The following is a 57671-nucleotide window of genomic DNA, read 5'->3' on the forward strand; positions in this document are numbered from 1 at the left end:
GGAACGCACGTCCGGTAAAGGACCGGGTGCGCATTCCGCCGACGGAGACGAATTGGATAAGAACGAGGCGCCGGAGTTTTCACAGGAGAAAACCGGGCGCGAATATTGGTATTTTACCTGAGTCCGGGCTGCCGCGGCAGCGCTTGCTGCCCGGTATAGCGTGCCACGGTCCAACGGCGCGGTTCTGGCGCGGCGCACGCGCGCATTTCAGAGCCGATGCGGCGTTGGCGCTACCATACGCGTTCTTTACTTTGCCGAGTTTCATCGTGGACCACCCCCACCATTCTTCCGATCCCGCCGTGGCGGACCTGCGCGGCGGTTTTACGTCGACGCGCTTCGTGCTCGTCGAGCCCAGCCATCCCGGCAACGTCGGCGCCGCAGCGCGCGCGCTGAAAACCATGGGGTTTTCGCGCCTCGTGCTCGTGTCGCCACGTGTGCCCCACGTGCAAAGCGATCCGGAAGCCATCGCCATGGCGAGCGGCGCCGACGACGTGCTGGCGTCCGCGCACGTCGTCCCGACGCTTGCCGATGCGCTGAATGGCGTGCATTGGTCGATTGCGCTGACCGCGCGGCTGCGTGAATACGGGCCGCCGCAATGGACGCCGCGTGCCGCGGCAGGCGCCGCGCGTGAGCAGGCTCTACATGGCGAGATCGCGCTGGTGTTCGGCAACGAGCGCACGGGGCTGTCGAACGAAGACGTCGAGCGTTGCAGCGCGCTCGCGCATATTCCGGCCAATCCCGCCTACAGTTCGCTCAATCTCGCGCAGGCCGTGCAGGTGTTGGCGTATGAATTGCGCACGGCGTATTTGTCCTCGGGCGAGACAGCGGCTGCGGCATCCGTGATGGCTCAGGCTGCGGCCGGGCAGGGCGAGCCGGTCGGCGCGCGGGCGGCAAGCGACGAAATCGAAAGCATGTACGCGCATCTGGAGAGTGCGCTGGTCGCCCTCGAGTTTCTCGATCCGGCCAATCCGAAGAAATTGATGTCCCGCTTGCGGCGTCTGTTCGCACGTTCAGGTCTGGAGCGCGGGGAAGTGAATATCGTGCGGGGCATCGCCAAACATATTCTGCTGAAGACCAGGCCGCCCGGCGGCGACGCGTCTTAAGGGCTGCCCGCCCATCAATCTACGACCTTGCCGGCAGCGTGGGCTTCCGGCAGGTTTCGCGCAATCGCCCTACAATCGCTCGAAACGTTCTAAGCAAAGCTGCCGATCTGCTATGCGGCAAGCATCCGCCGTGCGTGGTGTTTCACGCAGGCGGTCTTTTCCCCTACAACCTAGTCCCTGCCATGTTCACGAGACTCCGCGAAGACATCGCCACGATCCGCGAGCGCGATCCCGCCGCCCGCAGCGCCTGGGAAGTCCTCACGTGTTATCCGGGTCTGCACGCGCTGGTGCTGCACCGGCTCGCGCACGCCTGCTGGCAGGCTAAACGCCGCTGGCTCGCGCGATTCGTCTCGCAGATGGCGCGTTTCATGACCGGCATCGAAATCCATCCGGGCGCCACGCTGGGCCGTCGTGTGTTCATCGATCACGGCATGGGCGTCGTGATTGGCGAGACGGCGCAAGTCGGTGACGACTGCACGATCTACCAGGGCGTAACCCTTGGCGGCACGTCGCTCACGCGGGGGGCGAAGCGGCATCCCACGCTTGAACGCGGCGTAATCGTGGGCGCGGGGGCGAAGGTCCTCGGCGGCTTTACGATCGGCGCGGACGCGAAGATAGGTTCGAATGCGGTGGTCACGAAGCCGGTGCCGGCACGCGGTACGGCAGTGGGGAATCCCGCGCGGATCATCGTCCCGGCAGCGGCTGCCGTGGCAGCCACGGCGAGCGCATCGGCAAATGGCGCGTCGCGTGAGTTGAAAACCACGTCAGAAAAGAGCGGATTCTGCGCCTACGGCATCACGCCGAATGCGGATGATCCGGTATCGCTGGCGATTCACGGTCTGATCGATCACGCTGCCACGCAATCGAAGCGTATCGACGAAATCGTCGACGCCCTGGAGCGGCTGGGCACCAGTCTGGAAGGCTTGCAAGGTGCCGATGCGGCTCTGCTCGATCTGCGGCGCCTGTCGGCCGCGATTGCGGGAAAGGTGGAAGGGGCAGTGGCGGAGCGCTAGTCTAGCTAGTCAATTCAGCGGCAACGCCCGGATCCCTTCCGCATCGATTCGCAGATAACCGCCACGGCGCTCGCCGTGGTCGAGATCCCAATCCGGCAATACCCAGCGCGTGCCGTCTGGCTCGCGATGCAGCGCCGGTCGATGCGTGTGCCCATGAATGATCGTGGCCGTTTTCGACACCTTGAATAACGCAGCGACGGCCTTCGGCGTCACGTCATACTTTGGCGAAACCGGACGCGAGCGGCCTTGCTCGCTCTTTGAGCGCATGTTTTCTGCAAGCGCCTGACGCCAGCGAAACGGCCACGCGAGAAACAGCATCTGCGCGACACGGTTGCGCGCAAAGTGCCGGAAAAATTGATAGCCGCGATCCGCGGTGCAGAGGCCGTCACCATGCGCGAGCACGATGCGCGTGCCGAATGCGGTGATCACAAACGGGTCGGGCAGCCAGATCGCGCCGGCCGCTTTCATGAAGCGCTTGCCGAGCAGAAAATCGCGATTGCCGTGCATGATGTAGAGCGCGATACCGCGTTCCGACAACGTATGCAGCAACGCCGCCATGCGCGCGACGAACGGCTCGACGAGCATGTCGTCGCCGATCCAGTACTCGAACAGATCGCCGAGAATGAAAACCGAATCCGCCTGCTCGGCCGTGACGCGCACGAAGTGTTCGAACGCGGCGACCGTATGCGGAATCGCCTCGCTCAGATGAATATCGGAGAGGAAAAAAAACGGGCGTGCGGCGTGCGGGCGTTTGCCCTCGCCAGGCACGCCCGCGGCGACGCTTCGCAGCGGCGTTTCTTGCAGCATTGAAGGTGCCTGATATCAGTTCAAACAGGTTAGCCCTGATCGGACGCTTAGTCGACGATCACTGCTTTTTCGATCACGACGTCGTCAGCCGGCACGTCCTGATGGAAGCCCTTCGAACCCGTCTTGACCTTCTTGATCTTCTCGACGATGTCCATGCCGTCGACCACCTTGCCGAACACCGCATAGCCCCAGCCCTGCGGCGTCGGCGACGAGTGGTTCAGGAAGTCGTTGTCGTTCACGTTGATGAAGAATTGCGCGGTTGCCGAGTGCGGGTCGTTCGTGCGAGCCATCGCGATCGAGCCGTTGACATTCTTCAGGCCGTTGTTCGCTTCGTTGGTGATCGGCTCAGCCGTCGGCTTCTGCTTCATGCCGGGTTCGAAACCGCCGCCCTGGATCATGAAGCCGTCGATCACGCGGTGGAACACCGTGTTGTCGTAGTGACCGGCCTTCACGTAGTTGAGGAAGTTCTCAACCGACTTCGGCGCCTTTTCAGCGTCCAGTTCGAGTTTGATGACGCCGTGGTTTGTATGCAGTTCAACCATGATGGAATCCTTTGATGAACGGGGTGGGTAAAAGGCGCGGCCGTTCGTCACGAAGTGTGATGACGACGGGCCGCGCCGGGGGCGTAGATTGAGTTGCTTTCCTGTGCAGCGTGCCGGGTGCTGCTTCCTGTTCTATTGCTTACTTGCTGACCACCGTGGCCGATTCGATCACGATCGGTTTTTGCGGCACGTCGCTCATCGGGCCGCGTGTGGTGGTGGCCGTGCCTTCGATCTTCTTCACGACGTCCATGCCGCTCGTGACCTTGCCGAACACCGCGTAGCCGTTGCCGTCCGGATTCGGATAGTCGAGGCCGGCGTTATCCACCGTGTTGATGAAGAACTGCGCGGTGGCCGAATTCGGATCGCTGGTGCGCGCCATGGCGAGCGTGCCGGCTGCGTTCTTCAGACCGTTGCGGCTTTCGAGCGGAATCGGCGCGCGCGTGGGCTTCTCAGCGAAGCTCTGCGTGTAACCGCCGCCCTGAATCATGAAGCCGCGAATCACGCGATGGAAAATCGTGCCGCTGTACTGGCCGGACTTCACGTAGTCGAGGAAGTTGGCGACCGTTTTCGGCGCTTTCTCAGGATACAACTCGACGCGGATGTCGCCTTCCGTGGTCTTGAAGAGGACGGACGGATGCGCGGCCTGCGAACCGGACTGGGCAAAGGCGGGGGCGTTTGCGATCAGGGCGGCGCTGCCGAGCGCCAACATCAACCATTTCATGAAGATCCTCAGGGTTGGAAAAAACGTGTTGCCGAAAACGGTGACCGAGTTACTGCGACGGCGCCATGTAGGGCGGCATGGCGAGCGAGCCATTTGCGCCGCCGTACTGGAAGCTCGGCGTTTGTGTCATGTCCGCGGAGGAGCGCGCGGCGCTGGCCTCGGCAGGCGCCGCGGCTTTTTTCGCCGGCCCGGTGCTCTTGGGGGGCGAAACGATCTTCTGGATGTCGGCGATGCGCTGCGTGGTGGTGGCACTCGCTTTGCCGAGGCCTTGCGCGCGACGGTAAGCCGAGTCGGCCATGCGCAGATACAGATCGCCGAGATTCTCGTACGCGAGACCGTAGGCCGGATTCACCTTGGTCGCGGTTTCGAGCGCGGCGCGTGCCTCCGTATAACGGCCGTGCTTCGCATAGAGCGCGGCCAGGTTGTTATACGGCTCGGGCAGTTCCGGGTACAGCTGCGTGAGTTCGGTGAACGCGGTGATGGCTTCGTCGTCGCGATTCAGGTGGGCCAGCACCGTGGCGCGCTTGAACTTGGCTTGTGCGTCGTGCGGATTCGAGGCGATGCGCGCGTCGAGCTGGGTGAGCGAGGCTTCCCAGTTCTTCTGCGCAATCGACGCGTCGATTTCCGGCGTGTTGTCACGCACGGCGGGGCCCTGCGGCATGGTCGCGGCGCCTTTCTGCGCGTACGCGGGAGCACCCGGCAAGACCGTGAGGGCGACGGCGCAGAATGCCGTCGCGGCGAGGGTCGCAGCGCTGCGCGCGCGGCCGCTGGAAGGTTTCATAGGCTCGGGTCTGGATGTTATACTCCGACCCATTCTAACAAAAGGTCTGCGCGTTCCGTCGAACCGCAAACTGTCTTTTCGCCACTCGTGGTCGTCTCCGCCTTGAACGCAGCCTGACCGCCGCACCAGATGCACCGGTTTGCTGCTGTGCGTGTTTTAGTGCAAAGGTAGTGCAAAGCGGCAGTACAGAACGCACCCGCTGTCTTTTCGCGGGGCGCCTCATGCACGAAACAGCACGAAACACATTGCGGATTTCTTTCGGCCCACGCACCGTTCTCTATGGAATCACTGCGCATCTACAACACGCTCGCGCGTGACAAGCAAACTTTCGTGCCGCTGCAAGATGGCGTCGTGCGGATGTACGTCTGCGGGATGACCGTGTACGACTATTGTCACGTCGGTCATGCGCGGGTGATGGTCGTGTTCGACATCGTGCAGCGGTGGTTGCGCACGCTCGGTTACGACGTCACCTACGTGCGCAACATCACGGATATCGACGACAAGATCATCCGGCGCGCAGTGGAGAACGGCGAAACGATCAAATCGTTGACCGACCGCTTCATCAAGGCCCTGCATGAAGATGCGGACGCGCTCGGCATCGAGCGGCCCGATCTGGAACCGCGCGCCACCGATTTCATCCCGCAGATGCTCGGCATGATCGAGAAGCTCGAGGCGAACGGTTACGCCTATCAGGCGGCCGACGGCGACGTGAACTACGCGGTGCGCAAGTTCGTGGGCTACGGCAAGCTGTCGGGCAAGTCGCTCGAAGATCTCCGTGCCGGCGAACGCGTCGCCGCGAACGACGCGAAGCAGGACCCGCTCGACTTCGTGCTGTGGAAGCAGGCGAAGCCCGACGAACCGGCCGACACCGGCTGGGAGTCGAAGTACGGGCGCGGCCGCCCCGGCTGGCATATCGAATGCTCGGCAATGGGCTGCACGTTGCTCGGCGAGCATTTCGACATTCACGGCGGCGGTCAGGACCTGCAGTTTCCGCACCACGAGAACGAGATTGCGCAGAGCGAAGCTGCGACCGGACAAACCTTCGTCAATTACTGGATGCACAACGGCTACGTACAGATCGACAATGAGAAGATGTCGAAGTCGTTGAACAATTTCTTTACGATCCGCGAAGTATTGGCGCAGTACGATGCCGAGGTCGTACGTTTTTTCATCGCGCGCGCGCACTACCGCTCGCCGTTGAATTACAGCGACGTGCATATCGACGACGCCCGCAGTGCGCTGACGCGTTTGTACACCGCGCTGAAAGACGTCACGCCGGATGGCGCGGAGCTCGACTGGAACGAAGCGCATGCGCAGCGTTTCCAGGCAGCAATGAACGACGACTTCAACACGCCGGTTGCAGTGTCGGTGTTGTTCGAGTTGGCAACAGAAGTGAACCGCACGCGCGACCCCGCGCTGGCCCGTCAATTGCGCTCGCTGGGCGCTGTGATCGGCTTGCTCGGCCGGGAGCCGCGTGCATACCTGCAGCAGGCTGCGGGCGCTGCCGCAGAAGGCGCGCTCGACGCGACCGCGATCGAAGCGAAGATCGCCGCGCGCGTGGCCGCCAAGCAGGCGAAAGACTATGCAGCAGCAGACCGGATCCGGGCCGAATTGCTCGAGGCCGGCGTTGCACTTGAAGACAAACCCGGCGGGTTGACCGAGTGGCGGCGCGTGTGAGCGCACCTCGTACTTCCCTCTGATCGACTCGCCAGGCAGGAGGCAGGATGGCAACGGCCACGAAGACGCCGGCTAAACGAGCCACGTCTCAAACAAACGCTGCAACCGCGGTAAAGTCGACACGAACGTCGGCTCGTGCGGGCGGCAGCGCGGTAAAGAATGCATCATCGAAAGCCGCCGGGGCGGCGCCGAAGGCTGGCGTGCGTGCAGCGGCAACGACCGGAGCGGCGAAGAAGGCCACCGTCAAGCGCGCGCTGAACGGTTCGTCGGCGCACGCGCCTGTTTCGACACGCGCCAAAACGCCGCGTGCAAAAAGCAATGGCGCGTTGCCTGCCGAACTCGCCGGCGACGTGCAGGAACTCGCGCGCGTTACGCAAGACGGACACGAAGGCGAAGTCGTGCGCAAGACGCGTGCGTCATCGAGTGCGGGCGGCGAAGCAGCCGATGTTGCTGAACTCGCGGTGCCGGTGCAGATCGGCGGGCTCACGCCTGAAGTCACCCGTCCGGCGTATTGGGACAAGGCGTGCGCGGACCTCGTCAAGCGCGACCGTATCCTGAAGAAACTGATTCCGAAGTTTGGCCCGGTGCATCTGCTAAGCCGTGGCGATCCATTCGTCACGCTCGCGCGTTCGGTGGTCGGGCAACAGATTTCGGTGGCGTCCGCGCAGGCCGTCTGGGCGAAAGTCGAGGCAGCGTGCCCGAAGCTTGTGCCGCAGCAGTTCATCAAGCTTGGTCAGGACAAGCTGACCGCGTGCGGCTTGTCCAAACGCAAGGCCGAATACGTACTCGATCTCGCGCAGCACTTCGTGTCGGGCGCCTTGCACGTCGGCAAGTGGACCTCGATGGACGACGAAGCGGTGATCGCCGAACTCACGCAGATCCGCGGCATTGGCCGCTGGACCGCGGAAATGTTCCTGATCTTCAATTTGTCTCGCCCTGACGTCCTGCCGCTCGACGATCTCGGCCTGATCCGCGCGATCAGCGTCAATTACTTTAGCGGCGAACCGGTTACGCGCAGTGAAGCGCGTGAGGTCGCGGCAAACTGGGAGCCGTGGCGCACTGTCGCCACCTGGTATATGTGGCGTAGTCTCGATCCGTTGCCGGTCGACTACTGAAGAATAAGAAGCGATGCCGTTTCAAAAAAACTATCGATTGTTAAAAATTGATAGTTGCGAGATGGTTTTGACATCGGCGAGCGCGGTTAGAATACGCGCTGCCGGTAAGTCCAAGGATTACAACCAATGAAGACCACCTTTCTGGATTTCGAACAGCCGATCGCTGAACTCGAAGCGAAGATCGAAGAATTGCGCTTCGTGCAGGACGATTCGGCCGTCGATATTTCGGAAGAGATCGAGCGGCTGTCCAAGAAGAGTCAACAGCTCACCAAAGATCTGTACGCGAACCTCACCCCGTGGCAGGTTTCGCAAATTGCCCGTCATCCCCAACGCCCGTACACGTTCGATTACGTGAACGAGCTGTTCACCGATTTCCACGAGCTGCACGGCGACCGCAACTACGCGGACGACCTGTCGATCGTCGGCGGCCTCGCGCGGTTCAACGGCCAGGCTTGCATGGTGATCGGCCATCAGAAGGGGCGTGACACGAAGGAGCGTGCGCTGCGCAACTTCGGCATGCCGCGCCCGGAAGGCTATCGCAAGGCCGAACGCCTGATGCGTCTCGCCGAGAAGTTTGGCTTGCCGATCTTCACGTTCATCGATACGCCGGGCGCCTACCCGGGCATCGGCGCGGAAGAGCGCGGCCAGTCGGAAGCGATCGGCCGCAATCTGTACGTGATGGCTGAACTCAAGACGCCGCTGATCGCCACGATCATCGGTGAAGGCGGTTCGGGCGGCGCGCTCGCGATCGCCGTTGGCGACAGCGTGCTGATGCTGCAGTTCTCGACCTATTCGGTGATTTCGCCGGAAGGGTGCGCGTCGATCCTGTGGAAGAGCGCCGCGAAAGCGCCGGAAGCCGCGGAAGCGCTCGGCCTGACCGCGCATCGTCTCAAGGCGCTTGGCCTGATCGACAAGATCGTCAACGAGCCGCTCGGCGGCGCGCATCGCGATCCGAAGGGCATGGCCGCCATGCTGCGCCGTGCACTCGCCGACTCGCTGCGCCAGTTCCAGGGCATGAGCATCAACGACCTGCGTCAACGCCGTTTCGAACGGTTGATGGCGTACGGCAAGTTCAAGGAAACGACGCCGGGTGCGTAAGCCCGCGCGCGTTTTCTTTCGTCCTTCAGCGCGTAACGCGTTAGCGACGTGACTCCCACCGAAGATTCGCACGCCGACCGCCTCGTTCTCGAGGCGGTCGGCGTTGCGCTGTCCGCCTTGCCTGCGAATGCGCGCATTGCGGTGGCGTTCAGCGGCGGCGTCGATTCGAGTGTGTTGCTCGATGCTGTGGTGCGTGTCGCGGGGGCGTCGCGTTGTGTTGCGCTGCATGTGCATCACGGCCTCAGTGCGCATGCCGACGAGTGGCTCGCGCATTGCGACGCTTTTGCGCGGGAACGCGGCGTTGAATTCGCGGCACAGCGTGTCGACGTGCCGCGTGACGCGGGCGTGAGTGTCGAGGCCGCGGCGCGCGATGCGCGTTACCGCGCACTGGACGCCATGTGCGCAACACGCGGCGTTCGCACGCTATGGCTCGCGCAACATGCGGACGATCAGGCGGAGACGGTGCTGTTGCAACTGCTGCGCGGCGCGGGTCTCGCGGGACTTGCGGCGATGGCGCCGGAGTACTTGCCGGCAGGCGCTTCCGCGGTGCGCGTGAGGCCCTTGCTGCATCTGTTGCGTGCGCAACTCGAGCAGTATGCGAGTGCCCGGAGTCTACGCTGGATCGACGACGAATCGAACGCGGATACACGTTACGCGCGCAACGCGTTGCGTCACGAGGTGACACCGGCGCTGGCCGTTCACTTCCCTGGTTTTCGCGACGCACTCGCGCGCACGGCGGCGCATGCGGCATCGGCACAGCGTCTGCTCGACGATCTCGCGCGCATCGATCTGAACGAAGCCGTGCGCGATGACGGCCGTGCGCTATCCCATGACGCGCTGCTCGCCCTCGACGACGATCGCGCGCTCAACCTGCTGCGCTACTGGATGCGCACGTTGGGTCTCGTTGCGGCATCGACTGCACGTCTCACCGATGCTTTGCGGCAGTTGCGCGAAGTTGGGCAAGCAGGCGAGGGCCATAGTCTGCGCATCGATCATGCGGGGCAGGCGTTGCGTAGTTATCGCGGGTTGATCTACTGGGAAGCGGGTGATAGCAGCGAACCCGCCGACGAAACCGCGCTCGCTGAGCGCGCAGTGAGCGAACTCGCGTGGCAGGGCGAAACGATCTGGCGGTTGCCGCAATGGCGGGGCACTTTTGTGTTTGTCGCCGTTGCTTCTAATGTCGATTCAGCTGCCGATGGCGATACCTCCCGCAGCGTCAATGCAGCGCCAGCCGATCACGATACGCTTCCCGTCAGCGTGCTACGCCGGGCATTGCTAAGCGCGCGTTCGCGCAGCGGCGGCGAACGAATGCGCATGAGTGCCGCACCGGGCAGCCCGAGCCGCACGCTGAAAAACCTGTTCCAGGAGCGCGGCATTCCGGCATGGAAGCGCGACGTGCCGCTCCTTTACGTCGGCGGCGATTTGCTGTTCGTGCCCTTGCTCGGCCTGAACCGCGCGGCGTTGCCCGAACCGGCCGATGCCGCCGGCCAACGCGTCCGGATCATCTGGCGCGACGATCTGCTGATCGCCTGACCGGCCGGTCGGGCACACGGTTTACCCATCCGGTGAATCCTTGAAAAAGGGCGCAAAACCGCACCGGATAAGCCTTTTCAGCCGCGAATAAGGGCCATTCGACGGCCATTTCGGCTTGTCTTTTTGCGCTCGATCGGGTAATTTAGCTTGTTTGCCCGACCCGATTTCGCCGTCGCTTTTGCGGTTTCCGTGCGTGATCCGTCGTTTCCGGTAAGTCACTAGCGATCATTCCCGGGCAAATCCGCGCGTGTTACACGCGCGCTGCATCTACGCCGCCACACACTTTGCCGTCGTTCACAAGACGTTGCGCTCCTGTGCTTTTGTGCGGTCGTCTCCAGCGCGCCAGCGCGTTTTCTCCTCCAGTTCAGAACGACAATGGCACTCATCGTACATAAATACGGCGGCACCTCGATGGGCTCGGTCGAGCGCATCAAGAACGTCGCCAAGCGCGTCGCGAAATGGCACAAGGCCGGCCACAAGATGGTCGTCGTGCCGTCGGCAATGTCCGGCGAAACCAACCGCCTGCTCGGTCTCGCGAAAGAAATCACGAGCCAGCCGAGCCCGCGCGAACTCGACATGATTGCCGCCACCGGCGAGCAGGTCAGCTCGGGGCTGCTGGCCATCGCGCTGCAGGAAGCCGGCGTCGACGCGGTCAGCTATGCCGGCTGGCAAGTGCCGGTCAAAACGGATAGCGCATTCACGAAAGCGCGCATCAGCGAAATCGACGGCGAGCGCGTGCTGCGCGATCTCGAAGCGGGCAAAGTAGTGGTGATCACCGGCTTCCAGGGTATCGACCCTGACGGCCACATCACCACGCTCGGCCGCGGTGGTTCGGATACGTCGGCTGTTGCAGTCGCTGCCGCATTGAAGGCCGACGAGTGCCTGATTTACACGGACGTCGATGGCGTCTACACGACCGACCCGCGCGTGGTGGATGGTGCACGCCGCCTCGATCGCGTGACGTTCGAAGAAATGCTGGAAATGGCAAGCCTGGGTTCCAAGGTGCTGCAGATCCGCTCGGTGGAATTCGCCGGCAAATATCAGGTGAAGACGCGCGTGCTGTCGAGCCTGACCGATCCGCTGATCCCGCTCGACACTGAAATGAAGTCGGGCACCCTGATTACTTTTGAAGAAGACGAGACCATGGAAAAAGCAGTCATCTCAGGCATCGCGTTTCAGCGCGACGAAGCTCGTATCGCCGTGATGGGTGTACCCGACAAGCCGGGCATCGCATATCAGATTCTCGGCCCGGTGGCGGACGCGAATATCGACGTCGACATGATCATCCAGAACCAGAGCGTCGAAGGCAAAACGGCCTTCACGTTCACGGTCGGCCGCGGCGATTATCAGCGCGCCATGGACATCCTCACCGGCCAGGTGAAGGGCCATGTTCAGGCCGAGCAGGTGCTGGGCGATCCGAAGGTGTCGAAGGTCTCGGTGGTCGGCGTCGGCATGCGTTCGCATGTGGGTATCGCGAGCACGATGTTCCGCACGCTGTCGGAAGAGGGCATCAACATCCAGATGATATCGACCTCCGAAATCAAGATTTCGGTGCTGATCGACGAGAAGTACATGGAACTCGCCGTGCGCGCGCTGCATAAGGCTTTCGAACTGGATCAGGCGTAATTTGCTGCATGGGGTGGGGCGCCGAGTTGGACGAACAGCGCGCCTCGTCTTCGCCTCGTCTTTTTTGCATGGCCGTATGCGCGGCCCATGTGACGCAGGTAATGTCATTAGTTGCGTCGTCGATGACAAAACTGGCACAAAAAATGTGTGGTAGACATTGACCTTCGCGGTTCGGCCCGCTATTATCTTGGCTTCGTTGCGCTGACTCCCTGCGCAACCGAAAGTTTGGGAGACGTGGCCGAGAGGTCGAAGGCACTCCCCTGCTAAGGGAGCATCTGGGCCAAAACCTGGATCGAGGGTTCGAATCCCTCCGTCTCCGCCAGCAATGGCGGCAAACCCCGCAGAGTCTAGGCTCTGCGGGGTTTTGTTTTTCCAGACTCGCAATTGGCCTTTTCCGCTCCGAAATTCCTGCCATTCTGGAGCGGGCATTCAATCTCCCATCTGCATCAAAATGCGTGCCGCAACCCCACCATGCCGACGAATTGCGACGGACCCGACGACGGCGTCGTATTCTGCGAGTCGCCGACCATCGCCACTGCGTCAGTGATACTCGTGCCCGTGCTGCCCGACGCGACCAGGGTCTTGCCGCGCGCATGCTGATACGCCTCCAGTGCGTATAACGTCGTACGGGCAGAGAGGTTGTACGTCTGCTCAAGCGAGACCTGCTGATAGCGCGCGGCATCGCTGATGCCATTCGCTTTGCTCGCCTGCGTGTAGCTGTAGCCGGCGCCGACCGTCACGGCCGGCGTGATCCGGTACGTGGAAATCACGCCGTAGGTATTGAATACGCCTTCGCCGGTGAAGAACGAACTGTTGCCCGGCGCGTATTGCACGTTCGAATAGTTCACACCGACCATCAGGTCCTGGTGGGTGTAGCGCGCCGCCGCGGCGAACAGCTGCGCGCTGCGTGCCGTCGCGTAGCCGCTGTTCACCGGCGAGTTGACCGCGTAGCTGCCGAGTGCCTGGCTCGTCGCGATGTCTTTCAGTTTCAGGTAGCCCACCGCGATCGCAAACGGCTGGTAGTCGTAGCGAACAGCAGCGCTGAACTGGCTGCCGTTGGCGACGCTCCCCGGCACACCGCCCAGGCCGTACTGCGCGCTGAATTGCAGACCGGCGAGGTTCGGCGAAAGATAGGTAACCGAATTGTTGAGGCGCAGTGTGGTGTCGAGCGCGTCGAGGTCGCCCGGATGCGCGCCGGTTGCGCCCGTCAATACGCCCGTCGGCCCGAGTGCGCCGACCATCTGGAAGTAGGGCGTGTACTGGCGGCCGAGTGTCACCGTTCCGTACCTGTCGTTGTTGAGCCCGACATACGCTTGCCGGTTGAAAATGAAGCCCGCGCTGCTTTGCGCGCCGGTCAGTGAGTTAAAGCCGCTTTCCAGCCTGAAAATCACCTTCGTGCCGCCGCCGATGTCTTCTGCACCGAGCAGGCCGAACTTGCTCGCCTGCAGGTTGCCCTGGCTCATGTAGAAGTTGGAGTGTCCCTTCTGGTTGCTGACATAGGTGAACGCGTTGTCGACGACGCCGTACAGCGTCACGCTGCTTTGCGCCGACGCGCCGCTTGACAGCACGACGCCCGCAAACGGCAGGCACGAGAGGACGAGTGCGCGTGTACGCGCGCGCTTCAATGAGTTCATGAGCGGGTCTCCGGATTGGATAGGGAATCGTTGGTCTTCAGGTAGGTGATGCATGCTGTGTCAGTGGGCGATGGCGATCGTCAGGCATCGCCAGCCGTCGGCGGTGTGGTCGGCCACCAGCGCGCCGTCGATGCAGACGACCGTGCGCGTGTCGTCCTTGGGCACGAGCAGTCGAACTTCCTGCTGCGGCTGCTGGACCCAGCCTTCCCGTACGATCGAAGTGCGTAACGTGCTCGCATCGCTTGTAATCGTGACGTCCCAGCGGCCTTGCGCGCCTGTGCGCCAGGCTTCGCTTTCGCCGTCGTCTTCGACGCAGTTGCCGTGAGCGATGCCTGCGCCGGCATGCGGCACGGCGATGAACGCACGTTCGTCGGCGGGACGGCCGAAGTGTTGTTCAGCGATGTTCAGCGGAATTACGCTGCCTTCACGCAGCAAGGTCACTGGCTGCTCGAACGGGGCCGGCAGGGTCACCGTCTGACCGCCTTCGAACACCTCGCCGCTCCAGTACGACGCCCAACGTGCACCGGTCGGCAGATAGACGTCGCGCGTCGACTGGCCCGCATCGACCACCGGTGCAACCAGCATCGACGAGCCCAGCATCATGTCGTCGCCATCCGCGAGGCAACGCGGATCGTGCGGAAACTCCGCGAACATGGGACGCAGTACCGGCTCGTACGCGCTGTGCGATTGCCATAGCAACTCGTACAGGTAGGGAATCAGCCGGTAGCGCAGTTTGATTAGATCCGCCACCTGCTGCGTGACTTCGGGGTGCATCCAGGGCTCGTTGACTGTGCCGTCGTCGTTCCAGGAATGAATGCTGAAACGCGGCAGGAAGATGCCGAAGGCCACCCAGCGGACGAACAACTCCGGACCGGGCGCAGGACCCGAGAATCCACCGATATCGTGGCCGCTGTTCGACACGCCGGACATGGCGAGCCCGAGGCCCATCTTCAGATTGAAACGTAGCGTTTCCCACGAGGTGTAGTTGTCGCCGGACCAGGTTTGCACATAGCGTTGCATCCCGACGCCGCCTGAGCGGGACACGAGGAATGGCCGGCGATCCGGCGCGTATTCGCGCTGTGCATCGTGCGACGCGCGCATCATCAACTGCGTTTGCAGCACCTTCGTCTCGCGCGCGGGATACGGCTGGCCGAAGCCCTGGGCAATCGCGTCGGGCGACCAGATTTCGAATTCGTTGTTGTCGTTCCAGGTGGCGGCGATACCTTGTTTCAACAGGCTGTCTTTTACGCGCGCCTTCCACCAGTCGATGGTGGCGGGATTCGTGAAGTCCAGATACGCGCCGACTTCGTCCCAGAACTGCACCCACGCCGGATTGCCGTCACTCGACGCGATCAGCAAACCGGCGCGCGCCACTTCGTCGAATGCTGGGTGGTCCTGCAACAGGCACGGCTTGATGTTCGCGCATAGACGCACGCCGTGCTCGAGATAGCCGCGCACGAAGCCGTCGATGTCCGGAAACTTCTCGTGGTTCCAGTTGAACACGTAGCGCTTCGGCCCGATCGAGGTATAGCCCGAGGACAGATGGAACGAATCGCAGAGCACGTCGTGCTCGCTGCATCGTTCGATGAATTCGCCCATGCGCTGCTGCGCGTCGGGTGCGTCGGTATAGCTCATCGTCGAGCCGGAGTAGCCGAGTCCCCATTTCGGCATCCAGGCCGGACGCCCGGTCAGCCACGTAAAGCGGCGCACCGCGTGCAAGGGCGTGCCCGCCGATGCGATGAAGTAGTAGTCGAGATCGCCATGTTCGGCAACAAAATGCCGGTAGTGCCCGTGATAGTTGTCGAGCTCGCGGCCCATATCGAAGCGGCAGTCGGCAAGCGTGTCGTAGAACAGGCCGAATCCTGTGGCGCTTTCCGGCTGCCACGTCACGTAAAAGGGGATGTGCTTGTAGAGCGGATCGGTCGTGCGCGCGCTATAACCCATCGCGTCGATGTTGCGCATTTCGTAGGACTGGTCCGCGCGATTCAGCGATCCGGCGCGCTCGCCGAGACCCACATACATTTCGTCCTTGCGACGCTCGATGTAGTGGTACACGCGCTCGTCCCGCCAGCCGAAGTTGTACGCCTGCGTCTTCCGATCGTTCATCACGCGATGCCAGGTCGAATCGTGCAGGACGTCCCATGCGCAGAATCCGCCATCCAGCGCGACCGTCAAACGGATGCAGGCCGTTTCGATCACGACGTGCCCGGCGTCGCTTGAAAGTGTGAACGGTGGCGGGGGGAAGCCGCTCATGTCACGGCGATCGCGGCCTTCGAGCGGAACGTCGTCAGTGCCCGGCGCTATGGACCAGGTCCGCGGACCGTGCGTTTCGCCGTCCGGCAGCACGAGTACGCGGATGATGTCGTCGGCGAGAACGAACAGTTCGATCCGGCAGTTTTCCTGTGTCGCAAGAACGACGTGGTTGCCGGTATGGGACGACAGTGAAAAAAGCGGCGGGTGCTTCAGATTCGTCAGTGAACGCATGATGGGTCTTCGAGTGAGGTCACGCAGCAGGGCTGGCGTTGTTGTCGACTTGATGCGGACGTGCGTCGCGTTTGACGCCGCGCATCAGAATGATCAGCAGCGTGGCGCCGATCAGATCGAACGCGCCGAGGGCGCCGAAGAGCGGCGTGTAGCCGATCGTATCGGCCAGCGCGCCGACCAGCAGCGAAAAGCCCAGGCCGCCGATCCACGCGGACATCCCGGCAAATCCGGCGACGGTGCCGACTTCGCTGGGGTCGAAGACGTCGGCTGCCAAGGTGTTGACGAGCGCTGAGATCATCTGATGCGCGAAGCCGCCCACGCAGAAGAGCGCGATCGCCTGATACGGCGAGGCGACGAGGCCGATACAGGCCGGTCCGAGCATCATGAAAGCGCCGAGCACGACACCTGCGATGCGCGAGCCGATCAGCGGGATGCGCAAATGCTTCATCAGGAACGGCGACAGGTAGCCGCCGAAGAGGCCGCCGAGGTCGGCGGCAAGGAACGGCAGCCACGCAAACAGCGCGATCTGCTTCAGATCCATGTGGCGTTGCGTCGCGAGGTAAAGCGGAATCCAGAAGCTGAACGTTTGCCACGCCGGTTCCGCGAAGAAGCGCGCTTGTGCGATCGCCCAGAAGCGGCGCGTACGGAGGACTTCGCGGATGCTGCGCCGTTGCGGTGCGCCCGGGGTTTGTCCGCTGACGATCGTCTCGCGCTCGGCCGCGCTAATGCGCGCGTGATCGGCCGGCGAGCGATACAGCACATACCAGGCGGCGGCCCACACGAAACCGAGCGCACCGGTCACCGCAAACGCGCTTTGCCAGCCATATCTCAACGACAGGAAGACGACGAGCGGCGGGGCGAGCAGCGAGCCGAGCGACGTGCCCGCATTGAAGTAGCCCACCGCCACGGATTTCTCGCGATTGGGAAACCATTCGGCGACTACCTTCATGCCTGCCGGGATGGCGACGGCCTCAGTCAACCCCATGAGGCCGCGCAAGGCCGCAAGCGATAGCCAGCCGGTCGCGAAGCCGTGCAACACGCCCGTCAACGACCAGAGGCAGGCGAACAGCGCAAAGCCGAGGCGCAATCCGATCAGATCGATGATCAGACCGCAAACCGGCTGCATGATCGTATAGCCGACCTGGAACGCACCGACTACGTACGAGTACTGCTTGGTGCTCATGTGCAACAGCTGCGTCAACTGCGGCGCCATCACACCGAGAGCGTTGCGCGACAGATAGTTGACGATCGTCCCGGCACACACGAGCGCGATGATCCACCAGCGCAAACCAATGATTGTTTTCAAAATCTGTCTCCGTACCCAATGTGTCCGCTGACTGGCCGCTGGGCGGCAGGCATGCGCGAATTCGAACATTTATCTTCGTTTAGTGTCAGTCATCGTATCACTAGCAGAGCTATCGGATACTAGGGAAAACCATTGGTTAAGTGGTTGAGTTTGTTGAAATATCTATTGAATTAGGCTTTTTTGTGCCGTGCACTGAAGGTGATGAGGTCGGACGACCGGCGACATGTGGATTTTGTCTAAATGTTCTTTCGAACATTCAATGTTCGTTTTGGCGGCCGATGCGAATGGGTGCGGTTGGGTTGCGGCTATCGGGGCGGAGAGATGGAAAGGTGGAAAGGTGGAGAGGTCGCTTGGACGAGAGGCGACGCTTCGCAGCGCCACGCTATCTTGCGATCCGATATGAATTGCCTGGGGGGGCGCGAGCGAGGGGGAAGGCAGGGGAGATTGAGGCGGATGGAGTGGACGGTTTTTGCAGCTAGGCCGGGCCCACTACTTGCCGCAAGAATGCTTCGACATCCTACCGATTTGAGTGCGCCGCCATTTCCGCGACCACAAGGCGGATCGTGAAGCCTGCGGCAACCGGATGACCAGGCACGCGCGGATGCGGCGACCAGGATTACCCGGCAGCGGCGAAGGCGGTAAACGACGAGTAACTTGCCAACAGATGGGCGACTAACCGAACAACGGCAACGCGGCTCGATTACACCGCCACCACTTTTTCACCAAATCTTTGTCCAGTGTAACGAGACGTAACGAAGCGGCCACCCATGCGATGTTGTGCATCAGTTATTACAAAGTTGAAATACGCGGACGGCTGCCTTGCGCTATATTTCGGCCAACAACACACATTCTTCAAAAGGGTGATCGATGAAGTCCGCACGTCTTGTTCCACTTCTGATCGGGGTTCTCGGGTTGGCTGCGTCGGGTGCTGCAATGGCCGGCGGGCTCAACATTGGTGTCAACATCGGCATTCCTGCGCCGGTCTACGTGGCGCCGGCTCCGGTCTACGCACCGCCGCCGCCCCCGCCGCCGCCCGTCGTCTATCAACCGGCTCCTGTGTACTACGGCGGCCCGGCGATCGTGATCGGCTGGCACGGCGACCGCTATTGGGACGGCCGCCGCTACTGGGCGCGCGACGACTGGTATCGCCGTCATCCCCCGGGCCGCTACGATTACGGCCGTGACCACTACGACAATCATCGTGGCTGGCACTAAGTCATCAAAAAGCCACAGTTGACGCAGTTGCCGCGTTGAAAAAACCGCCCCCAAAAGGGCGGTTTTTTATTGTGTTCGCGAAACCAGCGGGCTGAGTCGAAAGCGTCGAGTCAACACAGTAAGCCGGTCAGCAGGAGTCGTTTGCCAGCGAGGACGCTCATGGATTCTCCCAATGAGGTCTGTGCTCCACGCACTCAAACGTCTTGTAGATGAGATGTGCGGATTGCGCAGGTTTATTGGGTAGAATTCCCTCACACCGCAATTGCCTACTGACCAACAAGGCCCCTATGACAACTGGCTCGCGATGGGTTCAAACGCCTCGTGCACTTTGGTGCAGCGTGATTCACAGGCTATCGCGTGTCGGTCTACCGGTTGTGCCGCGCTCCTCGCGCTCGGCGTGCGCTGTCGCGCTGTGCGGCGTGTCGCTCCTCGCCGGTTTGCTCGCGGCGCCCGAGGCCCAGGCAGTCTATGCGATCGCGCAATACGGCGAGCCGAAATACCCCGCGGATTTCAAGCACTTCGATTACGTCAACCCGGATGCGCCGAAGGGTGGCACGCTGGTGCTGGCCAATCCGAGCCGGCTTACCAGCTTCGATAAATTCAATCCGTTCACGCTGCGCGGTAACTCCGCACCGGGCGTCGACCTGATGTTCGAGAGCCTGACCATCGGCAGCAGCGACGAAGTGGCGTCCGCCTATGGCCTGCTCGCGGACGACATCAAGATCGCGCCCGACGGCCTGTCGGCCACTTTTCACATCAACCCGCGCGCGCGCTTTTCGAACGGTGATCCCGTCACCGCGGACGACGTCAAGTTTTCTCTCGACACGCTGAAAAGCCCGCAGGCCGCGCCGCAATTCGCGTCGATTTTTGGCGAGATCACGCGAGCAGTCGTTGTTGATCCGCGTACGATCCGCTTCGAGTTTCATCAACGCAATCGCGAGTTGCCACTGTTGGCGGGCAGCATGCCGGTGTTCTCGCGCAAGTGGGGGATGAAGCCGGACGGCAGCCGGATCGCGTTCGACCAGTTGGCGTTCGAGAAGCCGATCGCCAGCGGCCCTTATCTGATCGATCAGTATGAGAACGGTCGCACGATTGCCTACCGACGTGATCCGAACTATTGGGGCGCGACGTTGCCGGTGCGGGTCGGCATGAACAACTTCGATCGGATCGTCTACAAGCTGTATTCGGATAGCACAGCGCGGCTCGAGGCCTTCAAGGCGGGCGAGTACGACGCACTGGTCGAATATATCGCGCGCAATTGGGTGCGGCGCGACGTCGGCAAGAAGTTCGATAGCGGCGAGTTGATCAAACGCGAATTCCCGCAACACAACGGCATTGGCATGCAAGGCTTCGTGCTCAATACACGGCGGCCATTGTTCCAGGACGTACGCGTGCGCAAGGCGCTCGATCTCGCGCTCGACTTTCAGTGGCTGAACCGGCAACTGTTCTTCAATCAGTACACGCGCATCGACAGCTTCTTCGCCAATACGGAATTGCAGGCGAAGGGCACGCCTTCGCCGGGCGAACTGGCGCTGCTCGACCCGTGGCGCGCCAAGCTTGATCCGGCCGTATTCGGTTTGCCGCCAAAGCAGCCTGACACCGATCCGCCAGGCTCGTTGCGCGCTAATCTGCTGCAAGCGCGCGCGTTGTTGCAGCAGGCAGGGTGGACCTATCGCGACGGCGCCTTGCGTAACGCCAAAGGCGAGCCATTCCAGTTCGAGATTCTCGACGATTCCGGCTCGTCCGCGCAGTTTGAGCCGATCGTCGCGACCCTCATCCGCAATCTGCAGAAACTTGGCATCACCGCGACGTTTCGAGCGTCCGACTTCGCGGTCTATCAGAAGCGACTCGACGCATTCGACTTCGATGCGACCACGATCCGTATGGCGGATGTGCAAGTGCCCGGTTCGGAGCAGATCGACCGGTTCGGTAGCAAGGCTGCGGACACGCCCGGCTCGGACAATGTGATCGGGGTGAAGTCGCCGGCCGTCGATGCGATCCTGAGCGCGCTCGTGCATGCGCAGACACGCGAGCAGCTGATCGACGCGACGCACGCGCTCGACCGCGTGCTGATGCATGGCTACTATGTGATTCCGCAGTGGTACAGCGCTTCGCACCGGGTGGCGTTCAAGCGCGGTCTCGCGTGGCCGAAAACGCTGCCTCTGTACTATGGCGCGGAAGGCTGGATCACGTCGATGTGGTGGTATGCACAGCCGCAACCGCCCCAAGAGCCGCAAGCACGGTCGCACTGAACGCGTCCATTCATTCACCGCCTTCGCACCGGAAACGACGCCATGTGGAGCTACATCCTCAAACGCCTGCTGTTGATGATCCCGACCTTGCTCGGCGTGTTGACGCTGACCTTCGTCGTGATCCAGTTTGTCCCGGGCGGCCCGGTCGAGCAGATGCAGCACGAGCTGCGCAAAGGCGCGGAGAATGGCGCGCCGTTCGGCCTGCGCACGCATACCGGTGTCGACGCGCAGCAGATCGCGCAACTGAAAGTGCTGTATGGCTTCGACAAACCGCCGCTCGAACGCTACGGCCTGATGCTCAAACGCTTCTCGACGTTCGACCTTGGTCAGAGCTATTTCCGCCACCAGAGCGTGTGGTCGCTGATCGTTTCGAAGTTGCCGGTGTCGATCAGCATCGGCTTATGGACGTTCTTTCTGACGTATCTGATATCGGTGCCATTGGGCATCGCCAAAGCGGTGCGCAACGGTTCGCGCTTCGATATCGCAACGAGCCTCGTCGTGCTGGTCGGCTATGCGATTCCGGGTTTTGTGTTGGGTGTGCTGCTGCTGGTGTTGTTCGGCGGCGGCAGCTTCCTGCAGTTGTTCCCGCTGCGCAATCTCACTTCGGACAACTGGGCGCAACTGAGTTTGGGCGGCAAGGTCGTCGACTACCTGTGGCACATCACGTTGCCGATCACGGCCTCGGTGGTGGGTAGTTTCGCGGTCGTCACGATGCTGACGAAAAACGCCTTCCTCGACGAGATCCGCAAGCAATACGTGCTGACCGCGCGCGCCAAAGGTTTGTCGGAAAAGCGCGTGCTGTGGAAGCATGTGTTTCGTAACGCGTTGCTCCCGTTGATCGTCGGCTTCCCGGCGGCGTTCATCGGTGCATTCTTCACCGGCAGCCTGCTGATCGAGACACTGTTTTCGCTCGACGGACTCGGCCTGCTGTCGTACGAATCGGTGGTGCGGCGCGACTATCCGGTCGTGCTCGGCACGCTGTATCTGTTCACGCTGATCGGGCTTGCGACCAAGCTGATTTCCGATCTCTGCTACGTGTGGGTCGATCCCCGCATCCAATTCGAACAACTGGAGCGTTGATGAATCGAGCCCGTCTTTCAGCCGATGCGGCGGCGCGCACTGAACCGGCTCGCGCGTTCGTGTCACCCACGCCCGCGCGTCGCGTCTGGCAGCGTTTTCGCCAGCAGCGTCTTGGCTACTGGAGTCTGATCATCTTCGTCGTGGCGTTTGCAGCGAGCCTCGCCGGGCCGCTGTGGTCGAACGACAAGCCGCTCGTAGTGCGCTACGAAGGTCAGTTGTATTTTCCGATGTTCAAGACCTACGCGGAGACCACCTTCGGCGGCGACTTCCCGACGCCCGCCGACTATCTCGATCCGTATATCAAGCATCGTTTCGACACGCCTGGTAACTTCGCCGTGTATCCGCCGAACCGGTACTACTACGACACGCTGAATTACTTCTCGAAGGCGCCAAATCCGGCGCCGCCGTCGCGCGATAACTGGTTCGGCACCGACGACCGTGGCCGTGATCTCTTCGCGCGTCTTCTGTACGGGTTTCGCGTGTCGGTGGAATTCGCACTGGTGCTGACCTTGATCGGCACCGTGCTCGGGATTGCCGCGGGCGCCGTGCAGGGTTACTTCGGAGGACGTATCGATATCATCGGGCAACGCCTGATCGAAATCTGGAGCGCCATGCCGGAGCTTTACCTGTTGATCATTTTCTCGTCGATCTTCGAGCCGGGGTTCATTCTGCTGATCGTGCTGCTCTCGCTGTTCGGCTGGATCGGTTTGTCCGATTACGTCCGCGCGGAGTTTCTGCGCAATCGCCATCAGGACTATGTGCGTGCGGCTCGAGCGATGGGGCTCTCGAACTGGCAGATCATGTGGCGGCACGTCTTGCCCAACAGTCTGACGCCGGTGATCACGTTTCTGCCGTTCCGCATGAGCGGCGCAATTCTCGCGCTCACGAGCCTCGACTTTCTCGGCCTCGGCGTGCCGTCTCCGACCCCGAGCCTCGGCGAACTGCTCGCGCAAGGCAAAGCAAATCTCGACGCGTGGTGGATCTCGCTGTCCACGTTCGGCGTGCTAGTTGCGATGCTATTGCTGCTGACGTTCATGGGCGACGCGCTGCGCAACGCGCTGGACACACGCATTTCCGATGCCATGCGCGCAGGAGGCAACCAGTGAGCGCCATGGTAGAGAACGACGCAAAACAGGCTGTGACGCCGCCGCTGCTGGAACTCGATCATCTGCATGTGACCTTCGGCGACACCGTCGCGGTGAGCGACGTGACGCTCGCGATTCAACGCGGCGAGCGGGTCGCGCTGGTCGGCGAATCGGGCTCGGGCAAGAGCGTGACCGCGCTGTCGATCCTGCGTCTGTTGAGCGACGCGCAGGTGAGCGGGTCAATCCGTTTCGATGGCCAGGATCTGCTTGCGAAAAGCGAGCGTGAGATGCGCGGCATGCGCGGCTCGGACATCGCGATGATCTTCCAGGAGCCGATGACGGCCCTCAATCCGCTCTATACGGTCGGTGACCAGATTGCGGAGACGATCGTGGTGCACGACGGCGTCACGGCGAACGAGGCGCGTAAGCGCGCGGTGGCGTTGCTGGGGCGCACGGGCATCGCCGAGCCTGGCAAGCGTGTGAACAGCTATCCGCATCAGCTCTCGGGCGGTCAGCGGCAGCGCGCGATGATCGCGATGGCGCTCGCGTGCCGTCCACGCCTGTTGCTGGCCGACGAGCCGACAACGGCGCTCGACGTAACGATCCGCGCGCAGATCGTCGAACTGCTGCTGGAACTGCAACGCGACGAAGCCGAGAAGCGCGGCATGGCCGTGCTGCTGATCACGCATGACCTGAATCTGGTGCGCCATTTCGCGCAACGCATAGCGGTGATGGAGCAGGGCGTACTCGTGGAAAGCGGATCGGTCGAGCAGGTGTTCGAGTCGCCGCAGCATCCGTACACGCAACGTCTGCTGGCGAGCCGCCCGCAACGCACGGTGGTGCCGGTGCTGCCGATTTCGCCGGTACTGCTCGAAGCGCGCGATGTCTCGGTCGATTTCAAAACGAAACTTCCGGGCTTTAGCGGCTGGTTTCGCTCGGGGCACTTTCGCGCAGTCGCCGATGCGAACGTGTCGGTGCGCCAGGGCGAGACACTGGGGATCGTCGGCGAATCGGGTTCGGGCAAATCAACGTTGGCAATGGCGCTGCTCGGTCTGCAACGCACGGTGCATGGCGAGATCGAGTTTCAGGGCAGGGCGCTCGGCAGCTATCGCGGCGCCGAACAGACCGCCTTACGCTCGAATATGCAAGTTGTCTTTCAGGACCCGTTCAGTTCGCTGTCGCCGCGGCAAACCATCGAGCGGATCGTCGGCGAAGGGCTCGCGCTGCATCGGCCACAAATGGGCCAGGAGGCGCGGCGCGACAAGGTGGTCTCGGTGCTGCGGGAAGTCGGTTTGGACCGCACGGTGCTGTACCGCTATCCGCATGAGTTCTCCGGCGGCCAGCGTCAGCGGATTGCGATCGCGCGGGCTCTGGTGCTGGAACCGCGCATCCTGATCCTCGACGAACCGACCAGCGCGCTCGACGTGTCGATCCAGCAGCAGGTGCTGAAACTGCTTGCCGGGTTGCAACAGAAGTACAACCTCGGCTTCGTTTTTATCAGTCACGATCTGGCCGTGATCGGGGCGATGGCGCATCGCGTCGCGGTCATGCAAAACGGATCGATCGTCGAAAGCGGCGACGTTGAGCAGATTTTTTCGACACCGGCGCACCCTTACACCCGAAAGCTGCTGAAAGCGGCGCTGGACCACTGATTTTGCACTCTTTCACCAATTGGGTGCGTGTCTCGATTGTATTTTTCTATTTGTTTTGACACGTGAATACTTACTGGCTAGTATCGACCAAACTTTTTTCCGTAGCCCACTGATTTTTAGGCAAAAAATACCGACCAATGCAGCACAGAAACCTAACCCAGGCTTGCACGCGCGTCGTCGCCGGGATGTTCATTGGCGTCTTGATGGCAGCAGCTCCCGGCGCGTTCGCCGACGAAGTAAGCAGTTTTAATCAGAATGCCTCATATTCGACCCCCAGCGGGTCGAATTCTTTGTCCCCCCTCAATTCGCAATCGGCCGCTCCTGACAGCGACGGCGGCGCCAAATCGTTCCTGTCCGGCATGGCCGGCAAAGCAGGCGACGTGGTGGTCGGCGCGCTGAACATGATCGGTGTTCGCTACCGTTGGGGTGGTAATACGCCCGATTCGGGACTCGATTGCAGCGGCTTCGTTCGCTACGTGTTCCAGGACACGCTCGGTATGGCGCTGCCGCGCCGAGCCGAGGAAATGAGCCGCGTCGGCGAAAAAGTTCGCGTCAGCGACCTGAAGCCGGGCGATCTGGTGTTCTTCAATACGATGCGCCGCACGTTCTCGCACGTTGGCATCTACATCGGCGACAACAAGTTCGTGCATTCGCCTTCCACGGGCAGCACGATCCGCGTCGACGATATGGATAGCGGGTATTGGGAAAAGCGCTTTACTGGTGCACGCCGGATCGAGACCTCCTATCAGGAAGGCGAAGATCTGCGCAAGCGCGTGAATGCGTCGATCGGCGGTAATCAGTAACTGATTCAGTTCGCGCCAGCGGTTCTGGTGCGACAAAAAAGCCTGCTTCGTTTGAAGCAGGCTTTTTGCGTTTTGGGCGCTTACCGATGTGGCACGGAATCTTCCGCGCGCCGGCCGGTAGAACCGGCGCGATCCTTCCGGGTTACACCGCGGCGCGGCTTGCGGCCATCTTGCGTTGCAACTCGGGCATCATCTGCGCCACGGCTTCCTCGCCGGCCAGGATCGCTGCGTTACGCTGCGAGAAATCACTGCCGCTCATCGCTGCCAGATTCGGCCGGATCACAATGTCGGCGTACTTGTCGAGTTCATAGGCCTTGATCGTCTGGCCCATGATCGTGAAAGTCTGCATCAGCACGTCGAACGAGCTGGCTGTGAGGCCGCTTTCCGGGCGCTGCGAAATGTCCACGGCAATCACAAAATCCGCGCCCATCTTGCGCGCGAATGAGGCGGGCACCGGGCTCACCAGGCCGCCATCCACATACTCGTGACCACCGATCTTCACCGGCTCGAAAATCGACGGCACGCTGCATGATGCGCGCACCGCAATGCCGGTGTTGCCGCGCTGGAACAGGATCGGCTGGCCGGTCTTCAGATCGGTGGCGACCACGCCGAGCGGCTTGGCCATCTTCTCGATCGGACGATTGTTGAGCGTCGTATTCAGGTAGTTCTGCAGCGCGACGCCTTGCAGAAAACCGCGCGTGCGAAACGGCATCGCCCAGTCGCTGATCGACGCTTCGTCCATGGTCAGCGCAAGCTTGTTCAGCGCAAAGCCGTTCATCCCCGAGGCGTATAGCGCGCCCACCACCGAACCCGCGCTGGTGCCGGCCACGAGGTCGACCTGGATATTGCGCGCCTCGAGTGCCTTGATCACGCCGATGTGCGCGAAGCCGCGCGCGGCGCCGCCGCCTAGTGCAAGGCCGATACGGATCGGCCGCTGCGGTTTGTCGAGCGGTGGCGGGTTGACGGTGGGCGTGGTGGCGACCGGCGTGCTATCGGTCTTGCTGCCGCCAGTCGTGGTGCAGGCGGCGAGCACCGCGGAGGCGGCCGCCAATGAGAAGTTGCGACGGGCAAGGCGAGGGGATGACGGTTTCAACGGGTTCTCCAGCAACGGCAGGGGCGGCGCGATCGGCGCAACCGGTGCCGCGATCAGGCGGATAGTCAAACGGACGGAATGGCCGGTGGCGATTCCATGCACCGTGGTTCTATCCCCACCCGCAGCGCGCGCACATCATAAATCAAAGCTCCGGGCACGCGTCGCTCCGGTAATGAAACGTTGCAGAGGAAACGCTCAGTCCTCCCGAGGCGCGCTTCCCGCGCGTCTTGTGTGCTGCCACTGGCCATTCGGACGAGGGCAGGCACCGCGTGTTCGGAAGGTATAATTCGGCTCTTGAATTTATTTCCTTCGTGTCCGTGCAAGGCAGCTTTCTGCTGCATGGACGCGGTCCGCTGCCGCGCTTCACTGGCCATGTTCGCCACGGCGCCGGCGCCTGTCTTCCGAGTAACCGCTAATGACCACCTCCGTCCGTACCCGTTTCGCACCGAGTCCCACCGGCTTCATCCACCTCGGCAACATTCGCTCCGCGCTTTATCCGTGGGCGTTCGCGCGCAAGATGAAAGGGACCTTCGTGCTGCGGATCGAGGACACCGACGTCGAGCGTTCCAGTACCGAAGCGGTCGACGCCATTCTCGAAGGGATGGAATGGCTCGGCCTCGATATCGACGAAGGCCCGTTCTACCAGATGCAGCGCATGGACCGTTATCGTGAAGTGCTCAAGCAGATGCAAGGCGAGGGGCTCGTGTACCCGTGCTACATGTCGACGGAAGAGCTGGACGCACTGCGCGAACGCCAACGCGAGGCCGGCGAAAAGCCGCGCTATGACGGCACGTGGCGTCCGGAACCCGGCAAGGTCCTGCCGGAGCCGCCGGCCGGCGTGCAGCCCGTGCTGCGCTTTCGCAATCCGCTCTCTGGTGTAGTCGCATGGGACGACGCTGTGAAAGGCCGTATCGAGATCTCGAATGAAGAACTCGACGACCTCGTGATCGCGCGCCCGGACGGCACGCCGACCTACAACTTCTGCGTGGTGGTGGACGATCTGGACATGCGCATCACGCACGTGATTCGCGGTGACGACCACGTGAACAACACGCCACGTCAGATCAACATTCTGCGTGCGCTCGGCGCCGAGCCGCCGGTCTACGCGCACTTGCCGACCGTGCTGAACGAGCAGGGCGAGAAGATGAGCAAGCGTCACGGCGCAATGAGCGTGATGGGTTATCGCGACGCCGGCTTTCTGCCGGAAGCGGTGGTCAACTACCTGGCGCGTCTGGGCTGGTCGCACGGCGACGCGGAAATCTTCACGCGTGAACAATTCGTCGAATGGTTCGATCTGGAGCATCTGGGCAAGTCGCCGGCTCAGTACGACCACGACAAGCTGAACTGGCTCAACGCGCACTACATCAAGGAAGCGGACAACGCGCGCCTTGCCGAGCTCGCCAAGCCTTTCTTCGCCGGGTTGGATATCGACGAAGCCGCCGTTGCGCAAGGCGCCGATCTGACGTCGGTGGTGGGCTTGCTGAAGGACCGTGCATCGACGGTGAAGGAAATCGCCGAAAACGCGGCGATGTTCTATCGCACGCCGGCGCCTGACGCCGAGGCGCTCGCGCAGCACGTCACGGATGTGGTGCGTCCGGCGCTTGCCGATCTGGCCGCTTCGCTCAAAACGGTCGAGTGGACCAAGGAAGCGATCGCTGCGGCGTTGAAGGCCACGCTCGGCGCGCACAAGCTGAAGATGCCGCAACTGGCCATGCCGGTGCGTCTGCTGGTGGCGGGTACCACGCATACGCCTTCGATCGATAGCGTGTTGATGCTGTTCGGCCGCGATGTTGTCGTGAGCCGTATCGAAAAAGCGTTGGCTTAAGCGCGTTCGCGTTTGCATAAAGAGGGTTTGCATGCGACTTGCGAAAAAAGTCGCATGCAATTGCGCAAAGGGTATTTACAAAGCGCAAATTGGCCTCTAAAATCTCGTTTCTGTTCTGCAAGGGGGTATAGCTCAGCTGGGAGAGCGCTTGCATGGCATGCAAGAGGTCAGCGGTTCGATCCCGCTTACCTCCACCATCAAATCAAATTTGATGTGCCGCAGACAGCCACTGAAGTCCGAAAAGCCCTGATAAGTCAGGGCTTTGTCTTTTTCCGGGGTGGTAGCATTCCGCCCTGTTCCGACATGTTCCACAATTTGCACGTGCTCAAACTCGTCCCCTGAACTGGGTCGCGTTGATTTCCTGTTTTGGGGTACGTCGTGGGACAACTGACTGAACGACAAATCCGCCGCTCTGCCCGGCACCGCGACCGGGAGAGACGCGGTGGGGCACGATATGCGCGGGCGCCGCGTCAGCTTTTCGGCCACCCGAATGCCTGAATCGATTTGACTGGGTGCGCAATTGAAACCGCAGCGCGAATTTTGCCGGGCATCGGTACATCGACAACATGCCAGCGTCCAGCCGCCGGCAGATCGACGAAGGTTGCCGTGGCATTGGCGCGGAGGGCCAGCGGTTCGATATCGATGGATGGCCGCTTTAAAGCGTTCGACAGGCTGCTGTAGCGCGCGGACTGAAGAGCCTCGTCCGCGTAGCGGAATCGGTCCGCGTGCCGATCCGGCACCCCAGTCGGCCAGATGCTCGCACGGGCCTCGCCTGGTATGGCCGTCTCGTTTCCTGGCGTAGGCATCGCGACGCCGAGGCCGAGCGCGCCCGAAGCGATGCCGATCACGATCCAGATTCCGCCGTATGCGATGTCGATCGCAACCGGGTGGCTGTCGGGGGGAAGTTGAACGCCCGGTTGCTCGGCATGGTCATCGATGAATTTCACCTCGTGCGGGGCCAGGTCCAGCAGATTCGCCACGATCCAGCGCAGCACCACGCGTGCGGCAACGAAACGTTTGCGCAGTGCGGAGTTTGGATTCAGCCTCGCGCGCCCACGCTCGGTCTCCGAGAGCCATCGGTCGCCTTCCTGGATCGAGACCGGCAGCCATCCAGCCCGGAAGCGCCACAGATGCAGTTCACCCGGGCGCGGCACATCGATCCAGGACGGATACTGCCGCGTCATCCGATGCGCGGAAAATGTGATCTCGCAGGGATCGGGCATGGCGTCGGAGGAACCGTCGTACGGCGTGCCGTACGCCCGGACAGGGAGGGATTGGGCGAGTTGAATGGGCATGCTCAGCTCCTCCATGCCAGTTTGGCGTTCATCGCGTTTGTGCGTCCGACGAGCTCAACGTACGACGGGTCAGCGCAGGATCGCGGGCGATCGACGTTTCGGAAAACGGAATAGTCAGCCAGCGTTGCGCGGCGTAACTGCGCGTACCGTCCGCGAAACGAGGCGAGGCGGGATCATCGGATTCCGACGACGCGATGAGCGTCTGCGCAAGCACGTCATCCCCGGCGAACGACACGATCTGCAGGTAGCTGTTGCCGTTCGGATTGACGTTCATCGAATAGGCACGGGAGTCGAACGGGTGCGCCGCGCATGCGGCCGTGAAGTAGCCGCCCGCGTCGCAGCCACCGAACAGGGCGATGCGTTCGTCGTTGCGTTGCACGTAGAGCGCTGCGCTGCGCGGTGCATCGATCGCGATGCCGGCTTTCTCGAGCGCGGCCATGGCGTCGTGCAGGGAGGCGGCGAGTCTGGCGGGGTCGGCCGCGATACCCGCGGGCGTGGTCAGCGGCCGGGCGGGGTCGAACGGCACGTCGTACAGTTGCGCGGGCGCAATCAATAGGAGACGCCGCCACCACTCGTCCCAGAGCGTCGCGCCGACCGCATTGGCCAAAGCGGTGTTGTCCCACGCGGCGAGTACGCTGCAGGCCTTGCGCAGTTCGTCGGAATTCACGCCGGCCGGCTGGCCGCCGTTGCACAAACGATCGAGCGCAGGTTGCTTGAAGAGGATGGCCGACATCGAACGGCTGTCCAGCGCGGCGCGGCTGAGCGCGTCGGCGGAGACGCCGGCCGGATTGCTTTGCAACTGTGCGGCGATCGCGTGGCCGAGACGGGTGCGCAGCGATTGCTGGCCGCCCGTTGCGCCGACCACCTGAGCAAATCCGGTCAACGGCGCGGCGGGGTTGCTGAGCCAGTAACTGCCGTTGAAATTGCCCGCGTAGTCACGCCTCAACAGGCTCGGCATCTGTGCGACCGGTAATGCGCCGCGCTGAACCGAGCCGCTTTCGACACGCCAGTCGCAATCGCTGCGTGAACCGTCGAGGAACGGCACGCCCGGCATCGAGTGGGCGAGCGCCTTACCCACCGGCGGCGTGCAACGCTGCGCAAGCTCGTCGGGCACGTTCGGTACCGCGCCGATGTCCGCATACCACACGCGCGGGTCGCCGCGGCCAATGGCGAGCGTATTCACCCACGGCACCGCCGCGTTCTTCTTCTGGATGCGGATGAAGTCGTCGAGCGAAGCCGCCTGGTCCCATTCGAGGAAGTTTTCGAAGACGCGGAAATTGTCCGCGTTGATGTCGCGCAACGCGAACGCCTGCTGTGCGTTCCATGCGAGTGCCGGCGACATCGCGCCGAGATTGACGAGCGGCCCGAAGCGCGAGCGATACAGCGTGCGCGAAACGGCATGAAGCGAACCGTCCGCGGCGCGCACGTCAACGCTCACGCGCGTGGGCGTCATCGCCTCGGCTTTGCCGTCGACCTCGTATGTGGTCGGCGAGCCCGCTACAAGATTCAGCTTGAACAGGCCGAAGCGCCTGGCGGTGGAGACCGTATGCGTCCACGCGACATTCTGGTTGAAGCCCATCACAATCAACGGCACGCCGAGAAAGGAGACACCGCTCACATCGAGCTTGCCGGGAATGGTGAGTTGCGCCTGGTAAAAACGGTCGGGACCGTTCCAGAACCAGTGTGGATTGCCGAGCAGCATCGCGCTGCCGCCGCGAGTGGCGTCCGCTCCGAACGCAAGGCCGTTGCTGCCGATGCCGGCATGGCCGCCGAAGTCTGCGAGCGGCGCGTTGGCGGCGAGCGTGGCTGCGGCGGACGTGAGCCCTTGCTCGTGCAACGCGCCCTGCTGCGACGGTGGAGCGGACACGGGCGGCTGTGCCGTCGCGATCGCTGCGACGAAGCGGGTTTCGCCGCCCGCGAGGTTCGCAGCATAGAGGCGCCGGTAAACATCCGCCACGGTGATCTTGCCGGCCCAGGGCGCGGCACGGCATGCCGCGTTCGCCCCGGGAAAATCGCCATGCGCAAGATCGCCGACATACCGGTTGTAGCCCGCGACGAAGCCGTCGATCAGCGATCGCATATCGGCAGTCTGGTTCTTGCGATAACGCGCGACTGCTGCATCGTCGTCGACAAAACGGAAGAAGAAATCCGCGTCGAGATTGGTTGGCTGTCCGAAGGTAGCGTCGGTAGTCGGGCGCGCATCGGCGCCGAAGTAGCGCGAGCGTTCGCCACGATAGGTGACGAATCCGTCTGCCATCGTGCACAGGTTATCCTGCGCCTGCACGTAGCCATAGCCGTAGCCGAGGCTGCCCCAGTCGTCGGCTTTCAGATGTGGAATGCCGAGCGCCGTGCGACGGATCTCGACCTGATAGGGGCCCGTGAGCGCGGCCTGATCGGCGCTCGGGGCGACACAGCTTTGCAACCCGAGGGCGACGGGCAAGGCGGTCAGCAGACGGGCAAAACGGCTGCAACGGCTCAGAAAAACGGTCAGAGGCATGAGATCTTCACAGACAGGCTGTTATCGGTGACGGGAACGCGGCCGCGGCGCCGCATCATGAGGCACTGGCCGCAACCTGCGAAGCTGCCGGCACGCGCACGGGCCGAACCTCTTCGACAATGCGGCCTTCTTCGAGCCGGATGTAGCGGTCGGCAGCGCTGAAATAGCGATCGTCGTGCGAAATCACAATCAGGGTCTTGCCCTGGCGTTTCAGGTCCGGGAGGATTTCGGTGTAGAAGATGCGCCGGAAAGTCGGGTCCTGGTCGGCGGCCCATTCGTCGAGCACCATCACCGGGCGGCGTTCGAGATAGGCGTGCACGAGAGCGAGCCGCTTGCGCTGCCCGGTCGACAGATCGGTGGTCGTGAACGCGCCGTCGCGTACCGAGACCTTGTGGGCAATCTCGAGCCGTTCGAGATATTTTTGTGCTTCGGCGGTGAGGGCGGCTTCGCCGGGAATCAGCGTGTCGAACAGGTAATAGTCGGAGAACACCGCCGAGAAAAGCTGGCGGTAGTCGTCGAGATGTTCGTCGCGCACCGCTTCGCCGTTGAGCAGCAACTGTCCTGCGTCAGGCTGAAACAGTCCGAGCAGAAGCTTGATCAGCGTGGTTTTGCCGCAACCGTTCTCACCGACGATAAAAAGCGTCTCGCCGCGTTCGATCGTGAGGCTGAGCGGCCCGAGTTCGAAGCCGCTGCCCGCGCTGTCCGTATCGCTTGTGCCGCTATCCGCGGCGGGGGCATCGCGTTCGTCCTGCGGCCGGGCGAAGCGATAGTGGGCACCGGCAAGCGCGATCGTATCGAACACATCGGCGAGACGCTCGGGCGAGCCGGTTTCGTGGCCGGCGACGAGCGACGGCTCGCGGGTCGAAAACCGGGCGGAGAGTTCGGCGATGCGCTGAAATGCAACTTGTGCGCGGCCGATCGAAGGCAGCGCGCCGACGATCTCCTGGATCGGCCCTTTCATATACAACAGAACCAGCACGAAGCCGGTGATGATCGTGCGGTCCGCGCCTGGCGACCGCGTCTGCAACGTCAGCATCAGACCGACCACGATAAAGAACAGCAGCGAACCGAATGCATTCGCGCTGACGAAGACATTGGCGGCGCGCACGCGCAGCCGGAAGATCGCCTCGATGGTGCCGGACAGTTCGTGCTCGAAGACGAAGCTGCGGCGCTGGCCGTTCAGACGCAGCTCCTTGGCGCCTTCAGTGATCGAGCGATAGTGTTTCTGCAGGCGATCTTCGGCTTCGCGCGCCGCGCCGAAACGGCGAATCCCCACGCGCCGCGCCAACGTTTGCACGATCGAGCCGAGAGCGATGGCGACGAGCGCGATGACCAGCAACATGGGTGACAGCACAAACAGATAACCGAGACAGCCGACGATCGTCGCGGTGGCGATGGCGAGGCTCGAGAACATGAACGAAAACGAACTGATCGTATCGATGTCCTGATTCAGTGCGGTGATCAGCCGATGGCTGCGAAACTGTTCGATCTGACCGATCGGCGCGGCCATGATCTTTTCGCACAGATTCTTGCGCAGCATCGCGATGACGCGCTGGCCGACGAGGTTGTTGCCGATGTCCGAGATGACTTCGCCTGCAAGCGCCAGCACGCACAGTCCGGCGAAGCTCCACAGCAAGGTTGGCAAGGCCGCGGCGCCTTCATGCAGCGTGCGATTCGTGACTGCCAGCAGGGCGGCGGTGGCGATGCCGCTCGCGGCGCCCATGGTCGTGGCGACTACGGTAATCGGCCAGAGTCGCTTAAGCAATCTGAGCAGTTCCGCAAGCATCGTGTTCTCCTGGAATATCTAAAGTTCTAGTGCAGAAAGACTGAATGGTGGGTCGCGCAGGCGTGCTTTAGCGGCGCCGGCCGAGCAGCCACATCAGATAAGGTGCGCCGATCAAGGTTGCGACAAGGCCCGCCGGCAGCTCGCGCGGCATCAGCAGCGCACGGCCGAGCCAGTCGGCCGTGACGATCGTCAGCGCGCCGATCGGCGCGGCCAGCAGCACCTGCTGCAATGGCCGGCGCGCGCCGAGAAGACGCGCGAAATGCGGCGCGGTCAAGCCGACGAAAGACAGCGGTCCGACGACCAGCGTGGCGGCTGCCGTCAGCAGCGCGATCAGACATAGCAGCGTAAAGCGGGCGCCGCGCGTCGATACGCCGAGCGCGCGCGCCGATGCTTCGCCAAGCGGCAGGATCTGCAGCCAGCGGTTACACAGCGGCGTCAACGCGCACAGGACGACGCACAGAACGAGTGCGAGCGCCGCGTCGATTGGGGTGATCGTGTAGGTGGAGCCGGCGAGCCATTGCAGCAGCGTCGCCGCTCGCTCGCCGCCACTCGCAATCGCCACCGCGACCACCGCCTGGAACAAGGCGCCGATGGCAATGCCCGCCAGCAGCACGCGATCGGGTGCGAAGCGCGAGCGCTGCGAAAACCAGAGGATCGCGAGCAGGGCGGTCAAGGCGCCTGCTGTGCTCGCTGCGATACGCTCGATGTGTCCCGCGTCATTCCATCCGATCACCAGCGCGATCAGACCGAGTGCCGCGCCGGCGCTCACGCCGAGCACCTCGGGGCTGGCGAGCGGATTGCCGGTCACCCTTTGCATCAGCGTGCCGGCTACCGCGAGCATGGCGCCCGCGGCAAGCGCGGCGGCTGCGCGCGGGACGCGCCAGATGGCCACGCGCGAGAACTCGTCGAGGCTGCTGAAATGCCAGCCATGTGGGCCGTGGCCGAAATCCAGCGCGAGCGCGGAGACGACGAGCATGAGCAGCGCGATGCCAAAGAAACGCCGCCGCAGCGAAGCAGGGGGCACGGAATGACTGCGGGCGATGTCTTCGCTGCTGGCCGGCAGCCGCGTGGTCCGATGCATCCGGGCGAGCAGCATCAGCATCAACGGTGCGCCGAACAACGCGGTCGCCGCGCCGGTCGGAATCAGATCGCCCATCGCGCCGGACAACTGTTGCACCGCTTGATCCGTGAGCCACAGAATCAGCGCACCGCACAACGGCGCGATCACCAGACGCTGCGACAGGCGGCGCGCGCCCGCCATCTGTGCGAGCGCGGGCGCGGCCAAGCCGACAAAGCCGATGACCCCGACCGCACTGACGACGGCCGCGCTCAGCACCACCGCGAGCACCAGCGCGACGAGCCGCATGCGGCGCAGCGACAGACCGAGACTGCGGGCATTGGCGTCGTCGAGACCGAAGAGCGTCATGGGCCGTAGCAGCAGGAACGCGATCCCGCCGCCGATCGCGAGACGCGATGCGAGCATCGTCACGTTGCTCCAGTCCTGCTGGATGAGCGAGCCGCCGCCCCAGATGAACAAGCTCTGCAGATACGGTGCGTAAAACAACTGGAGCGCGACGCCGATCGATCCGCAATACAACGTAACGACGAGTCCCGCGACCGCGACCGTGACCGGCGCGAGCCCGCTGCGCCAGGACAGGCCGAACACGATCGCTGCAGTAATCAGCGCGCCGCCGAGCGCGACCCACTGGCCGGCGCCGCCGAGCAGCGCGGGCGCCCATAGTGTGGCGACCGTCAACGCGAGTTGCGCGCCGGCCGAGACGCCGAGCGTCATCGGCTCGGCGAGCGGATTGCGCAATACCTGCTGGAAGACCGTGCCGGCGAGTCCGAGAATGGCGCCGCACAACCAGCTGACCACGAGACGCGGCAGCCAGCTATCGTGGGCGATGATCTGCTGGATGTCGTGCGTATCCGGCGACCACAGCGCGTGCCACCACAGCGACGGCGGCAGAATCGCAGAGAGACTGTCGATGCTTAGCGCAACGGCTGCGGCGAGCACGAGCAAAGTCAGCGCGGCGGGCAGCCACGGACGTGTCACGAGATGCGGTGCGTGTGGGCGGGCGATATTCATAGGCGTGCCTGCGTTACCACCGCGGCGTCGGTTGCCGGGGCGCGCGTGAGCGTAGCGGTCAGCGCCTCGGCAAAGCGCGCGGCCGAAGGCAGCATGCCGAAGCCCCAGAACGGCGGCAGCATGGCGACACGTCCCGCGGCAACCGCGGGCAGCGCGTGCCACAGGCGGTTCGAGCTCAATGTGCGCGCGACGCCGTTCGGCAGCGGATCGAAATAGAGCACGTCCGCGGTGGGCGATACGGCGAGTTTCTCGAGCCCGGCCACGCCGATACCCCAATAATCGGTCGGACCATGCCAGGCATTGGCGACATCGAGCGCATCCATCACGTCCTGGAACAGACTGCGCGCGCCGTACACGCCGACATGCCGGCCATCGAAAAAACGGATCAGATAGAGCGGCCGCTGTGGATCGGGTCCTTGCAGCCGGGCGCGCCGCGCTGCGATTTGCGTGCGGCTTCTGGCAAGCACGCGCTCAGTCGCGTCGATCAGCGCGTGGCCCGCGCCGGTGCGGCCGCACAGTTCGGCCAGTTGCAGCGTGACGTCCTGCGAATGGCGATAGGGCGCGCCGGTGTCGGTATAGACGGCGAACGCACGCACCGGCGCGATACGCTCGAGCATCGCGCGCTGTGATTCCTGGCTCGAGTTGATAAGAATGAGATCGGGCGCGAGTTGCTGTAAAAGTTCGAGGCTCGGCGCGAGACGCAGCCCGACATCGGGCACGTGTGCCGGCACGAGCGGGGTGACCACGCTGTCGTTATAGGCCTCGGTCTCGGCGAGACCCACGGGCGTGATGCCGAGTGCCAGCAGCGTTTCGACCAGTCCCCAATCCAGCACGACGAGGCGCGGTGCGGGCGCTGGCGTGGTGAGGTTCGCGGCCGCGCGCGCGCCGGCTAGCGGCGTGCCGAGCAAGGGCGCCAACGCGGCGGAACGGAGAAAATCGCGGCGTCGCATATCAGCGCGCCACGCCGAGCCGGCTACCGTTATGCGGATGCACAACGATATCCATTGGAATGCCGTAAATCGATTCGAGCACGTCGGCGCGCATGAGCGCTTCGGGCGTGCCGCTTGTGAGCAGGCGGCCGCTATGCAAAGCGATCAGTTCGTCGCAGAAGCGCGCGGCCAGATTGATGTCATGCAACACGATGACCACCGTCAATGCGTGGCTGTCGGTCAGTTCGCGTAGAAGCCGCAGCACGTCGATCTGATGCGCGATATCGAGTGCGGATGTGGGTTCGTCGAGCAACAGGCACGAAGCGCCTTGCGCGACCAGCATTGCAAGCCAGACGCGTTGCCGTTCACCACCCGACAGATGATCGGCCAGTTGCGACGCAAAGCGCGCCGTGTCGGTGAGATGCAGTGCCTCGTCGATTTTTGCGTGATCCGCCGCACGCAGGCGGCCGAGCGCGCCATGCCACGGATAGCGGCCCAGCGCGACCAGTTCACGCACGGTCATGCCGGTGCCGGTGGGCGGATTTTGCGGCAGGTAGGCCACCTGCCGCGCGAAGTCGCGGGCGGGCCACGCGGCGACGCCGGTGCCGTTCAGGCGCACCGTGCCGCGCGTGGGCGCCTGTTGACGCGCGAGCAGCTTGAGCAAGGTGCTCTTGCCGGAGCCGTTGTGGCCGATCAGCGCGATCATGCGTTCCGCGTTCAACGAGAGGGTGAGCGGTTGTAACAGGACCCGGCCGTCGGCTTCGAACGACGCGCCGTCAAGCTGGTACAACGCGCGGGGCGCCGGCCCGGCGGTGTCGTGGTGTGCCAGGCTCGCCGGTCGCTGTTCGAGTTGCTGCTGGGTCATGTCGTTCAACACGCTTATCCTTTTTGCTTACCAGCGGTAGCGGGCGGTGGCGAGGACTTCCACTCCATCGCCGTACGTGCAGGTCGCCGAGCTGAAGCAGGACGCGACGTATTGACGGTTGAACAGGTTCTTCGCGTTCAGCGAGAAGAGCCAATGCAGACCGGTGTCGTAGTGGACAGTCGCATCGAACAGCGTCACCGACGACACCTTGATCGAATTGGACGCGTCGTAGCTGGAGCCGAGATACCGGACGCCACCGCCGAAGCCCAGGCCGCGCATCGGCCCTGCATGCAGGGTGTAGTCGAGCCATGCGGACGCGATGTTGCGCGGGATGCCCCACACGCGCTTGTTCTGAAGCGACGTCGTATCTCCCGAGATGGTCGTCGTCGTGTCGTTCGACTCGGTGGTGACGTCGTTCAGGTAGGTGTACGACGCGACGAGATCCAGGTTGTTCGTCAGGCTCGCATGACCTTCCAGTTCCAGGCCGCGCGCACGCACTTCGCCGGCTTGCGTGTAGTAGCCCGAGTGGTCGAGGTCGGAGGTCAGCACGTTATGTTCGGTCAGGTTGAACAACGACGCCGTGATAAAGCTGTTGTAGCCAGGCGGCTGATACTTGACGCCTACTTCATACTGCTGCGCGGTGGTCGGCTTCGCCATGCCGCCGCCGTAGAGCTGTCCCACCTGCGGGTCGAACGACTTCGAGAAGCTTGCGTACGGCGCGATCCCGCTGTCGAACAGATAGACAAGACCGGTGCGCCACGTGAACGCACGCGCCGATTGCGCTTCGTAAGAGGCGGTGACGGGATTGTTGTCGTCGGCTGAAACCCAGTCTTCGCGCGCGCCGATCAGGAAACGCCACTTGCCCCACGCCATCTGGTCTTGCGCGTAGACGCCAAACTGTTTCTGGCGAATCTGGTCGTAGGAGGTCTCGGCCGGCATCGTGTTGTTGCCGTAGACCGGGTCGAATACATTCAGCGACGATGCGTTGAACGCGGCACCCACGTCTTCACCATAGAGCACGCGCTGGAAGTCGAAACCGAACAGCATGGTGTGCGAGACCGGGCCGGTATTTACCTTGGCTTGTGCCTGGTTGTCGATGCTGAAGACCTTGGCGCTTTCCTTGTTGAAGAACGTGTAGCGGTTCAGCGTGGTGTTCGAACCGGAGGCATAGCCGTACGGGAACACGTTCGCGAGATCGTCTTTCACGTAGGTGTAGTGCGTGTTCTGGCGGAACGTCCAGGTCGGATTGAACCGATGTTCAAACTCGTAGCCCACCGAAAGCTGCGTGCGCGAATGATGATCGAAGTCAGGATCGCCCACGTTCGTGTGCGACGAGATCTGGCCTGCCGGGTTGAACAGTACGCTGCCAACCGCGGGGACGAAGTTGTAATAGCCGACGTCCGGATCGCGCTGGTACTTCGCCAGAACCGTCAGGGTCGTGTTTTCATCCGGCTTCCACGTGACGGCCGGCGCGATGTAGATGCGCTTCTGCCGCGTGCCTTCCACCTGAGTGCGCGTGTCGAGCCCGGTGGCGGTGAATCGGTACGTGAGCTTGCCGTCGGTGGTCACCGGGCCACCCAGATCGACGCCCGCCTGCATGCGATTGTGGCTGCCGGTGGTCACGAAGACTTCGTGAATGGGCGTGGCGGTAGGTTGCTTGCTGACGAGGTTCGCTACGCCACCGGGCGCGGCCTGACCGTACAGGACCGATGCCGGACCGTGCACGATGTCGATGCGCTCGAGCCCGTACGGGTCGAAACTCGGGATCGCGTAGCCGAAGCTGACATCGCTCGGCATCCGGGCGCCGTCCAGATACTGCTCGAGGTAGAAGCCGCGGCTGAACAGATAAGACGCGCCGGCCGCCGAAGCGCCGCGGATTTCCGGCAACACGCTGGCGGTGTAGCGCAACGCTTCAGCAACCGTCTGCGCACCTTGTGCGGTCATCTGGTCACTCGTCACTACCGACACCGATTGGGGCGTCTCGATCAGCGGCGTGTCCGTCTTGGTCGCCGTCGCGGCCGTGATCGGCACGTAACCGTCAGCCGATCCGACGCGCGAGTTGTCCCGATTGCCCGTTACCTTGACGGTCGGCAAGCTGGACACTTCGGCGGTTTTGCCCACCGCGTCGTCCGTTGACGATTGTGCGTACACCGCCGATGTTCCGCTCAGCAGACAGAACAGCAACGCATTGCTCAGCGCGGTCGATCCGCGCACCCCGGTACTCATGTTAATTCCCCAATTGACTGTTAATGATAGTGAGAATGATTCGTAATAAATATAAAACTGCTGGTTTGGCTAGCTCTTGATGGCTATCGATACATCTTTGAACCGGGTGGGGGTACGACGGAAGTGCGGGCCGTTACGCAGGCCGCATAGCAATATAATCTGATAGCCTGTCGTCAGTCAGGACAACATTGACATAAAAATGGACATAATTGGCTGAATCGATGTATCAAGCGAAAATAAAGTGTTTAGTTGGGCCATGACACGACCCAAACTGCAAACGTTCGGCGAGAGTTTTGCCGGTCGAAAAGTGATCGCGCAAGCGATCGACTACGTCGACGGAACGCATGAAATCGCCCACTGTCATCATCGCGCGCAACTGGTCTACGCAACCAGCGGCATCGTGTGTGCGATCACGCCGCTCGGTCTGTGGATGCTGACGCCCGGCAACGCCCTGCTGATCGGATCGCAGATCGAGCATGAATTGCATATGGTCGGACAGGTCTCCATGCGCACGCTGTACATCGAGCCGGACTCGCTCGCGCCGCAAAAACAGGAGTGCCGTGTGATCCCGGTCGGCGATCTGCTGCGCGCCACGATTCTCGGCATGTTCGACTCCGGTCCCGATGAAGCCGGCGAGAGCCGCACGGCTCTGATCGTGCCGTTGATCCTGCGTCTTCTGGAAGATGCCGCCGACGCTGCAGACGCCGCAGACGGCGCGCGCACCGCGCGCCTGCCGCTGCCTGCCAATGCCCGCCTGCGGAACATCTGCGAAAGTCTGATCGCGCAACCCGCTAGCAACGACACGCTGGAGCTGTGGGCTGATCGGGTCGGCGCCAGTTCGCGCACGGTTGCCCGGCTGTTTCGGCAGGAAACGGGCATGAGCTTCGGACAGTGGCGCGAACAGCTGCGCCTTGCTGAGGCGATGTCCAAACTGTCGGTCGGCCACGCGGCGAGTCAGGTTGCGCAAGACCTGGGTTATGCCGACGTGCGCACCTTCACCGTGATGTTCAGGCGCGCGTTCGGCAGCACGCCTCAGCAGTTCCGCCAACAGTTCCGCGAACCGCCCGCCATATGACGTAGCGCGAGCGTACGTGGCGCGGGTTTCCAGCAGCAGGCGCGACGTCATTCGAATAGTCCACGTACGCTGTCGAGCAGCATCGGGTGATGCATGATGCTGGTGTGTCCAGCGGGGATTTCCGCCAGCACGGTTTCGCTTGCGCCGGTGCGCGACGACCAGTCGCGCGGTTTGCCGCTGTCGATCGATTCGGTGGACCACCAGAGCGAGAGCGGTGTGCGTAGCGCCGGCATCCGGAAGGTCTCCACAATACGGCCGTGCTCGAGAATTACGTCGCAGGCATCTTCGAATAACGTACGCTCGGCGGCGTTCACACCGCGCGCGGCATGCTGTGCAATCCAGATCCGTAACGCTCGGACTTCGGCCTGCACGTTGTCGTCGAGATCGCGATCGGGCAGTGCGTCGATGATCCCGGCGAGCGCGACCTGTTCACCGCAACGCTCCAGTTGCTCGACCATCGACATCACCACCCGTCCACCGAACGACCAGCCGAGCAACCGGTAGGGCCCATGTGGTTGCACCGCACGGATACGTGCAACGTAGTCGGCTGCCATGTCGTCGAAGTTTTCCGCATACCAGGTGCTGTCGCAGAGCAACGGTGCCTGCAAACCGAACAGTGTCGCCTTGCCGTTCAGCGCTTTCGCGAGCGACCGGTATTCGGCCACCAGGCCGTGGCCCGCATGGATACAGAACACCGCATGCGGGGCGCTCAGATCGTTGAGCGGGACAATGCCCGCAGGAAGCGGCCCAAACCGCGCAGCATGTTCTTCCGCCGCAGCAGCAGCGGAAGGCGGCGATGCGAGCCGTGAGCGCGCGAGAGCGCCGAGTGCGACCTCGAGACGAACGCGCTGCATCCACAGCGCGAAGACCGCGCGATCTTTTTCGACTGCCTCGGGGGAGTCCTGCAGGAGCGATGGGGCGAGTTCGTGAGCCGCTGATTCACCCACGTCGGGGCGCGCCGTTACATTGTGCGAGTGAGCAGGCGCGGCATCGGCGTCGGCATCGATCAAACCGAGCAGCACGTCCCCGAAGCGGCGCGTGAGCCGCGTTACGCTCGCCTCGCTCAGCACGCCGGGGCTGTACCGCCAATGCACGCTCAGGCGGTCAGCGGAGATCAGCGCGCCGATATCGAGTGCGTGATCCATCGTGTCGCTATCGTCCGCTTGCGCGCCGGAGCGCTCGCTGGCAAAGCCGAAGCGGCCATCTGAAGGCAGTGCCTGATCGAATCGTCCGAGATAGTTGAAGCGCAATGATGCAACCGGCAGTGCGGCAATCGCCGCGCGGCTTGCGTCCTCGCCGAAGTACTTCAGTGCGCCCCACGAAAAGCCTTTGTCGGGCACCGCGCGCAGGATGTCGCGCACCATGCCGAGTGTGTGCGCCGGGTCGGCATGGTGCGGCAACGCAAGCGGATATTGCGTCGTGAACCAGCCGACTGTGCGGCTCAGATCCACGTCCTCGATCAGATCTTCCCGGCCGTGGCCTTCGAGATCGATCAGCAGGCGCGCTGCGCCGGCCCATGGCCCGAGCGTCTGGGCGAGCGCTGCCAGCAGGATTTCCTCGGTGCGCACGCCGTCCGCGCGTGAGCCGCGCAGCAGCAGCCGCTGGGTCGCGTCCACCGTCAACTTCACTGTCACCACGCGGCTTGCCGACAGACGCCGGTCGCCTTCACCTTCGAGCGGCAGCGCGGCGGTCGCGCCATGCAGCATGCGCTGCCACCACGCCAGTTGCCACAAACGTTCGGCCTGCTGCGCGTAGTTGGATTGACGCGAGGCCCAGACGCTCCACGGCGTCGTGATAGCCGGCAAGGCGGCATCCGGGCGTTCATACAGCGCCTGCAACTCTTCGAGCAGAACGCGCCATGACACGCCGTCGACAACCAGGTGATGAATCACGATCAGAAGACGCCGCTCTGCGCCCGCTTCAAAATACGCCGCGCGCAGCAACGGCCCGTGTTGCAGATCGAGGCTGCGATGCAGCGCCGCACCGGCGGTGGCGAGGTCGGCTTCCCATGTCTGCGGCGCGAGCAGTATGTGGTGCAACAAGGCTGCCGTTTCAATAGAGGCGACGCGTTGCCGCCAGCGCGGTGCGCTGCCGTCCGGCACGCTGACGTCGCGTTCGAACCGCAGGCGCAGCGCGTCGTGCCGCGCGACCCATTGCTGCAGCGCGCCTTCCAGCGCGGCGGGATCGAGCGCGTCGCGTACTTCCAGCAGGACCGCCTGATTCCAGTGCGCGAGCCCGTGCGGATGCTTGTCGAAGAACGCGGCCTGGATGGGCGTCAGTGGCTGCGAGTCGCGCAATTCGGCGGCGCTTGCGGACTGCGCGTCTGCATCGACATCGCGCGCCACCTGTGCCATTTGCGCAATGCTCGGATGTTCGAACACCTGCTTCGGCGTCAGCACGAGACCCGCGGCGCGCGCACGGGCCAATAGTTGCAGACTCAGAATCGAGTCGCCACCAGCCGTAAAGAAATTGACGGTCACGCCGCCGACCTCGCATCCCAGCACCTGTTCCCATATCTCCAGCAACACCTGTTCGCGCCGGTTGCGTGGCGCCACGCGCTCCGCCGCCGGCGCCGTGACCGGTGCGGGCGCCGGCAATGCGCGGCGATTGAGCTTACCGTTCGCCATTGTCGGCAGACGCTCGAGCGTGATGAAGGTGGCCGGCATCATGAATACCGGTAGCCGCTGCGCGAGCGCCTCCTGCAGCGCGCCGGTTTGCGCGTTGCCGACGACGTAGGCGACCAGTTGCTGCTGTTCGCCGTTCGCGTGCAGGACGACGGCCGCTTCGGCCACCTCCGGGCAATCACGCAACGCCGCTTCGATCTCGCCGGGTTCGATGCGCTGGCCGCGCAGCTTGACCTGCTGATCGAGCCGGCCGAGAAACAGGATCGCGCCGTCTTCGCGTACGCGGCACAGGTCGCCGCTGCGATAGAGACGTGCGCCGGGCGGCCCGTCCGGATCCGGCACGAAGCGTTCAGCGGTCAGCGCCGCGCGGCCGAGGTAGCCGCGCGCTACGCATGCGCCGGTGATGCACAGCTCGCCTGCGCCGCCGTGCGGCATCCGGTTGCCGTCGGGATCGAATACGACGGCGCCGCGTCCCGGATAAGGGCGGCCGATCGGTACGACCGCCTGCGCGGCATCCGCGCCGCACGTGACGTGATGCAACGCGGCGATCGCGGTCTCGGTCGGTCCGTACAGATTGTCGAGTGCGATGTGCCGTAGCGGCCCGCGTTGCCAGCGCTCGAGCGCGTCGCCAGGCAAGGCCTCGCCGCCCACCGTGACCTGGCGCAGCTCGCGCAGCGCTTCGGCAGACGGCGCGCTGCGCTGCCACTGCTGCCAGAGCGCCGTGGGAATGCGTGCGAAAGTGACTTTGCCGTCGACGAGCGCCGCGTTCAGCGTGTCGAGCGTCCACGCCTGCGGCCCACGCATGCGCACGGCGCCGCCGGCGAGGAGCGCCGGCAGGAGCTCGTGCAACGCGACATCGAAATTGATCGTCGACGATTGCAGCATCACGTCGTCGGCGCCAATGCGGTAAGCGTCGCAGAAGTCACGCAGATGCAGGCTCAGCGCTTCGTGATCCAGGGCGACGCCTTTCGGGCGGCCGGTCGAGCCTGAGGTATAGAGCACGTAGGCGAGTTGGCGGGGATGCACGGGCTCGTCCCAACCCGTGGCGTCTTCATTGGCGACGTCGTCGATATCGATCTGCGGGCGGGCGGCGAACAGTTCGCCGGATCGAACCCCAGGTTGGCCGCCGGGTTGGTCGCCAGACGGATCACTGCCGGCGCGATCCACGATGACGGCGACCACGCCCGCATCGTCGAGCATGTCACGCAGACGCTCACTGGGGTAATCAGGGTCGAGCGGCACGTACGCGCCGCCCGCTTTCCACACCGCCAGCAACGCGGCCGGCAGTCCAGCCGACCGTGTCATGCAGACGCCCACGCGCGCATCGCGTCCGACGCCCACGCTTTTGAGGCGGCGCGCGATCCGGTTGCTCCACTGATCGAGCTCACCGTAGCTCAGCATCGCGTCGCCGCAGTAAACCGCGGGCGCGTCGGGTTGCGACGCCGCGCGAGCAACGATGCGCGGCACCACGGGCAGAAACGGATAGCGCAGTTCGGCCTGCGAAACGAGCGCCGCGCCGGACAACGCGATGTCGCCAGGCCTGAGCGCCGGGTCACCGACAAGTTGTTCGAGCACCGCGCGATAGTCGCGCGCGAAGCGTTCGATGGTGGCGGCGTCGAACATGTCGCGCGCGTAGCCGAAAATCGCCCGCAGGCTGTCCGGCGCTTCTATCACGTTGAGCGTGAGGTCAAAGCGAGCCGTGCCAGCGTCGCTGTCCACCGGCGTGGCACAGAGGCCCGGCAATTCGATGCGCGCGGCCGGGTCCGCGTAGTCGAGATTGAACATCACCTGAAACAGCGGTGCGTGAGACAGATCACGGTCGGTCTGCAACCGGTCGAGCAGATGCGCGAACGGCAGGTCCTCGTGCGCCTGGGCCTCGAGCACGGTATCGCGCAGTGTGCGCAATTGCTGCTGCGCCGGCAGCGATGCCGAGATCCGGCTGCGGATCACCAGCGTGTTGACGAAAAATCCCATCACAGCGTGCGTCTCAGCGCGTTGACGTCCCGCCACCGGCACGCCGACCCAGATATCGGCTTCGCCGCTATAGCGATGCAGCAGCATGTTGAAGGCGTGCAGCAGCGTCATGAACAGCGTCGCGTCGTTGCGGCGCGAGAGGTTTTTCAGCTGGGTCGCGAGCACTGCGTCGAGATCCAGCGCGTGACGCGCGCCACTGCCGTCGCGCAGCGCCGGTCTGGGCCGATCCGCAGGCAGCGACAACACGGGCGCGGTGCCCGCCAGTTGAGTGGTCCAGTACGACATCTGCCGCGCCAGTGTGTCGCTGTCGATCCACTCGCGTTGCCATAGCGCGACGTCGCTGTACTGAAGCGCGGGTCCTGCGGACGATAGGGCGTGGCCGCGCTGCGCCTCGCCGTAAAGCGAGACGAAGTCGCGAATCAGGATACCCATCGACCACGCGTCCGAGACGATGTGATGGATCGCGATCTGCACCACATGCGACTCGTCGCTTATCCGCAGCACCTCGAAACGCAGCAGCGGGTCACGTTCGAGGTCGAAGGGCAGCGCGGCGGTGTGCAATAGTCGGGCGCGTAAGCGCGCCTCGCGATCTTCAGCGCTGGTGTTGCCAGCCGTCGCGCGCAGATCCTGATAGACCGCGCGTATGCCCGTGTCCGCTGCGCGGGCAAACTGGAATGGCACGCCGCCGTCTTCTCCGAAACCCGCTCTCAATACTTCATGACGCTCGACGAGCGCCGCGAGCGCGGCATCGAGCGCGGCCGTATCGAGCGGCCCATCGAGGCGCAGCGCGCGCGAGATGGTGTACGCGTTGCTGGCGGGGTCGAGCCGCCACAGGAACCACAAGCGTTCCTGGGCGTGCGACAGCGGCGCACGTGCCGGCCGGATCGCGAGCGGCACGATTGGCAGGATCGACCCGTCGATGCCGTGCTCGCGCAGCCGCGCCTTGAAGCGGGCCCGCTTGTCGGCGGGCAAGGCGGCATAACGCTGCGCGATTTCGAGGTTTTCTTGACTTGCGTCGGTGGGCATGGGGTGTCTCAAGGTCTCAATCCAGTTCGGCCAGCAACTGTTTCATCGTGTCGCGTTGGGCGGCTTGCGCCACCTGGGTTTGCGCCTGCGCAGCGGATGCCTCGCGCAGCGACTCTGCCAGCCGCGCGACGGTGGCTTGCGCGAGCACGGCGGCGAGCGGCACGGTTTGCTGCAAGGCGCGCGTGAGCCGCGCGGCGATCTGCACAGCGAGCAGGGAATGGCCGCCGAGGGCATAGAAGTTGTCGTGCACGAACACCGTCGGCACGCCGAGCACGTCCTGCCAGACCTCGGCGATCGTCTGCTCGACCGGATTGCGCGGCGCGACCGCGGGCGCGTCTGCCGGCGGCGCGGGCGGTGGCAACGCGCGGAGGTCGAGCTTGCCGTTGGGCAGCATCGGCAGGCGCTCGAGCATGACGAAGGCGCCAGGTATCCACGTTTCGGGCAAGCGCGCGCCTAGCGCCTGGATGAGCGACTCGGTCTCGACCATGCCGACCACATAGGCGATCAGGCGCTGATGCTCGCCTTCGCCGTGCAGCGCGACGAGTGCCTGCGTGACGCCCGCGCAGCTGCGCAGCGCCGCTTCGATCTCACCCGGCTCGATACGCTGGCCGCGCAGCTTGATCTGCTGGTCGATCCGGCCGAGAAACTGCACTGTGCCGTCCGCGCCGAAGCGGCACAGGTCGCCGGTTCGGTACAGACGTGCGCCGGGCAAGCCGTCTGGATCGGGCACGAACTGCATGGCCGTCAGACCCGGCCGTCCCAGATAACCGCGCGCGAGACAGTCGCCGCTGATGCACAGTTCGCCGATGCCGCCGTGCGGAACCCGCACGCCGTCGTCATCGAGCAGCGCGACGCCGCGGCCAGGATAGGGACGCCCAATCGGCACGATCACGTGCGCTTCGTCGGCGGCGCCGGTGCGGTGATAGAGCGCCGCGACCGCGGTCTCCGTCGGACCATACAGGTTGTCGACGTGGATCGCCGCGAGCGGACCGGCGCGCCAGCGGGCGAGCGTATCGCCGGCCAGCGCTTCGCCGCCGACGGTGATCTGCCGCAATGATTGCAACGCCGCCGCGGGCGGCGCGGCGCGCTGCCATTGCTGCCACAACGAGGTCGGAATGCGCGCGAACGTGACGCCGGCGTCGACGAGCGTCGCGTTCAGCGTATCGATGTCCCACGCATCGGGGCCGCGCATTTCGACGCGGCCGCCTTGCAGCAGCGCGGGCAGCAACTCGTGCAAGGCGACGTCGAAATTGATCGTCGACGATTGCAGCACGATGTCGCCGGCGCCGATCCCATAGACAGACTGGAAGTCCGCCAGATGCAGGCTCAACGCGCGATGACTGAGCGCGACACCCTTGGGCTTGCCGGTCGATCCGGAGGTGTAGATCACATAGGCGAGTTGTTCCGGCTCGATCGGTTGATGCCAGTCTTCCGGCGCTGCGTCTTCTACGCTCATGACGCCGTGGCTCGCTTCGGCCGCATCGGCGGTATCGATGCGGATCACCTCGCGTCCCGCGAACAGCGCGCCCAGTTGCGCGACGCACGCGGCATCGGCGACCACGTGGCGCACGTCGGCATCGTCGAGCATGCCGGCCAGACGCTCGCGCGGATAGGTCGGATCGAGCGGCACGTAGGCGCCACCGGCCTTCCAGATGCCGAACAGCGCCACCGGCAGACCGACGCCGCGCGTCACGCATACGCCGACGCGCTGATCGCTGCGCAGGCCCGCGCGCTTGAGCCGCGCGCCGATGCGGTTGCTCCAGTCGTCGAGTTGGCGGTAGCTCAAGGTCGCGCCGCGGCAGGCGAGCGCGATGGCGTCCGGCTGGCGGGCGGCGCGCGCGCTGAAGCGCGGCATCACAGGTTCGAAGTCATAGCGGCGTTGCGGCTGCGAATCGAGCGTCTCGCCGGACAACGCGATGTCGCCGAGCCGCGCAATGCGACGCACGTGCGCCGGGTCGCGATCCACTACGGCGGCGGCCAGTTGCGTCAGGATCCGCTCGTAGTCCGCGGCGAGCCGCTCGATCGTCGTACGCTCGAAACGCTCGCCGTCCCACGCCCATTGCAGGTCGATCCGTTCGCGTGGCAGCACGGCGAGCGTCAGCGGGTAATGGGTGCGATCGGCGCTCTGCTGCGCGCGAACCGTCAGGCCGTCGCCGTCCGCGTCGAGCGCTCGATCGAGCGGATAGTTTTCGAACACGAACAGCGTGTCGAACAGGTTGTCGCCACTGCGGCCGGTCCATTGCTGGATGCGCGTGATCGGCGTGTGTTCGTGCTCGCGCAACGCGTGGTTCAGCGTGTGCAGCTCGCGCAGCCAGTCGGTGGCTGGCGCACTGGCGGGCGCGTCGACCCACAGCGGCACGCTGTTGATGAACAGGCCCATCATCCGTTCGACACCGGGCAAGTCCGCCGGGCGGCCGGACACGGTCACGCCGAAGGCGGCGCGATGACGGCCGCCGTAGCGTGCGAGCAGGATCGCCCACGCGCCTTGCATCAACGTGTTCAAGGTCACCTGGGCGCGCTGCGCGGCTTGCAGCAGGCGGGCGTGCAGACCGCTGGCGAGCCGCGTCGACCAGTCATGCGAGCCTGGTTCGCGTTGCTGCGGACGCCCGAGGCTAGGCGCAAGCAAGGCCGCTTCGTCGGCGTGACTTGCGAGGGTGCGCCACCAGTCGGCATGATCGCGGGTGGCGGTGTCGTGTGCGAGCCAGCGGACGTAGTCGCGATAGGGTGCAATAGATGCCGTCGGCGCACTGGAAGCGCGGGTCGCGAGCTGCGCTGCGTGTGTGCCGCTGCGCGTGCGGGCCCGATACGCTTGCGACAGCGCGTTGAGCAATTGCGCGCTGCTCCAGCCGTCGAGCAACGCATGGTGGCTGGTCCACACCAGATCGTGTGCACCGTCAGGCCGCGCGAACAGCGCGACACGCATCAGCGGCGCGCGGCCCGGATCGAAGTCGCTGCGCAGATCGGCGCCGAGCCATTGCGCGAGGCGGGCATCGTAATCGGTGGCGTGGGCACGCCAGTCATGCGTCGCGAATGGCACGACGGCATGTCGATGCACCACCTGAAGGGGACCGCTTTCCTGGCCGAGTTCGAAATGCGTGCGCAGCACCGGATGCTGATCGAGCATGTCCTGCCAGGCAGCGAGTAACGCGCGTGGGTCGAGCGCGCCGTCGAGCGTCAGGCGCAACTGGTTCAGGTACATGCCCGCGCCGGCCGTGAGCAGGCTATGAAACAGCAGACCTTGCTGCAGCGGTGTCGCCGGATAGATGTCTTCGATGTCGCCGAGCGGCAGCCGCATGGCTTCCAGCGTGGCTTGGCCGATACGCGCAAGCGGGAAGTCGGCGGCGGTGCCACGCGGCGGCGCATCGACACAATGCGCGATCAGTTCGCGCAGCGCCTGCGCGGTTTGCGCGGCGAGTCGTTCGACCGCGTCCGCGTCCAGTACGTCGGGACTGAAGCGCCAGTGAAGATCGAGCACGCCGTCCACCACCAGCGCGGTGATGTCGAGCAGGTGGTCCATGGTGTCGGCGCCCGCAAGCGGCGCGCCGGCGAAGTCGTGAGAAAAGTGCAGACGCGGGGCGCCATCCGGTGAATTCACCGTGTGACTGCCGGCGAGCGCCTGATCGAACTGGCCGAGATAGTTGAAGCGGACCTGGGCGCGAGGCCAGAGCGCGAGTGCTGCCTGACGCCCGGCGTCGGTTATTCCGTCGAGCGAGCCGCTTCTGCCGGCCTCGCGCAAATGACCGAAATTAAGCCCTTGTTCCGGCACGGCACGTAGCGCCTCTTTGACCGCGATCAGTGTCGCCGCCGGCGTCTGCGCGCGCGGCAAGGCGAACGGGTATTGAACCGTGAACCAGCCTACTGTTCGGTCGAGATCGACGGTATCGAGCGAGGTGCTGCGGCCGTGTGCTTCAAGATCGATCAACACCGGCGCGTCATGACTCGACGGCGCGCCGAGCGTTTGCGCAAGCGCCGCAAGCAGCAGGTCGTCAGGACGGGTGCGATAGGCATGCGATGTGTGTTGCAACAAACGGCGCGTGCTGGTTGCGTCGAGTTCGATGCTGACCGTGCGACTCGCGGCGAGACTGCGATCGACCATGCCTCGCGCGGGCTCGCGGACGAGGTGGTCCGGCAACGCACGTTGCTCAGCCGTGAGCGTGTGCGCCCAATAGTCGAGTTCCGCGGCAGCCGGTGCGGCACTGTTCGCCTGGGCGTTGACCCACACGCTCCAGGGCGTTGTGAGGGTGGGCAAAGGTTGGTCGGCGTAGAGCGCGCGCAGGTCGTCGAGCAGAACGCGCCACGACACGCCGTCGACCGCGAGGTGATGAATCGCGATCAGCAGGCGGCGGCGTGAGCCCGCTTCGAAATAGCCGGCGCGCAACAGCGGACCGTGCTCGATGTCGAGACTTTGCTGGATCGTCGCGCCTTGCTTCGCCAACGCGTTGTCCCAGTCGGCGGAATCGAGTTCGACGTGGCGCAGCAGCGCAGCGTCCTCGCGAGCGGCCACACGCTGCTGCCAGCGCGGGGCGTCACTGTTACCGTTGCCATTGCCGTCGCGCGTGAAGCGCAGTCGGAGCGCATCGTGACGCTGGACCAGCGCGGTCAGCGCGTCGCTGAGGCGGTCGGGATCGAGCGCGTCCGCGGTGTCGAGCAGCACGGACTGATTCCAGTGCGACTCGCCATCCGGACGTTTCGTGAAGAACGCTGCCTGGATCGGCGTCAACGGCAACGCATCGTGGTGCTCGGCGGCCCGGCTTGCCGCATTGGCGCAAGCAGTCATGAGCTGGGCCTGTTGCGCGATAGTCGGATGCTCGAAGATCTGTTTGGGCGTGAGATGCCAGCCGGCGTTGCGCACGCGCGAAATCAGTTGCAGGCTCAGGATCGAATCGCCGCCGGCTGCAAAGAAGTTGACGGTGACGCTGGCCACGGGATGGCCGAGCACGGTCTGCCAGATATCGAGCAGGGCGGCTTCACGGGGCGAGCGCGGCGTGACCACGGGCGTGTCGTCGTCCTGCCATTCGGGTTCAGGCAATGCGCGACGGTCGAGCTTGCCGCTGGGCGTGAGCGGCAGCGCATCGAGCGTGACGATGGCCGAGGGCAGCATGTGCGCCGGCAGTGAACGGGCGAGCCGGGTTCCCAGCACACGGGTGTCCGCTTCGCCGGTGATGTAGCCGATCAGGCGCTGCTGCGCGCCTTCGCCCCTGATCGCCACGGCGGCGTTCTTCACGCCGTCGCAGGCACAGAGCGCGGCTTCGATCTCGCCGGGCTCGATCCGGTAGCCGCGCAGCTTGACCTGCTGGTCGAGGCGGCCAAGCGGTTCGGGGCGGCCATCGTCGCGCAGCCGGCAGAGGTCGCCGGTGCGGTAGAGGCGGGTACCGGGCGCGCCGTCGGGATCGGGCACGAAGCGCTCGGCGGTGAGAGCGGGGCGGCGCAGATAGCCGCGCGCGAGATTGCGGCCGCCGATGCACAGCTCGCCGAGTCCGCCGTCGGGCACGGCGAGGCCGTGCGAGTCGATCACGCGCAGCACGGTATCGGGCAAGGGATCGCCGTGAGTGATGGGCTGAGCGGTGAAGACCTGGGCGCTGGCGGAATAGATGGTGGTCTCGGTCGGGCCGTACAGATTCCACAAGGCCACGCCCCGGGCGATCAGCGCGGCGGCGAGATCGGGGTGCAACGGTTCGCCGCCGCTCAGGCCGAGCAGCGGGCGGTGCGGCACGGACAGATCGGCGCGCCAGCCGGCTTCGAGCAGCATGCGCCAGCCGCTGGGGGTAGCCTGGAAGACGGTGGCGCGGCTCGCTTCGAGGCGTGCGGCGAGCGCGATGCCGTCACGGGCGGTCTGCGAGGAGACGAGTTCGAGCGGCACGCCGCGCACGAGCGGCAGACAGAATTCGAGCAGGGAGATGTCGAACACGGGTGCCGATTCGCTGAGCCAGAGATCGTCATCGCGCAGGCCGGGCCGCAGATCGACACTGGCGAGGAGGCGGTCGAGCGCGCCGTGGGTGACGCCGACGCCTTTGGGCCTGCCGGTGGAGCCTGAGGTGTAGATGACGTAGGCGAGCTGGTCGGGGTGGATGGCGGGTAGTGTGTGGGTGCGGTGACCGGAGTGGGAAGCGTGCCGCACGGCGCCGAGCTCCACCACCTGACGCCCGGCAAACAGCGCGGGGCTGTGCTGATCGGTAACCGTAGCGGCATCGGCGAGCACATGCAGCACCTGCGCATCCTCGAGCATCGCGGCGATGCGCTCGGGCGGATAGGACGGATCGACGGGCAGGTAGGCCGCGCCGGCCTGCCAGACGCCGAGCATGGCGGCGAGCAGCGCGGGGCCACGGGCGACGCAGACGGCGACGCAGGCGTCGCGCTGCACGCCGTCGCGCAGCAGCCGCTGGGCGATGGCCGAAGCCCGGTCAAGCAGTTCACGATACGTGAGGCTTTCCTGCTCACCGGTAAGGGCAACGGCATCAGGTTGCCGCGCACCGGTCTGCGCAATACGCTGGCTCACTGGCACAAACGTATAACGCGCAAGCGGCACCGCCTCGCGCTTCGGCGAACTCACTGTCAGCGAGCGCAATTCGACCTCAGGTCGAGCAATCACCTGATCGACCAGTTCGACGAAGTGATCCGCCATCCGCTCGATCGTCGACGCCGCGAAAATATCATCGGCGAAATCGAAGTGCAGGCGCGCGTAATCCGCTGCGCCGGTGACGTCCAGTTTCAGATCGAACTGCACCGCATCCGCTTGCGCATCGCGCGGCTCGATCCGCAGTCCGGGCAACGCTTGCGTCGGCGCTGCCGCCTGCTGATAGTTGAACATCACCTGAAACAGCGGCGTCGTGTTGCGTTCGCGGTTCGGTTGCAACGCTTCGACGAGCCGCGCGAACGGCAGGTCCGCGTGAGCGTGCGCGTCGAGCGAGCGCTGCCGGACGTGCGCGATCAGTGCGGCGAACGTGTCCGCGCGGCTGATGTCCGCCGTCATCACCAACGTGTTCACGAAGCAACCGATCATCCGTCCAGTCTCGACTTGCGTGCGGCCCGTAACGGGCACGCCGACGCGGATCTCGTTCTGTCCGCTATAGCGTTGCAGCAGGACGTCGAGTGCCGCGAGCATCACGATAAAGAGGCTAGCCTGGTGCGCTTCGGCGAGATGACGCAGCGCCTGTATCCGCGCGGTGTCGAGCGTGCGGACGGTGCGGCCGAGTCCACGCCGCCGCGGTGCCGCGCGCGGCTGTTTGAGCGGCAGTTCGAGGACGGGATCGGTTTCGCCAAGCAAGTCGCGCCAATAGCCGAGTTGGCGCGCGAGCGCCGTGTCGTCGGCGTGCAGTCGCTGCCAGCGCGCGTAATCGCCGTATTGCACGCCCAGTTCGGGCAGCGCGGTGAAATCGGCGTGGTCCAGCGCTGCGCGATACAGCGCGATTAACTCGTCGATCAGCAGATCGACCGACTCGCCGTCAGCGATGATGTGATGCAGGGCGAGATGCAGCACATGGTGTTCGGCGTCGACGTGAATCAGCGTGACGCGCAACAGCGGATCGCCAGTCAGATCGAACGGTGCACGCGCGGCATCGCTCAATCGCGACGCGACGCCGGACTCACGTGTGTCCGGCGCGCTCGTACGCAGATCGTGCGCCGTCCATGTGTAGCGCGGCGCGGCGTGAACCTCCTGATAGCCGACACCATCCTCTTCGCCAAACGACGTGCGTAACGCCTCGTGCCGCAGCGACAGCGCGTCGAAGGCGCCGCGCAACGCGACGGCGTCGAGCGCCCCATGCAGATTCACCGCGCACGTGATGTTGTAGGCGGTGTCCTGCGGATCGAATTGCCAGAGGAACCAGAGCCGTTCCTGTGCATGCGACAGCGGCACGCAGGTTTGCGCAGCCGGACGCCGCACGAGCGCTTGCCGCTGCGGTTGGCCATCAGGATGCCCGCTGGCGAGCGCCGTTTCCAGTTGCGCGGCGAGCGCACCGAGCCGCGGATGATCGAAGAAGATGCGCAAGGGCAGTTGCACGGCGAAGGCCTGTTCGATTCGCGCCGCAAGCTTGACTGCCAGCAATGAATGGCCACCGCGAGCAAAGAAATCATCATCGGCATCGACATGGGAGACACCGAGCACCTCGCGCCAAAGATCGGCGAGGCGCAGGCCGACCGGCGACAGCGGCGGTACTGGCGCATCGGTATTTGCACCGGCACTCACGTGTTCGGCGCCGAATGCCGCATCGTCCGGAGCGGGCAGCGCGTGGCGATCGAGTTTGCCGTTGATGGTGAGCGGCAGCGCGTCGAGCACGACATAGGCCGACGGCACCAGATGCGCCGGCAGATACGCTGCGGCATGCTCGCGCGCAGGCTGACGCAGCGTGACCGCGTTGCGGCGTGCGACCAGGTAGGCGATCAATTGCACGCCCCGTTGCGGATGCTCACGTGCGATCACTTCAGCCGAAGCGATATCCGGATGGCTCAGCAACGCCGCGCGCACTTCGCCGGGCTCGATACGAAAACCGCGCAGCTTCACCTGTGCATCGTTGCGGCCGAGATAGGCGAGCTCGCCATCCGGCAGCCGCCGCGCGACATCGCCGGATCGATACAAACGCGCGCCGGGAAGACCGAACGGATCGGGAACGAAACGCTCGGCCGTCAGTGCTGGACGATTCGCATAGCCACGCGCGAGACCGGCGCCCCCGATATACAGTTCGCCCTTCGCGCCTGGCGGAACCGGATTCAGATCGGCATCGAGCAGATGCAATTGCAGATCGTCGAGTGCGCTGCCGATAGGGCTCAAAAGCGCCTGTGTCGTGCCGTGAATATCGTTGTCGCGCAACACGCGATGGGTGACATGCACGGTCGTTTCGGTAATCCCGTACATGTTGACGAGCGCCGGCACATGCGTGCCGCGCGCGCGATGCCATGCGGCTAGCGCCGCAGGTTCGAGCCGTTCGCCGCCGAACACGATTACGCGCACGTTGGCGAAAGGTTCGGACGCCGCGAGATCGGCCTGCATTAATGCATCGAACGCGGACGGCGTCTGGTTCAACACCGTCACGCGCTGCTCACACAGCAGGCGCTGCAGCGCAGCCGGTTCGCGCGTTGTCCAGTACGGGACAACGACGAGCCGGCCACCATGCGCCAGCGCGCCGAACAGCTCCCACACCGAGAAGTCGAAGGCGTGCGAATGGAATAGCGTCCAGACGTCGTCGGGACCGAAATCGAACAGCGCAGCCGTGCTGTCGAACAGGCGCGCCAGGTTCGCGTGCGTGACGCCGACGCCTTTTGGCCGCCCGGTCGATCCGGACGTGTAGATCACGTAGGCGAGTTGTTCGGGGTGCGGCGTCGTTTGCTGCGGCAAAGCGTCCGCGTCAGCGGTTTCGATATCCTGCAACGCCGCTGCGTCGACGATCGCCACGCCGTGTTCCGTAGCCCACGCGCCGAGTGACGCGATACCTTCGGCATCGGCGACGATGCAGCGTACGTTCGCATCGAGCAGCGTGTCGTGCAGGCGCTCAGGCGGATAGCGCGGATCGAGCGGCACATAGGCTGCACCCGCTTTGAGAATGCCGAGCGCGCCTGCGACGAGCGCAAGCGAGCGGCCCGTGCAGAGGCCGATGCGGACATCGGGCGCCGGCGTCATGCCGGTTCGTTCGGCGAGGCATCGGCCGATCCGGTTCGACCAGCGATCGAGTTCGCGGTAAGTCAAGGCGCCGGTCTCGCCGGTCACAGCCTCTGCATTGGGCCGCGAGCACACGTGGTCGGCGATTCGCTGCAACACGCCGCGTGGGGCATGAGCTTGCTGCGTGACTTTAGTGGCGGAGATAGGCGGCGACGCCTGTGCACAGTGGCTCAGGCGCAGGTCGGCGATGCAAAGATTCGCGTTGCGCGCCAGTTGCCCGAGCAGTTCGGCATAGTGATCGGCGAGGCGTTCGATCGTCGCGGCATCGAAGCGCTCGGACGCATAGACGATGTTCAGCCGCGCGCCGTGATCGTGTTCGACGACGTTGAACGACAGGTCGAATTGCGCGGCGCCCGTTTCGATTTCGCGCGTCGTGACGCTCAAACCCGGCAGCGACAACAACGCCGCGCGATCGCTGCGCTGCATGCTGAACATCGCGTGAAAGAGCGGCGTGTCGTCGGTGCGCGAAGTCTGCAGCGACCGGACCAGACGCGCGAATGGCAGCGCGCGATGCGCCTGCGCGTCGAGCAACGTCTGGCGTGTCTGCGCGAGCAGCGTGCCGAAAGGCAGATTGCCCTCCACCTGCTGACGCACTACCAGCGTATTGACGAAAAAGCCGATCAGGTTTTCGGTTTCGACACTGTCGCGTCCGCTCGACGGTACGCCGATGCGCAGATCGCTCTCGCTGCTGTACCGGTATAACAGCGTGCCGAAGGCGGCGAGCAGTGCCATGAAAAGTGTCGCGCCTTGCGCGGCGGCCTGGGTTTGCAGGCCCGCCAGCAGCGCCGCGTCGATCTCGCGCCGCACGCGGCCGCCCGCCGCGCTCGGCTGATGCGCGCGCGGACGGTCGAACGGTAACGGGGACGGTGGCGTGTGCGTGCCGAGTTGCGCGCGCCAGTAGTCGATGTGCGTTTGCAGCGCGGCGTCGTCGAGCCATTCGCGTTGCCATGCGGCGCAGTCGCGAAATTGCAGCGTGGGCGCGGTGGTGGGCGCTGGCGCTTTGCTCGATGCCTGCCGATAGGCTTGCGCCAATGCCCGGATCAGAACGCTCATCGAATGGCCGTCGGTGACGATGTGATGCAGGGTCAGCAGCAGGACGTAACGCGAGGCGCCGATACGGAACAGATCGGCGCGCATTGGTGGACCGGCTTCAAGGTCGAACGGCTCGACGGCTGCGCGGCGCAGCGC

At 64.0% G+C, this 57671-nt stretch carries 33 protein-coding genes and 2 tRNA genes (2 of these 35 only partly in view); 18 read left to right on the forward strand and 17 right to left on the reverse strand.

All coding sequences use genetic code 11. The annotated features are described in order from the left end of the window. From M0D68_RS06980 to cysE, 3 genes are all read left to right on the forward strand, one after another. On the forward strand, positions 1-121 hold the 3' portion of the coding sequence (locus M0D68_RS06980; protein ID WP_200650606.1) for a hypothetical protein. 32 nt of this gene lie to the left of the window's left edge; only the last 121 of its 153 coding nucleotides appear in the window; its start codon lies beyond the left edge, outside the window; the stop codon is at positions 119-121. 145 nt (positions 122-266) lie between these two features. Continuing rightward, positions 267-1103, forward strand: a complete 837-nt coding sequence (locus tag M0D68_RS06985) for an RNA methyltransferase (RefSeq protein ID WP_266224070.1) — start codon at positions 267-269, stop codon at positions 1101-1103. 182 nt (positions 1104-1285) lie between these two features. Continuing rightward, a complete protein-coding gene (cysE, locus tag M0D68_RS06990) occupies positions 1286-2116 on the forward strand; it encodes a serine O-acetyltransferase (RefSeq protein ID WP_211701154.1) in 831 nt (276 codons plus the stop codon). A 9-nt stretch (positions 2117-2125) separates the two neighbouring features. On the opposite strand, the gene M0D68_RS06995 is transcribed toward cysE, so the two are convergent. The 4 genes from M0D68_RS06995 to M0D68_RS07010 all read right to left on the reverse strand — a co-directional run bounded on the left by M0D68_RS06995 (position 2126) and on the right by M0D68_RS07010 (position 4967). Then, on the reverse strand, positions 2126-2923 hold the full coding sequence (locus M0D68_RS06995; protein ID WP_266210920.1) for a UDP-2,3-diacylglucosamine diphosphatase: 798 nt from the start codon (positions 2921-2923) through the stop codon (positions 2126-2128). Positions 2924-2970: 47 nt separating this feature from the next. Further along, a complete protein-coding gene (locus tag M0D68_RS07000) occupies positions 2971-3465 on the reverse strand; it encodes a peptidylprolyl isomerase (protein WP_054041841.1) in 495 nt (164 codons plus the stop codon). Between the two features lie 139 nt (positions 3466-3604). Beyond that, positions 3605-4186, reverse strand: a complete 582-nt coding sequence (locus M0D68_RS07005; RefSeq protein ID WP_093633505.1) for a peptidylprolyl isomerase — start codon at positions 4184-4186, stop codon at positions 3605-3607. A 49-nt stretch (positions 4187-4235) separates the two neighbouring features. Beyond that, the gene (locus M0D68_RS07010; protein ID WP_093633504.1) at positions 4236-4967 is read right to left on the reverse strand and encodes a tetratricopeptide repeat protein; all 732 of its coding nucleotides are present in this window, start codon (positions 4965-4967) and stop codon (positions 4236-4238) included. Between the two features lie 279 nt (positions 4968-5246). Here M0D68_RS07010 and cysS point away from each other — a divergent pair, with 279 nt between their 5' ends. The 6 genes from cysS to M0D68_RS07040 all read left to right on the forward strand — a co-directional run bounded on the left by cysS (position 5247) and on the right by M0D68_RS07040 (position 12338). After that, on the forward strand, positions 5247-6644 hold the full coding sequence (gene cysS, locus M0D68_RS07015; RefSeq protein ID WP_200650602.1) for a cysteine--tRNA ligase: 1398 nt from the start codon (positions 5247-5249) through the stop codon (positions 6642-6644). A gap of 47 nt (positions 6645-6691) precedes the next feature. Next, positions 6692-7759, forward strand: a complete 1068-nt coding sequence (locus M0D68_RS07020) for a DNA-3-methyladenine glycosylase (RefSeq protein ID WP_093633502.1) — start codon at positions 6692-6694, stop codon at positions 7757-7759. Between the two features lie 126 nt (positions 7760-7885). Further along, complete coding sequence (locus M0D68_RS07025; protein WP_028199560.1) at positions 7886-8857, forward strand: acetyl-CoA carboxylase carboxyltransferase subunit alpha; 972 nt, start codon at positions 7886-7888, stop codon at positions 8855-8857. A 48-nt stretch (positions 8858-8905) separates the two neighbouring features. Further along, entirely contained in the window at positions 8906-10390 is a 1485-nt protein-coding gene (gene tilS / locus M0D68_RS07030) for a tRNA lysidine(34) synthetase TilS (RefSeq protein WP_266224071.1), read from the forward strand. 375 nt (positions 10391-10765) lie between these two features. Then, complete coding sequence (locus M0D68_RS07035; protein WP_054041838.1) at positions 10766-12016, forward strand: aspartate kinase; 1251 nt, start codon at positions 10766-10768, stop codon at positions 12014-12016. Positions 12017-12244: 228 nt separating this feature from the next. Continuing rightward, positions 12245-12338, forward strand: a tRNA-Ser gene (locus tag M0D68_RS07040). A 124-nt stretch (positions 12339-12462) separates the two neighbouring features. On the opposite strand, the gene M0D68_RS07045 is transcribed toward M0D68_RS07040, so the two are convergent. From M0D68_RS07045 to M0D68_RS07055, 3 genes are read right to left on the reverse strand one after another with little or no spacing between them, the layout of a single operon-like run. Further along, positions 12463-13650, reverse strand: coding sequence for a porin (locus tag M0D68_RS07045; protein WP_266224072.1), 1188 nt, complete (start codon positions 13648-13650; stop codon positions 12463-12465). Positions 13651-13710: 60 nt separating this feature from the next. After that, positions 13711-16134 (reverse strand): glycoside hydrolase family 31 protein, encoded by a 2424-nt coding sequence (locus M0D68_RS07050; RefSeq protein ID WP_266224073.1) that lies wholly within the window; start codon positions 16132-16134, stop codon positions 13711-13713. A gap of 19 nt (positions 16135-16153) precedes the next feature. After that, positions 16154-17440 carry an MFS transporter gene (locus tag M0D68_RS07055; protein WP_093633644.1) on the reverse strand — a complete coding sequence of 429 codons (1287 nt, stop codon included), beginning with the start codon at positions 17438-17440 and terminating at the stop codon, positions 16154-16156. Between the two features lie 867 nt (positions 17441-18307). Between M0D68_RS07055 and M0D68_RS07060 the strand changes: the two genes are divergently transcribed. The 6 genes from M0D68_RS07060 (at position 18308) to M0D68_RS07085 (ending at position 25527) form a co-directional block, all read left to right on the forward strand. Then, positions 18308-18655 (forward strand): hypothetical protein, encoded by a 348-nt coding sequence (locus tag M0D68_RS07060; RefSeq protein ID WP_093633381.1) that lies wholly within the window; start codon positions 18308-18310, stop codon positions 18653-18655. Positions 18656-18942: 287 nt separating this feature from the next. Beyond that, on the forward strand, positions 18943-20907 hold the full coding sequence (locus M0D68_RS07065; RefSeq protein ID WP_266224074.1) for an extracellular solute-binding protein: 1965 nt from the start codon (positions 18943-18945) through the stop codon (positions 20905-20907). A gap of 42 nt (positions 20908-20949) precedes the next feature. Then, positions 20950-21987 carry a microcin C ABC transporter permease YejB gene (locus M0D68_RS07070; RefSeq protein WP_266224075.1) on the forward strand — a complete coding sequence of 346 codons (1038 nt, stop codon included), beginning with the start codon at positions 20950-20952 and terminating at the stop codon, positions 21985-21987. Then, entirely contained in the window at positions 21987-23093 is a 1107-nt protein-coding gene (locus M0D68_RS07075; protein WP_093633378.1) for an ABC transporter permease, read from the forward strand. The genes M0D68_RS07070 and M0D68_RS07075 overlap by 1 nt, the downstream gene beginning before the upstream one ends. Before the next feature lie 5 nt (positions 23094-23098). Next, positions 23099-24724 (forward strand): ABC transporter ATP-binding protein, encoded by a 1626-nt coding sequence (locus tag M0D68_RS07080; protein ID WP_266224184.1) that lies wholly within the window; start codon positions 23099-23101, stop codon positions 24722-24724. A 137-nt stretch (positions 24725-24861) separates the two neighbouring features. Next, positions 24862-25527, forward strand: coding sequence for a C40 family peptidase (locus M0D68_RS07085; RefSeq protein WP_054041036.1), 666 nt, complete (start codon positions 24862-24864; stop codon positions 25525-25527). Between the two features lie 142 nt (positions 25528-25669). Here M0D68_RS07085 and M0D68_RS07090 read toward each other — a convergent pair whose 3' ends face one another. Next, positions 25670-26620, reverse strand: a complete 951-nt coding sequence (locus M0D68_RS07090) for a patatin-like phospholipase family protein (protein WP_266224185.1) — start codon at positions 26618-26620, stop codon at positions 25670-25672. A gap of 415 nt (positions 26621-27035) precedes the next feature. On the opposite strand from M0D68_RS07090, the gene gltX reads away from it, so the two are divergent. Next, entirely contained in the window at positions 27036-28445 is a 1410-nt protein-coding gene (gltX, locus tag M0D68_RS07095; RefSeq protein ID WP_266224076.1) for a glutamate--tRNA ligase, read from the forward strand. Positions 28446-28566: 121 nt separating this feature from the next. Beyond that, a tRNA-Ala gene (locus tag M0D68_RS07100) sits at positions 28567-28642 on the forward strand. Positions 28643-28915: 273 nt separating this feature from the next. Here the strand turns inward: M0D68_RS07100 and M0D68_RS07105 are convergent. The 7 genes from M0D68_RS07105 to M0D68_RS07135 all read right to left on the reverse strand — a co-directional run bounded on the left by M0D68_RS07105 (position 28916) and on the right by M0D68_RS07135 (position 40132). After that, the gene (locus M0D68_RS07105; RefSeq protein ID WP_266224077.1) at positions 28916-29740 is read right to left on the reverse strand and encodes a 4'-phosphopantetheinyl transferase superfamily protein; all 825 of its coding nucleotides are present in this window, start codon (positions 29738-29740) and stop codon (positions 28916-28918) included. A 28-nt stretch (positions 29741-29768) separates the two neighbouring features. After that, positions 29769-32237 (reverse strand): penicillin acylase family protein, encoded by a 2469-nt coding sequence (locus tag M0D68_RS07110; protein ID WP_266224078.1) that lies wholly within the window; start codon positions 32235-32237, stop codon positions 29769-29771. 55 nt (positions 32238-32292) lie between these two features. Beyond that, positions 32293-34023 (reverse strand): cyclic peptide export ABC transporter, encoded by a 1731-nt coding sequence (locus M0D68_RS07115; RefSeq protein ID WP_266224079.1) that lies wholly within the window; start codon positions 34021-34023, stop codon positions 32293-32295. Positions 34024-34090: 67 nt separating this feature from the next. Further along, positions 34091-36112, reverse strand: coding sequence for a Fe(3+)-hydroxamate ABC transporter permease FhuB (gene fhuB / locus M0D68_RS07120; protein WP_266224080.1), 2022 nt, complete (start codon positions 36110-36112; stop codon positions 34091-34093). Then, complete coding sequence (locus M0D68_RS07125; RefSeq protein WP_266224081.1) at positions 36109-37062, reverse strand: ABC transporter substrate-binding protein; 954 nt, start codon at positions 37060-37062, stop codon at positions 36109-36111. Before M0D68_RS07125 ends, fhuB begins: the two co-directional genes overlap by 4 nt. A gap of 1 nt (position 37063) precedes the next feature. Next, positions 37064-37915 carry an ATP-binding cassette domain-containing protein gene (locus M0D68_RS07130; protein ID WP_208620610.1) on the reverse strand — a complete coding sequence of 284 codons (852 nt, stop codon included), beginning with the start codon at positions 37913-37915 and terminating at the stop codon, positions 37064-37066. An 18-nt stretch (positions 37916-37933) separates the two neighbouring features. Next, positions 37934-40132, reverse strand: a complete 2199-nt coding sequence (locus tag M0D68_RS07135; protein ID WP_266224082.1) for a TonB-dependent siderophore receptor — start codon at positions 40130-40132, stop codon at positions 37934-37936. Between the two features lie 256 nt (positions 40133-40388). On the opposite strand from M0D68_RS07135, the gene M0D68_RS07140 reads away from it, so the two are divergent. Continuing rightward, positions 40389-41207 carry a helix-turn-helix domain-containing protein gene (locus M0D68_RS07140; RefSeq protein WP_266224083.1) on the forward strand — a complete coding sequence of 273 codons (819 nt, stop codon included), beginning with the start codon at positions 40389-40391 and terminating at the stop codon, positions 41205-41207. A gap of 47 nt (positions 41208-41254) precedes the next feature. On the opposite strand, the gene M0D68_RS07145 is transcribed toward M0D68_RS07140, so the two are convergent. Next, a complete protein-coding gene (locus M0D68_RS07145; RefSeq protein WP_266224084.1) occupies positions 41255-46831 on the reverse strand; it encodes a non-ribosomal peptide synthetase in 5577 nt (1858 codons plus the stop codon). Positions 46832-46847: 16 nt separating this feature from the next. Further along, a protein-coding gene (locus M0D68_RS07150) for a non-ribosomal peptide synthetase (protein WP_266224085.1) crosses the window boundary here: on the reverse strand, positions 46848-57671 show its 3' portion. 453 nt of this gene lie beyond the right edge of the window; 10824 of the gene's 11277 nt are visible here — the last part of the coding sequence; its start codon lies off the right edge, out of view; the stop codon is at positions 46848-46850.

Origin of the sequence: Paraburkholderia sp. SEWSISQ10-3 4, assembly GCF_030464785.1 — a bacterium.
Taxonomy (GTDB): domain Bacteria; phylum Pseudomonadota; class Gammaproteobacteria; order Burkholderiales; family Burkholderiaceae; genus Paraburkholderia; species Paraburkholderia aspalathi.

Excerpts from the sequence above, each read along its gene's own strand:
- M0D68_RS07045 (WP_266224072.1), bottom strand. The coding sequence starts at position 13,650 with ATGAACTCATTGAAGCGCGCGCGTACACGCGCACTCGTCCTCTCGTGC.
- M0D68_RS07145 (WP_266224084.1), bottom strand. The coding sequence starts at position 46,831 with ATGCCCACCGACGCAAGTCAAGAAAACCTCGAAATCGCGCAGCGTTAT.
- M0D68_RS07085 (WP_054041036.1), top strand. The coding sequence starts at position 24,862 with ATGCAGCACAGAAACCTAACCCAGGCTTGCACGCGCGTCGTCGCCGGG.
- fhuB (WP_266224080.1), bottom strand. The coding sequence starts at position 36,112 with ATGAATATCGCCCGCCCACACGCACCGCATCTCGTGACACGTCCGTGG.
- M0D68_RS07005 (WP_093633505.1), bottom strand. The coding sequence starts at position 4,186 with ATGAAATGGTTGATGTTGGCGCTCGGCAGCGCCGCCCTGATCGCAAAC.
- M0D68_RS07065 (WP_266224074.1), top strand. The coding sequence starts at position 18,943 with ATGACAACTGGCTCGCGATGGGTTCAAACGCCTCGTGCACTTTGGTGC.
- M0D68_RS07010 (WP_093633504.1), bottom strand. The coding sequence starts at position 4,967 with ATGAAACCTTCCAGCGGCCGCGCGCGCAGCGCTGCGACCCTCGCCGCG.
- M0D68_RS07075 (WP_093633378.1), top strand. The coding sequence starts at position 21,987 with ATGAATCGAGCCCGTCTTTCAGCCGATGCGGCGGCGCGCACTGAACCG.
- M0D68_RS07000 (WP_054041841.1), bottom strand. The coding sequence starts at position 3,465 with ATGGTTGAACTGCATACAAACCACGGCGTCATCAAACTCGAACTGGAC.
- M0D68_RS07140 (WP_266224083.1), top strand. The coding sequence starts at position 40,389 with ATGACACGACCCAAACTGCAAACGTTCGGCGAGAGTTTTGCCGGTCGA.
- M0D68_RS07060 (WP_093633381.1), top strand. The coding sequence starts at position 18,308 with ATGAAGTCCGCACGTCTTGTTCCACTTCTGATCGGGGTTCTCGGGTTG.
- gltX (WP_266224076.1), top strand. The coding sequence starts at position 27,036 with ATGACCACCTCCGTCCGTACCCGTTTCGCACCGAGTCCCACCGGCTTC.
- M0D68_RS07080 (WP_266224184.1), top strand. The coding sequence starts at position 23,099 with ATGGTAGAGAACGACGCAAAACAGGCTGTGACGCCGCCGCTGCTGGAA.
- M0D68_RS07070 (WP_266224075.1), top strand. The coding sequence starts at position 20,950 with ATGTGGAGCTACATCCTCAAACGCCTGCTGTTGATGATCCCGACCTTG.
- M0D68_RS07035 (WP_054041838.1), top strand. The coding sequence starts at position 10,766 with ATGGCACTCATCGTACATAAATACGGCGGCACCTCGATGGGCTCGGTC.
- M0D68_RS07135 (WP_266224082.1), bottom strand. The coding sequence starts at position 40,132 with ATGAGTACCGGGGTGCGCGGATCGACCGCGCTGAGCAATGCGTTGCTG.
- M0D68_RS07025 (WP_028199560.1), top strand. The coding sequence starts at position 7,886 with ATGAAGACCACCTTTCTGGATTTCGAACAGCCGATCGCTGAACTCGAA.
- M0D68_RS07115 (WP_266224079.1), bottom strand. The coding sequence starts at position 34,023 with ATGCTTGCGGAACTGCTCAGATTGCTTAAGCGACTCTGGCCGATTACC.
- M0D68_RS07050 (WP_266224073.1), bottom strand. The coding sequence starts at position 16,134 with ATGCGTTCACTGACGAATCTGAAGCACCCGCCGCTTTTTTCACTGTCG.
- M0D68_RS07125 (WP_266224081.1), bottom strand. The coding sequence starts at position 37,062 with ATGCGACGCCGCGATTTTCTCCGTTCCGCCGCGTTGGCGCCCTTGCTC.
- M0D68_RS06995 (WP_266210920.1), bottom strand. The coding sequence starts at position 2,923 with ATGCTGCAAGAAACGCCGCTGCGAAGCGTCGCCGCGGGCGTGCCTGGC.
- cysS (WP_200650602.1), top strand. The coding sequence starts at position 5,247 with ATGGAATCACTGCGCATCTACAACACGCTCGCGCGTGACAAGCAAACT.
- cysE (WP_211701154.1), top strand. The coding sequence starts at position 1,286 with ATGTTCACGAGACTCCGCGAAGACATCGCCACGATCCGCGAGCGCGAT.
- M0D68_RS07110 (WP_266224078.1), bottom strand. The coding sequence starts at position 32,237 with ATGCCTCTGACCGTTTTTCTGAGCCGTTGCAGCCGTTTTGCCCGTCTG.
- M0D68_RS07105 (WP_266224077.1), bottom strand. The coding sequence starts at position 29,740 with ATGCCCATTCAACTCGCCCAATCCCTCCCTGTCCGGGCGTACGGCACG.
- M0D68_RS07020 (WP_093633502.1), top strand. The coding sequence starts at position 6,692 with ATGGCAACGGCCACGAAGACGCCGGCTAAACGAGCCACGTCTCAAACA.